The organism is Actinomadura sp. NPDC049753 (assembly GCF_040674655.1).
GTDB lineage: Bacteria > Actinomycetota > Actinomycetes > Streptosporangiales > Streptosporangiaceae > Spirillospora > Spirillospora verrucosospora.
Map to the genome: position 1 here is coordinate 1 of NZ_JBFARL010000032.1, position 55,806 is coordinate 55,806.

At 72.7% G+C, this 55,806-nt stretch carries 56 protein-coding genes and 1 pseudogene (1 of these 57 only partly in view); 40 read left to right on the forward strand and 17 right to left on the reverse strand.

Annotated elements, in window-relative coordinates; all coding sequences use genetic code 11:
* Positions 1–86: 86 nt before the first annotated feature.
* The 5 genes from AB0K37_RS11690 (at position 87) to cutA (ending at position 6,183) form a co-directional block, all read left to right on the forward strand.
* Positions 87–611: a helix-turn-helix domain-containing protein gene (locus tag AB0K37_RS11690; protein WP_363978526.1), complete on the forward strand. Its 525-nt coding sequence runs from the start codon at positions 87–89 to the stop codon at positions 609–611.
* A 211-nt stretch (positions 612–822) separates the two neighbouring features.
* Positions 823–2,301: a solute carrier family 23 protein gene (locus AB0K37_RS11695; protein WP_363978529.1), complete on the forward strand. Its 1,479-nt coding sequence runs from the start codon at positions 823–825 to the stop codon at positions 2,299–2,301.
* 28 nt (positions 2,302–2,329) lie between these two features.
* Positions 2,330–3,193, forward strand: coding sequence for an FAD binding domain-containing protein (locus AB0K37_RS11700; protein ID WP_363978532.1), 864 nt, complete (start codon positions 2,330–2,332; stop codon positions 3,191–3,193).
* Positions 3,193–3,768: a (2Fe-2S)-binding protein gene (locus AB0K37_RS11705; protein WP_363978535.1), complete on the forward strand. Its 576-nt coding sequence runs from the start codon at positions 3,193–3,195 to the stop codon at positions 3,766–3,768. Before AB0K37_RS11700 ends, AB0K37_RS11705 begins: the two co-directional genes overlap by 1 nt.
* Positions 3,769–6,183, forward strand: coding sequence for an aerobic carbon-monoxide dehydrogenase large subunit (gene cutA, locus AB0K37_RS11710; protein ID WP_363978538.1), 2,415 nt, complete (start codon positions 3,769–3,771; stop codon positions 6,181–6,183).
* A 160-nt stretch (positions 6,184–6,343) separates the two neighbouring features.
* Here the strand turns inward: cutA and AB0K37_RS11715 are convergent, their stop codons facing one another.
* Entirely contained in the window at positions 6,344–7,189 is an 846-nt protein-coding gene (locus tag AB0K37_RS11715) for a polysaccharide deacetylase family protein (protein ID WP_363978541.1), read from the reverse strand.
* Positions 7,190–7,413: 224 nt separating this feature from the next.
* On the opposite strand from AB0K37_RS11715, the gene AB0K37_RS11720 reads away from it, so the two are divergent.
* Positions 7,414–8,055: a carbon monoxide dehydrogenase subunit G gene (locus tag AB0K37_RS11720; protein ID WP_363978544.1), complete on the forward strand. Its 642-nt coding sequence runs from the start codon at positions 7,414–7,416 to the stop codon at positions 8,053–8,055.
* A gap of 70 nt (positions 8,056–8,125) precedes the next feature.
* On the opposite strand, the gene AB0K37_RS11725 is transcribed toward AB0K37_RS11720, so the two are convergent.
* Positions 8,126–8,500 (reverse strand): FKBP-type peptidyl-prolyl cis-trans isomerase, encoded by a 375-nt coding sequence (locus tag AB0K37_RS11725; protein WP_179833837.1) that lies wholly within the window; start codon positions 8,498–8,500, stop codon positions 8,126–8,128.
* Between the two features lie 143 nt (positions 8,501–8,643).
* On the opposite strand from AB0K37_RS11725, the gene AB0K37_RS11730 reads away from it, so the two are divergent.
* The 3 genes from AB0K37_RS11730 to AB0K37_RS11740 are packed head-to-tail and all read left to right on the forward strand — an operon-like array spanning position 8,644 to position 13,042.
* Positions 8,644–10,683, forward strand: coding sequence for a hydantoinase/oxoprolinase family protein (locus tag AB0K37_RS11730; RefSeq protein WP_363978547.1), 2,040 nt, complete (start codon positions 8,644–8,646; stop codon positions 10,681–10,683).
* Complete coding sequence (locus AB0K37_RS11735) at positions 10,680–12,509, forward strand: hydantoinase B/oxoprolinase family protein (RefSeq protein WP_363978550.1); 1,830 nt, start codon at positions 10,680–10,682, stop codon at positions 12,507–12,509. Before AB0K37_RS11730 ends, AB0K37_RS11735 begins: the two co-directional genes overlap by 4 nt.
* A gap of 59 nt (positions 12,510–12,568) precedes the next feature.
* Positions 12,569–13,042: a DUF6247 family protein gene (locus tag AB0K37_RS11740; protein WP_363978553.1), complete on the forward strand. Its 474-nt coding sequence runs from the start codon at positions 12,569–12,571 to the stop codon at positions 13,040–13,042.
* A gap of 408 nt (positions 13,043–13,450) precedes the next feature.
* On the opposite strand, the gene AB0K37_RS11745 is transcribed toward AB0K37_RS11740, so the two are convergent.
* From AB0K37_RS11745 to AB0K37_RS11755, 3 genes are all read right to left on the reverse strand, one after another.
* Entirely contained in the window at positions 13,451–13,972 is a 522-nt protein-coding gene (locus tag AB0K37_RS11745) for a hypothetical protein (RefSeq protein WP_363978556.1), read from the reverse strand.
* A 141-nt stretch (positions 13,973–14,113) separates the two neighbouring features.
* A complete protein-coding gene (locus AB0K37_RS11750) occupies positions 14,114–15,106 on the reverse strand; it encodes a helix-turn-helix domain-containing protein (protein WP_363978559.1) in 993 nt (330 codons plus the stop codon).
* Positions 15,107–15,241: 135 nt separating this feature from the next.
* Positions 15,242–15,673: an ATP-binding protein gene (locus AB0K37_RS11755; RefSeq protein ID WP_363978562.1), complete on the reverse strand. Its 432-nt coding sequence runs from the start codon at positions 15,671–15,673 to the stop codon at positions 15,242–15,244.
* A 97-nt stretch (positions 15,674–15,770) separates the two neighbouring features.
* Here AB0K37_RS11755 and AB0K37_RS11760 point away from each other — a divergent pair, with 97 nt between their 5' ends.
* The 4 genes from AB0K37_RS11760 (at position 15,771) to AB0K37_RS11775 (ending at position 18,135) form a co-directional block, all read left to right on the forward strand.
* Positions 15,771–16,586, forward strand: coding sequence for a helix-turn-helix transcriptional regulator (locus tag AB0K37_RS11760; RefSeq protein ID WP_363978565.1), 816 nt, complete (start codon positions 15,771–15,773; stop codon positions 16,584–16,586).
* The gene (locus AB0K37_RS11765; protein WP_363978568.1) at positions 16,583–16,777 is read left to right on the forward strand and encodes a DUF397 domain-containing protein; all 195 of its coding nucleotides are present in this window, start codon (positions 16,583–16,585) and stop codon (positions 16,775–16,777) included. Before AB0K37_RS11760 ends, AB0K37_RS11765 begins: the two co-directional genes overlap by 4 nt.
* Positions 16,778–16,785: 8 nt before the next feature.
* The gene (locus tag AB0K37_RS11770; RefSeq protein WP_363978678.1) at positions 16,786–16,974 is read left to right on the forward strand and encodes a DUF397 domain-containing protein; all 189 of its coding nucleotides are present in this window, start codon (positions 16,786–16,788) and stop codon (positions 16,972–16,974) included.
* A gap of 729 nt (positions 16,975–17,703) precedes the next feature.
* Complete coding sequence (locus AB0K37_RS11775; protein WP_363978571.1) at positions 17,704–18,135, forward strand: hypothetical protein; 432 nt, start codon at positions 17,704–17,706, stop codon at positions 18,133–18,135.
* Between the two features lie 239 nt (positions 18,136–18,374).
* Here AB0K37_RS11775 and AB0K37_RS11780 read toward each other — a convergent pair whose 3' ends face one another.
* On the reverse strand, positions 18,375–19,124 hold the full coding sequence (locus AB0K37_RS11780) for a hypothetical protein (RefSeq protein ID WP_363978574.1): 750 nt from the start codon (positions 19,122–19,124) through the stop codon (positions 18,375–18,377).
* Positions 19,125–19,648: 524 nt separating this feature from the next.
* On the opposite strand from AB0K37_RS11780, the pseudogene AB0K37_RS11785 reads away from it, so the two are divergent.
* A pseudogene (locus AB0K37_RS11785) lies at positions 19,649–20,233 on the forward strand (dienelactone hydrolase family protein); the annotation flags it as partial.
* A gap of 216 nt (positions 20,234–20,449) precedes the next feature.
* Positions 20,450–21,556, forward strand: a complete 1,107-nt coding sequence (locus AB0K37_RS11790) for an urease accessory protein UreD (RefSeq protein WP_363978577.1) — start codon at positions 20,450–20,452, stop codon at positions 21,554–21,556.
* Positions 21,557–21,592: 36 nt separating this feature from the next.
* Here AB0K37_RS11790 and AB0K37_RS11795 read toward each other — a convergent pair whose 3' ends face one another.
* The 4 genes from AB0K37_RS11795 to AB0K37_RS11810 form a co-directional block, all read right to left on the reverse strand.
* Entirely contained in the window at positions 21,593–22,009 is a 417-nt protein-coding gene (locus AB0K37_RS11795) for a VOC family protein (protein ID WP_363978580.1), read from the reverse strand.
* Between the two features lie 500 nt (positions 22,010–22,509).
* Positions 22,510–23,070 carry a dihydrofolate reductase family protein gene (locus AB0K37_RS11800; protein WP_363978583.1) on the reverse strand — a complete coding sequence of 187 codons (561 nt, stop codon included), beginning with the start codon at positions 23,068–23,070 and terminating at the stop codon, positions 22,510–22,512.
* Position 23,071: 1 nt separating this feature from the next.
* The gene (locus tag AB0K37_RS11805; protein ID WP_363978585.1) at positions 23,072–23,908 is read right to left on the reverse strand and encodes an alpha/beta hydrolase; all 837 of its coding nucleotides are present in this window, start codon (positions 23,906–23,908) and stop codon (positions 23,072–23,074) included.
* Between the two features lie 57 nt (positions 23,909–23,965).
* The gene (locus AB0K37_RS11810) at positions 23,966–24,733 is read right to left on the reverse strand and encodes a helix-turn-helix domain-containing protein (protein WP_363978588.1); all 768 of its coding nucleotides are present in this window, start codon (positions 24,731–24,733) and stop codon (positions 23,966–23,968) included.
* A 318-nt stretch (positions 24,734–25,051) separates the two neighbouring features.
* Here AB0K37_RS11810 and AB0K37_RS11815 point away from each other — a divergent pair, with 318 nt between their 5' ends.
* Entirely contained in the window at positions 25,052–26,266 is a 1,215-nt protein-coding gene (locus AB0K37_RS11815; protein ID WP_363978591.1) for a phospholipase D-like domain-containing protein, read from the forward strand.
* 10 nt (positions 26,267–26,276) lie between these two features.
* Here AB0K37_RS11815 and AB0K37_RS11820 read toward each other — a convergent pair whose 3' ends face one another.
* Complete coding sequence (locus AB0K37_RS11820) at positions 26,277–26,882, reverse strand: hypothetical protein (protein ID WP_363978594.1); 606 nt, start codon at positions 26,880–26,882, stop codon at positions 26,277–26,279.
* A 123-nt stretch (positions 26,883–27,005) separates the two neighbouring features.
* On the opposite strand from AB0K37_RS11820, the gene AB0K37_RS11825 reads away from it, so the two are divergent.
* Positions 27,006–28,172, forward strand: coding sequence for a CoA transferase (locus AB0K37_RS11825; RefSeq protein ID WP_363978597.1), 1,167 nt, complete (start codon positions 27,006–27,008; stop codon positions 28,170–28,172).
* Positions 28,172–29,569, forward strand: a complete 1,398-nt coding sequence (locus AB0K37_RS11830) for an acyl-CoA synthetase (RefSeq protein ID WP_363978600.1) — start codon at positions 28,172–28,174, stop codon at positions 29,567–29,569. The genes AB0K37_RS11825 and AB0K37_RS11830 overlap by 1 nt, the downstream gene beginning before the upstream one ends.
* Here AB0K37_RS11830 and AB0K37_RS11835 read toward each other — a convergent pair.
* On the reverse strand, positions 29,566–30,135 hold the full coding sequence (locus AB0K37_RS11835) for a helix-turn-helix domain-containing protein (RefSeq protein WP_363978603.1): 570 nt from the start codon (positions 30,133–30,135) through the stop codon (positions 29,566–29,568). The genes AB0K37_RS11830 and AB0K37_RS11835 overlap by 4 nt on opposite strands.
* Positions 30,136–30,232: 97 nt before the next feature.
* Here AB0K37_RS11835 and AB0K37_RS11840 point away from each other — a divergent pair, with 97 nt between their 5' ends.
* The 10 genes from AB0K37_RS11840 (at position 30,233) to AB0K37_RS11885 (ending at position 39,724) form a co-directional block, all read left to right on the forward strand.
* Entirely contained in the window at positions 30,233–30,874 is a 642-nt protein-coding gene (locus AB0K37_RS11840) for an NAD(P)H-binding protein (RefSeq protein ID WP_363978606.1), read from the forward strand.
* A gap of 104 nt (positions 30,875–30,978) precedes the next feature.
* Complete coding sequence (locus tag AB0K37_RS11845; RefSeq protein WP_363978609.1) at positions 30,979–31,929, forward strand: ABC transporter ATP-binding protein; 951 nt, start codon at positions 30,979–30,981, stop codon at positions 31,927–31,929.
* Positions 31,926–32,735 carry an ABC transporter permease gene (locus tag AB0K37_RS11850; protein WP_363978612.1) on the forward strand — a complete coding sequence of 270 codons (810 nt, stop codon included), beginning with the start codon at positions 31,926–31,928 and terminating at the stop codon, positions 32,733–32,735. The genes AB0K37_RS11845 and AB0K37_RS11850 overlap by 4 nt, the downstream gene beginning before the upstream one ends.
* Positions 32,736–32,781: 46 nt before the next feature.
* Positions 32,782–34,065 (forward strand): sensor histidine kinase, encoded by a 1,284-nt coding sequence (locus AB0K37_RS11855; RefSeq protein WP_363978615.1) that lies wholly within the window; start codon positions 32,782–32,784, stop codon positions 34,063–34,065.
* On the forward strand, positions 34,062–34,667 hold the full coding sequence (locus tag AB0K37_RS11860; RefSeq protein ID WP_363978618.1) for a response regulator transcription factor: 606 nt from the start codon (positions 34,062–34,064) through the stop codon (positions 34,665–34,667). Before AB0K37_RS11855 ends, AB0K37_RS11860 begins: the two co-directional genes overlap by 4 nt.
* 58 nt (positions 34,668–34,725) lie before the next feature.
* A complete protein-coding gene (locus tag AB0K37_RS11865; RefSeq protein WP_363978621.1) occupies positions 34,726–35,889 on the forward strand; it encodes a pyridoxal phosphate-dependent aminotransferase in 1,164 nt (387 codons plus the stop codon).
* Positions 35,890–36,005: 116 nt separating this feature from the next.
* On the forward strand, positions 36,006–36,980 hold the full coding sequence (locus AB0K37_RS11870; RefSeq protein WP_363978624.1) for a carbamate kinase: 975 nt from the start codon (positions 36,006–36,008) through the stop codon (positions 36,978–36,980).
* Positions 36,981–37,019: 39 nt separating this feature from the next.
* A complete protein-coding gene (locus tag AB0K37_RS11875; protein ID WP_363978627.1) occupies positions 37,020–38,132 on the forward strand; it encodes a ring-opening amidohydrolase in 1,113 nt (370 codons plus the stop codon).
* Between the two features lie 71 nt (positions 38,133–38,203).
* Positions 38,204–38,899 (forward strand): SseB family protein, encoded by a 696-nt coding sequence (locus AB0K37_RS11880; protein ID WP_185023558.1) that lies wholly within the window; start codon positions 38,204–38,206, stop codon positions 38,897–38,899.
* Between the two features lie 72 nt (positions 38,900–38,971).
* Positions 38,972–39,724: a phytanoyl-CoA dioxygenase family protein gene (locus AB0K37_RS11885; RefSeq protein WP_363978630.1), complete on the forward strand. Its 753-nt coding sequence runs from the start codon at positions 38,972–38,974 to the stop codon at positions 39,722–39,724.
* A 22-nt stretch (positions 39,725–39,746) separates the two neighbouring features.
* On the opposite strand, the gene AB0K37_RS11890 is transcribed toward AB0K37_RS11885, so the two are convergent.
* On the reverse strand, positions 39,747–40,808 hold the full coding sequence (locus tag AB0K37_RS11890; RefSeq protein ID WP_363978633.1) for a DUF2332 domain-containing protein: 1,062 nt from the start codon (positions 40,806–40,808) through the stop codon (positions 39,747–39,749).
* A 77-nt stretch (positions 40,809–40,885) separates the two neighbouring features.
* On the opposite strand from AB0K37_RS11890, the gene aroC reads away from it, so the two are divergent.
* From aroC to aroQ, 4 genes are read left to right on the forward strand one after another with little or no spacing between them, the layout of a single operon-like run.
* A complete protein-coding gene (gene aroC, locus AB0K37_RS11895; protein ID WP_363978636.1) occupies positions 40,886–42,064 on the forward strand; it encodes a chorismate synthase in 1,179 nt (392 codons plus the stop codon).
* Positions 42,065–42,072: 8 nt separating this feature from the next.
* Positions 42,073–42,582 (forward strand): shikimate kinase, encoded by a 510-nt coding sequence (locus tag AB0K37_RS11900; protein WP_363978639.1) that lies wholly within the window; start codon positions 42,073–42,075, stop codon positions 42,580–42,582.
* A complete protein-coding gene (gene aroB / locus AB0K37_RS11905; protein ID WP_363978642.1) occupies positions 42,579–43,652 on the forward strand; it encodes a 3-dehydroquinate synthase in 1,074 nt (357 codons plus the stop codon). The genes AB0K37_RS11900 and aroB overlap by 4 nt, the downstream gene beginning before the upstream one ends.
* Positions 43,649–44,092, forward strand: coding sequence for a type II 3-dehydroquinate dehydratase (gene aroQ / locus AB0K37_RS11910; RefSeq protein ID WP_363978645.1), 444 nt, complete (start codon positions 43,649–43,651; stop codon positions 44,090–44,092). Before aroB ends, aroQ begins: the two co-directional genes overlap by 4 nt.
* A gap of 42 nt (positions 44,093–44,134) precedes the next feature.
* Here the strand turns inward: aroQ and AB0K37_RS11915 are convergent, their stop codons facing one another.
* Positions 44,135–44,710: a TetR/AcrR family transcriptional regulator gene (locus AB0K37_RS11915; RefSeq protein WP_363978647.1), complete on the reverse strand. Its 576-nt coding sequence runs from the start codon at positions 44,708–44,710 to the stop codon at positions 44,135–44,137.
* A gap of 182 nt (positions 44,711–44,892) precedes the next feature.
* Between AB0K37_RS11915 and AB0K37_RS11920 the strand changes: the two genes are divergently transcribed.
* Together AB0K37_RS11920 and AB0K37_RS11925 are read left to right on the forward strand one after the other, a co-directional pair.
* A complete protein-coding gene (locus AB0K37_RS11920; RefSeq protein WP_363978650.1) occupies positions 44,893–45,558 on the forward strand; it encodes an enoyl-CoA hydratase-related protein in 666 nt (221 codons plus the stop codon).
* Between the two features lie 80 nt (positions 45,559–45,638).
* Positions 45,639–46,685 carry an LLM class F420-dependent oxidoreductase gene (locus AB0K37_RS11925; RefSeq protein ID WP_363978653.1) on the forward strand — a complete coding sequence of 349 codons (1,047 nt, stop codon included), beginning with the start codon at positions 45,639–45,641 and terminating at the stop codon, positions 46,683–46,685.
* Here the strand turns inward: AB0K37_RS11925 and AB0K37_RS11930 are convergent.
* Positions 46,660–47,337 (reverse strand): hypothetical protein, encoded by a 678-nt coding sequence (locus AB0K37_RS11930; protein WP_363978656.1) that lies wholly within the window; start codon positions 47,335–47,337, stop codon positions 46,660–46,662. The genes AB0K37_RS11925 and AB0K37_RS11930 overlap by 26 nt on opposite strands.
* Before the next feature lie 160 nt (positions 47,338–47,497).
* Positions 47,498–48,976 (reverse strand): FAD-dependent oxidoreductase, encoded by a 1,479-nt coding sequence (locus AB0K37_RS11935; RefSeq protein ID WP_363978659.1) that lies wholly within the window; start codon positions 48,974–48,976, stop codon positions 47,498–47,500.
* A gap of 157 nt (positions 48,977–49,133) precedes the next feature.
* Between AB0K37_RS11935 and AB0K37_RS11940 the strand changes: the two genes are divergently transcribed.
* From AB0K37_RS11940 to AB0K37_RS11965, 6 genes are all read left to right on the forward strand, one after another.
* Positions 49,134–50,225, forward strand: a complete 1,092-nt coding sequence (locus tag AB0K37_RS11940) for a Xaa-Pro peptidase family protein (protein WP_363978662.1) — start codon at positions 49,134–49,136, stop codon at positions 50,223–50,225.
* 33 nt (positions 50,226–50,258) lie between these two features.
* Positions 50,259–50,816, forward strand: a complete 558-nt coding sequence (efp, locus tag AB0K37_RS11945; protein ID WP_179833869.1) for an elongation factor P — start codon at positions 50,259–50,261, stop codon at positions 50,814–50,816.
* Between the two features lies 1 nt (position 50,817).
* Complete coding sequence (gene nusB / locus AB0K37_RS11950) at positions 50,818–51,234, forward strand: transcription antitermination factor NusB (RefSeq protein ID WP_363978666.1); 417 nt, start codon at positions 50,818–50,820, stop codon at positions 51,232–51,234.
* A 358-nt stretch (positions 51,235–51,592) separates the two neighbouring features.
* The gene (locus tag AB0K37_RS11955; protein WP_363978669.1) at positions 51,593–52,312 is read left to right on the forward strand and encodes a methyltransferase domain-containing protein; all 720 of its coding nucleotides are present in this window, start codon (positions 51,593–51,595) and stop codon (positions 52,310–52,312) included.
* Between the two features lie 4 nt (positions 52,313–52,316).
* Positions 52,317–53,582 carry a DNA polymerase IV gene (locus tag AB0K37_RS11960; protein ID WP_363978672.1) on the forward strand — a complete coding sequence of 422 codons (1,266 nt, stop codon included), beginning with the start codon at positions 52,317–52,319 and terminating at the stop codon, positions 53,580–53,582.
* 147 nt (positions 53,583–53,729) lie between these two features.
* Complete coding sequence (locus tag AB0K37_RS11965) at positions 53,730–54,122, forward strand: DUF3040 domain-containing protein (protein WP_185023574.1); 393 nt, start codon at positions 53,730–53,732, stop codon at positions 54,120–54,122.
* A 252-nt stretch (positions 54,123–54,374) separates the two neighbouring features.
* On the opposite strand, the gene AB0K37_RS11970 is transcribed toward AB0K37_RS11965, so the two are convergent.
* Positions 54,375–55,806 carry part of the coding region annotated (locus AB0K37_RS11970; protein ID WP_363978675.1) for a DUF3488 and transglutaminase-like domain-containing protein on the reverse strand (this coding region is incomplete at its 5' end). 455 nt of the annotated region lie beyond the right edge of the window, so 1,432 of the 1,887 annotated nt are shown.

Consider the following 55,806-nt stretch of genomic DNA (forward strand, 5'->3'; position numbering starts at 1 on the left):
CCCGCGATGGTACGAGCCGGTGCATATCGTCCGCGTATCGAAAATCCCATACGCGCCGGCAACACCGCGCCGCCTTGACTGGCCGCATGGCTGAGTGGACGGCCGGCCCGGTCCAGGCGATGGTCAAGGAGGCCTCGTCGATCTTCGCCGAGCACCTGCCGGTGCGGCGGACGTTCTCCACCGGCATCAGCCGGACGGTGGCGTCGCCGGCCGCGCTGCCCGAGGCCTACGAGCAGGCGGTGAAGGCGGTGCGGGTCGGGCGCCAGCTCAACGGCGCGGGCGCGCGGGCGCACTTCGACCAGCTCGGCGTGTACCGGCTGCTGAGCCTCGTCTCCGACCCCGAGGAGCTGCACGCGTTCGTCCGCGAGACGCTGGGCGACCTCGCCGCCGACGACGAGCCGGAGCTGGTGGACCTGCGCCGCACCCTCCAGGTGCTGCTGGAGACGAACCTCAACGTCGCCGAGACGGCGCGCCGGCTGCACTTCCACTACAACACGCTGCGGTACCGCATAGGGAAGCTCGAAAGGATGCTCGGAGCCTTCACCGAGGACGCCCATCTGCGACTCAACCTCACCCTCGCCCTTCACGTCCTGCGCATGCGCGGTATCTGAGGGTAGCGGCGGTGTCCCGGCGACCCCGGGACGCCGCACCGGAGCGCCCGGGGGCCGTGGCCCGGATCGGCCCGCCGGCGCACCGGCCGGTCCTCCCAATCCTGGGCGCGGGGTTTGGCAGAAGTCGCCGATGCCCGCCCAACAGGGTAGATCTACCTTGCCCGCATGACAGGCCCGCGGGAACGCGGCCGGCTGAGCAGGAGGACCCCCGATGGTGATCGGCTGGAAGCTGCACGGGGACGGGCGGACGCCGCCCCCCGGGGAGGTCGTCCGCCCGGACGAGCGGCTGTCGTGGCCGCGGACCGCGGGCATCGGCGCCCAGCACGTGGTCGCGATGTTCGGGGCCACGTTCGTGTTCCCGCTCGTGATGGGCCTGGACCCCAACCTCGCGATCATGATGTCCGGGATCGCGACGATCCTGTTCCTGCTGATCGTGGGCGGCCGGGTGCCGAGCTACCTCGGCACGAGCGCCTCGTTCGTCGGCGCGGTCGCGGCGATCCGCGCGGCGGGCGGCGACAGCGCCACCGTCACCGGGGCGATCCTCGTCGCGGGCCTGGTGCTCGCGGTGGTCGGCGTGCTCATCCACGTCGTGGGCGGCGAGGTCATCCACCGGGTGTTCCCGCCGGTGGTCACGGGCGCCGTGGTGATGCTGATCGGGTTCAACCTGGCCCCGGTCGTCGCCACCGTGTACTGGCCCCAGGACCAGTGGGTGGCGCTGGCGACGCTGGCGTTCGCGGTGCTCTGCGCGGTGCTGCTGCGGGGGTTCTGGTCGCGGATCACGATCCTGCTGGCGCTGGTGTTCGGCTTCGTCCTGTCGTGGCTCCTCGACGCCACCGCAGGCAAGATCACCTCTGTGCTGCCGGGGCAGAACCTGCTGGACGGGGCGGGCAAGCCGTGCGCGGCCGAGGGCCCCTACTGCGTCGCCACCGCGTTCCCGCACGAGCGGGTGAGCTTCACCGGCGTCAAGGCCGCCGACTGGTTCGGCTTCCCCGACCTGCACGCCCCCGACTTCAAGACCTCGGCGATCCTGCTGGCGCTGCCCGCCGTCATCGCCCTGATCGCGGAGAACACCGGGCACGTCAAGGCCGTCGCCGCGATGACGGGCGACGACCTGGACCCGGTCCTCGGCCGGGCCATCGCCGCGGACGGCGTCGGCACCGCCCTCGCCACCGCCGTGGGCGGCTCGCCCACCACCACCTACGCCGAGAACATCGGCGTCATGGCCGCGACCCGGATCTACTCGACGGCCGCCTATCTCGTCGCCGCCGTCGTGGCGATCCTGTTCGGGCTGTGCCCGAAGTTCGGGGCCCTCGTCGCCGCGACGCCGGGCGGCGTCCTCGGCGGCATCACCGTCGTGCTCTACGGGATGATCGGGCTGCTCGGCGCGAAGATCTGGATCGAGAACCGGGTCGACTTCGGCGACCCGGTCAACCTCGTCCCGGTGGCGGCCGCGATCATCCTGGCGATCGGGAACGTGACACTCCGGGTCACCGACGACTTCCCGCTCCAGGGCATCGCGCTCGGTACCATCGCCGTCCTGGTCGGCTACCACGTCCTGAACGTGCTGCGCCGGCCGGAGGACACCGGCGGCGGCGTCATCGCCCCGGCGGAGGAGGAGATCGGCGGCCCCGTCCGGCACTCCCGGCACGAGCCGCCCGAAACGGGTACACCGAAGGGCGATGCGAGCTGACGCAGATGCGAGCTGACGGGACGGCGCGGTGAAACCGCCTCCGTTCGGGTACCACGCGCCGGGCACGCTCGGCGAGGCCCTGGACGCGCTCGCCGCCGCGCCCGGCGGGAAGGTGCTCGCGGGCGGGCAGAGCCTCATCCCGCTGCTGAACATGCGGCTGGCCGCGCCGTCCGACCTCGTCGACATCAACCGGGTCGCGGAGCTGGACACGCTGCACGTCGGCGACCAGGGCGTGCGGGTCGGCGCGCTCGCCCGGCACGCGCGGGTGGAGCGCTCGGCGGAGGCGGCGGCCGTGCAGCCGCTGCTCGGCCGGGCGCTCCGGCACGTCGCGCATCCGGTGATCCGCAACCGGGGGACGGTCGTCGGCAGCCTCGCGCACGCCGACCCCGCCGCTGAGATGCCCGCGGTGCTGGCCGTCCTCGGCGGGACGGTCGAGGCGGCGTCGGCGCGGGGCCGCCGCACCATCCCGGCCGCCGCGTTCTTCCGCGGGCCGCTGGAGTCGGCGCTGGAGCCCGGCGAGCTGGCCGTCTCGGCGTTCTTCCCGGCCGTGCCGCCCCGCACCGGCACCGCGTTCGCCGAGACGGCGCGGCGGCACGGCGACTACGCGCTGAGCGGCGTCGCCGCCGTCGTCGGCCTCGACGAGGACCTGCGGGTCGCGTCCGTGCGGGCGGGGTTCCTCGGCATCGCGCCGGCGCCGCTCGTCCTCGACCTGACCGGAGCCGCGGGTCCCCGCGGGGACTGGGCGGCCGCCGCCGCGCACGTCCGGGAGCGGATCGATCCCGAACCCGACATCCACGCGGGCGCCGCGTACCGGCGCCACCTGACCGGCGTGCTCGCCGAGCGCGCCCTGAACGCGGCCGCCGCCGAGGCGCTGCGGAGGGCGGAGGACTGATGGCCGAGGGCTTCGAGGTCGCGCTGACCGTCAACGGGACGCACCGCACGGCCCGCGTCCCGGCGCGGCGGCTGCTGTCGGACCTGCTCCGGCACGACCTCGGGCTCACCGGCACGCACGTCGGCTGCGAGCACGGCGTCTGCGGGTGCTGCACCGTCCTGCTGGACGGGGACCCGGTGCGCTCGTGCCTGATGCTCGCCGTCACCGCCGCGGGCCACGAGGTCACCACCGTCGAGGGGCTCGCCGCGCCGGACGGGACGCCGTCGCCGGTGCAGCGCGCGTTCCGCGAGTGCCACGGCCTGCAGTGCGGGTTCTGCACGCCCGGCTTCCTCTGCACCGTCACGGCGCTCCTCCGGGAGACGCCGCGCCCGACGGACGACCAGGTCCTGGAGGGGATCTCGGGGAACCTGTGCCGCTGCACCGGGTACCAGAACATCGTCAAGTCGGTGCACCGCGCCGCCGACCTGCTCAGCGGGTCCGCGGGGGGCGAGGGGGCGTCCCTCCGCAATGAACCAAGCGGTTCCGGGGGGCATGGGGGGTCGTCCCCCCGCAATGAGACGGCCGAGGAGTCGTGAATGGGCACCAGGGTCTTCGGTGAACCGGTCGAGCGGCGCGAGGACGCCAGGCTCCTCACCGGGCGCGGCCGCTACCTCGACGACCTCGGGCGGGACGCGCTCGCGGCGGCGTTCGTGCGCTCCCCCCACGCGCACGCCCGGATCGCCGACATCGACGTGTCGGGGGCCCTCGACGTCGACGGGCTGGTCGCCGTCTACACGTGGGAGGACCTGCCCGGGAAGGTCGGGGACCCGCTGCCGCTGCTCATCCCGCACCCGGCCCTGACCCACGGCCGCACCGGGTTCCCGCTGGCCCGCGACGTCGTCCGGCACGTCGGCGAGCCCGTGGCGATGGTCGTGGCCCGCGACCGCTACCTGGCCGAGGACGCCGTCGAGCGCATCCGCGTCGAGTACGAGCCCCTGCCGCCCGTCGTCGGCATCGAGGCGGCGGAGCGCGCCGAGCACCTGGTGCACGACGACGTGCCCGGCAACGTGGGCGCCGTCCTGGTCCAGGAGAACGGCGACGCCGCCGCCGCGATCGGCGCCGCGCCGCACGTGCTGGAGTTCCGGCTCTCCATCGAGCGCAGCGCGTCCATGCCCCTGGAGGGGCGCGGCGTCTACGCCCGGTGGGACGCCGACGACGGCTCGCTGCGCGTGTACTCCTCCACGCAGGCGTCCACCAGCGTGCGGGCGGCGATCGCGGCGCGGCTCGGGCTGCCGAACGGCAAGGTCGAGGTGATCGCGCCGGACGTCGGCGGCGGCTTCGGCGTGAAGATCGTCCACCCGTGGCCCGAGGAGGTCCTCGTGCCGTGGGCGGCGCGGCTGCTGGACCGCGAGATCAAGTGGACCGAGGACCGCCGCGAGCACTTCGTCTCCGCCGCGCACGAGCGCGGGCAGCTCCAGGACGTTCGGGTCGGCTTCGACGGCGAGGGCCGCGTCCTCGGCCTGGAGGTGCGGATCCTGCACGACCACGGCGCCTACACCCCGTACGGGATCATCATCCCGATCGTCACCTCCACCCAGCTCCTCGGCCCCTACAAGATCGGCGCGTACCGGGCGGAGGTCGTCAGCCTCTACACCAACACCCTCATCGTCACCCCGTACCGGGGCGCGGGCCGCCCGCAGGGGGTGTTCTGCATGGAGCGGACGATGGACCGCATCGCCCGCCACCTCGGTCTCGACCGCGCCGACGTGCGCGCGGCGAACTTCATCCAGCCGGACGAGTTCCCCTACGACCAGGGCCTGACGTTCCAGGACGGCCGGCCGCTGATCTACGACTCGGGCGACTACCCCGAGCTGCTCCGCAGGGCCCGCGGGCTGATCGGCTGGGACGGCTTCGAGGCCGAGCGCGCCGCCGCCGCGTCCCGCGGGCGCCGCCTCGGGATCGGCCTCGGCGTCTACGTGGAGGGCACGGGCGTCGGCCCCTACGAGGGCGGGCACGTCGAGATCGACACCGCGGGGCGGGTGCACGTGTCGACCGGGCTCACCTCGCAGGGCCAGGGCCACGAGACCGTGTTCGCGCAGATCGCCGCCGCCGAGCTGGGCGTCCCCATCGAGGACGTTCACGTCACGACGGGCGACACGCGGCGGTTCGGGTACGCGGTCGGGACGTTCGCGTCCCGCGCGGCGGTGATGAGCGGCAACGCGATCGCGCTGGCGTGCCGGAAGGTCCGCGGCAAGGCGCTGCGCATCGCGGGGGAGGCCCTGGAGGCCGACCCGGACGACCTGGAGATCACCGACGGGGTCGTGCATGTGCGCGGCGACCGGTCCGCGGCCGTCCCGCTGCGGACGGTGGCGGTGCTGTCCAACCCGCTGCGGTACGCGTTCGACGAGGAGGCCGCGGCGGCGACGCAGTTCGCGGTGGGGCGGCCGGTCACCGAGCCGCCCGTCGCGGCCGGGGACGAGCCCGGCCTGGAGGGCCGCGACTACTACTCGCCGGTGCGCTCGACGTTCGCCTCCGGCGCGCACGCCGCGATCGTGGAGGTCGACCCGGACACGGCCGAGGTCGCGATCCTGCGGTACGCGGTCGTGCACGACTGCGGGCGGCTCGTCAACCCGATGGTGGTCGAGGGCCAGATCCACGGCGGCGTCGCGCAGGGCGTCGGCGGCGCGCTGTACGAGCGGATGGTGTACGACGAGTCGGGGCAGCTGCTCAACGCCTCGTTCATGGACTTCCTGATGCCGTACGCGACGGAGGTCCCGCGCATCGAGACCGACCATCTGGAGACGCCGTCGCCGCTGAACCCGCTCGGCATCAAGGGCGCGGGGGAGGCCGGCGTCATCCCCGTGTCGGCGGTGATCGCGTCGGCGGTCGAGGACGCGGAGGGGATCCGGGTGGACGCGATGCCGCTGTCTCCCGACGACCTGTACACGCTTCGGCTGCGCGCCGCGGACGACCCGTCGCTGCGCGTCCGCGAGGGCGCCGACGCCGTCTGAGGCGGCGCGTGTCCAAGGGCGTCTCCCGGGGCCGGCCGGGGTCGAGGCTGGCGGGGCCGGCTCGGGAAAGCAGGGGACCTCGGCCCCGCCAGCGTGTTGACCTTAGGCACAGTCCGCCCGGCCCTCCGGCTCAACCGGGTTTCCTCCGGGAAGGTCCCTTTCAGGCGTGGGACGGCTGGTCGGGGGCATTTCCGCCGAGCGAGCGCGGCAGGTAGTTCTGCACCGCGGCGGGCCGGAAGCCGGCCTGCCTGATCCAGCCGAGGATCATCTGGAACTCCCCGGCGAGCCCCTTGCGGTAGTGCATGAGGACGATGTCGCCGGGCTTGAACCCCTTGCCGCCGTCGGCGCGCGCGAAGCCGTTGTAGCCGACTCCGGGCCCAGAGGTGCCGTTGTAGAACTCCGCCGACCACAGCAGCACCGACTTGATGCCGCATTCCTTGGCCACCTGGAGGGTGGTCTGGTTGTAGCTCCCGAACGGGGGACGGAAGATCTGCGGTCGGCGCCCGTACTGCTTCGTGATGGCCTCGGAGGAGTCGCAGATCTGCTTCTTCTGCGCCTCGGCGCTCAGCGTCGCCATGTTGGGGTGCGTGACGGTGTGGTTCTCCATCTGCGAGCCCGCGTTGCGCAACGCCCAGAAGTACTGCCCCTGCCCCTTGATGTAGGTGGAGGTCAGGAACGTCAGGATGGGGACCTTCTCCTTGCGGACGAGGTTCACGAACTCCGAGTCGTAGGTGTAGCCGTCGTCGATGGTCAGGAAGACGACGCGGTCCTGCGTCTGGATGCTCCTGATGACGGGCGGCAGGCCGTTCGCGGCGGGCTGCGGCGCCGTCCAGGACCCGGGCTTCGGCGTCGCCCACCGCTGGTCGTCGAGCACGGAGGCGAGCTGCGTCCGCATGGACGGACCGGACCCGCCGCCCAGCCGGGCGGTCACGACGGGCCAGCCGCCCGCCGCCACGCCGAGCACTCCGGCGGCGACCATGGCGATCACGGGGGTCTTCCCTGGCATCGGCCGCGTACTCCGTTCGGTCGGGGGTCTGCAGCTTTCAGGGGCGTGCAGTGGGTCCGCATCGGTTGACGCGCGAGCGGCGAGCGGGGTTCGCACCCGCGCGGAACCTGGCGGACATATCTGACCATTCCCAGCCGCCCCGGGGGTGCATCTGCCCAATCCTCGGCGTGTACTCGGCAGAAGTTGCCGTTCGGGGAGGCCGCGGGGTTCTCTAAAGTCGGGTCATGCAGCTCACCGGCAGTGCCAGCGTCGCCGCGCCGCTCGACCGCGTCTGGGACGCGCTCCAGGATCCGGCCGTGCTGGCGAGGACGATCCCCGGTTGCCGCTCCCTGGAGGAGACGGGCGACGGCACCTACCGCATGACGGTCACCGCGGGCGTCGCGTCGATCCAGGGCACCTACGTGGGGCAGGTCGAGCTGGCCGACCCCGACCCGCCGCGCTCGTTCGTCCTGCGCGCCCGCGGCCAGGGCGCGCCCGGCACGGTGGACGCCACGGTCCGCGTCCGGCTGTCGGACGGCGACGGCGCGACCCGGATCGACTACGACGCGGACGCGGTCGTCGGCGGGATGGTCGGCGGCGTCGGGCAGCGGATGCTCGGCAGCGTCGCCAAGCGCACCGCGGGCGAGTTCTTCGCCGCCGTCGAACGCGACCTCACGGCCCTGGCCCCGGGCCCGGCCCCGGCCGCGGAGCCGGTTCCCTCGGCTCAGGCGGCCCCGTCCGCCGCCGGGACCGTGTATCCGGGACGCGCCGCGGCCGCGCCCCCGCCCCCGGCGTGGGTCCCGACGGCCGTCGCGTTCGGGGCCGGCGGAGCGGTGGCCCTCGCAGGCGTCGCGGTGGGCTACCTCATCGGCCGCCGCTCCCGCTGAGGCGCCCGCCGGAAACGGCGACGGCGGGCGCCCCGGGCGAGATCGCCCGGACGCCCGCCGCCGGAAGCCGCTAGCTGACGCCGACCAGGTCGACGACGAAGATGAGCGTCTCGCCGGGCTTGATGGCGGGGCTCGGGCTGCGGTCGCCGTAGGCCAGGTGCGGCGGGATGACGAGCTTGCGCCGGCCGCCGACCTTCATCCCGGCGATGCCCATGTCCCAGCCCTTGATGACGCGGCCGGAGCCGAGCTCGAAGTCCAGGGTGCCGCCGCGGTTCCAGGACGCGTCGAACTCTTCGCCGGTCGACCACGACACGCCGACGTAGTGCATCGACACCTGCGAGCCCTTGACGGCCTCCGGGCCGTCGCCCTCGGTGATGTCGGTGATGTCGAGGTACGCGGGCGGCTGGCCCTCGGGGAAGTCGATCTCGGGGCGTTCAAGCGCCATGAACGGGCTCCAGCGGTCTCGTCAGATGTGAGGACAGGACAGAGCTGCTCAGCCTATCCGCACGCCGGTCACGAAAGAACGACGCCTCCGTTGGCAAGTTGCGACGGTTTCGCAGGTGGCCGGCGTCCGGTAGACCTCTGTCCATGGTGAGGCGGCTGAGGATCGGCATCGACACGGGCGGGACGTTCACCGACGTCGTCGCGCTGGACGGCGACGGGGCGCTCGTCACCACCAAGACGCCCTCGACGCCCGCCGACCCGGCCGAGGGGTTCGCCGACGGCGTCGCGAAGATCCTGCGGCTGACCGGCGCGGAGCCGGCGGACGTGGCGGCGCTGACGCACGGCACGACGGTCGCCACGAACCGCCTGCTGGAGGACCGGATCGACGACCTCGGGCTCGTCACCACCGAGGGCTTCGAGTCGATCCTGGAGATCGCCCGGCAGAGCGTCCCGGACGGCTACGGCAACAGCTACTTCTGGGTGAAGCCGCCGCGGATCGTCCCCGCGCACCGGGTGCGGGCGGTCGGCGGGCGGCTCGACCACACCGGCGCCGAGCTGCGCCCCTTCGACGAGGAGTCGGCCGTCGCGGCGGCCCGCTGGTTCCGCGACCAGGGCGTCCTCGCGATCGGGGTGTGCTTCCTGCACTCCTACGCCGACCCGTCCCACGAGCTGGCGATGCGGGACGTGCTGGCCCGGGAGCACCCGGACGCGGTCGTCTCGCTGTCGTGCGAGGTGCTGCGCGAGTACCGCGAGTACGAGCGGTCGGTGACGACGCTCGTCGACGCCGCCGTCAAGCCCGCGATGAACGGCTACCTCGCGCGGATCGCCGAGCGCGTCGCGGCCCGGTTGCTGGTGATGAAGAGCAACGGCGGCGTCCTGTCGGCGGACGAGGTGGCGCGGCAGCCGATCACGACCGTGCTGTCCGGCCCGGCGGCCGGGGCGCTCGGCGCGGCGTTCGTGGTCGCGCGCGGCGGCCACGGCTCGGTGGTGACGCTGGACGGCGGCGGGACGTCCACCGACGTCGCGGTCGTCCTGGACGGCGAGCCCACCCTCACCACCGAGGGGTCCATCGGCCGCCACCCCGTCAAGATCCCGATGATCGACATCGTGACCGTCGGCGCGGGCGGCGGGTCGGTCGCGTGGCGCTCGCCCGACGGCGCGCTGAAGGTCGGGCCGCGCAGCGCCGGGGCCGACCCCGGGCCGCTGTGCTACGGGCGCGGCGGCGCCGAGGTCACGGTGACCGACGCGCACGCCGTCCTCGGCCGCATCCCGCCGCACCTGCTGGGCGGCGAGGTGCCCCTGGACGTGGACGCCGCCCGCCGGGGCCTGGAGGCCCTCGCCGCGGACCTCGGCCTTTCCGTGGAGCGGGCCGCCGCCGGGATCCTGGAGATCTCCGCGTGGAACCAGGCCAACGCCATCCGGCAGATCACCGTGAAGCGCGGCCTGGACGTGCGCGACTACCCGCTCGTCGCGTTCGGCGGTTCCGGGCCCCTGCTGGCGTGCCGGCTGCTCGACGTCCTCGGCCTGCCCGCCGCGGTCGTCCCGGAGAACCCCGGCAACCTGTCGGCCTTCGGGCTGCTCACGGTGGACGTGAAGAACGACTACGTCCGGACCCGCGTCGTCCGCGACGCCGAGCTCGACCCCGCGCTCCTCGCCGGCGTCTACGCCGACCTCGAATCCGAGGCCGGCGAGGCCCTGGCCCGCGAGGGGTTCCCCGAGGACCGCCGCCGCTTCGCCCGCTCCGCCGACCTGCGCTACTACGGCCAGGCGTTCGAGGTGCGGGTCTCCGTCCCCGCCGGGCCGCCGGACGAGGGGCTGCGCGCCGAGGTCGTCCGCCGCTTCCACGACGCGCACGAGGCCCTCTACGGGTACTGCTACCGGGGCGACCCGCGCCATCCGGTCGAGTGGGTCAACCTGCGGGTCTCCGGCATCGGCCCCATCGAACGGCCGCGCCCGACCGAGCGCCCGCCCGGCGACGGCGACCCGTCGCGGGCCCGCACCGGCGCCCGGGCCGTCTACTTCGACGCGTGGGAGGAGGCGGCCGTCTACCGGCGCGAGAAACTCGCGCCCGGCGACACCGTCGAGGGTCCGGCCGTCATCGAGGAGTTCGGCTCGACGCTCCCGCTGCATCCCGGCTTCACGGCGGCCCTCGACGGCCACGGCAACCTGGTGGTGACCCGATGACCGGCCCCGCGCCCGACCCGATCCTGCTGGAGATCGTCGAGGGGACGCTGGCCTCGGTGGAGCGCGAGGTCGAGACGGCCATCGCCCGCACCGCCCGCTCCCCGATGATCCGCGACGCGCACGACTTCCGCGCCGGGATCCACGACCGCCGCCTGCGCAAGCTGACCGGACGGTCCTACTCGGCGCTCGTCCAGCCGGTCGCCCGCGACTTCCCGCCGGACGAGATGCGGCCCGGCGACGTCTTCTTCCACAACGACGTCTACCTGTCCGAGGGCGGCATCGGGCACCTGCCCGACCTGTGCGTGACGGTCCCGGTGTTCCACGGCGACGAGGTGGTCGCGTTCGTCCAGGCGTTCGGCCACCACGACGACATCGGCGGCGCCGTCCCCGGGTCGATGCCGAGCCACGCCCGCAGCGCGTTCGAGGAGGGCCTGATGGTCCCGCCGATCAAGCTGTGGGACCGGGGCGTGCCGAACCGGGCGGCGCTGGCCATCATGACCCGCAACTCGCGGATGCCCGACTCCCTCGCCGGCGACCTGGACGCCGAGTGCTCGGCGTGCCTGATGGGCGCCCGCCGCCTCGGCGAGCTGTTCGCCCGCTACGGCCGCGCCGACGTCGAGGCCTGCTTCGACGCGATCATCGACCGGACCACCGAGACGTTCCGCCGCGAGCTGCTCACCAAGATCCCGGACGGGACGTTCGTGTGGGAGGACTACGCCGAGCACGACGGCGTCGACCCGCCCCGCCTGCACGCCCAGCGCATCACGCTGACGGTCGACAAGGCGGCCGCCGTCCCGCTCGTCATCGACTTCACCGGGACGTCCCCGCAGGCCAAGGGGCCCATCAACCACGCCGGCGACTACTCGGACGGCGTGTTCCTGAAGAAGTGGCTGGCGCCCGTCCTGCGCAACCTCGCCGACACCCCGGAACGGGCCGCCGAACTCGACGTCAACGAGGGCGTGGTGCCGCTCATCGAGATGCGGTTCCCGGAGAAGGGCACCCTGCTCACGCCCGTGTTCCCCGCCCCGACGAACGCCCGCACGTTCGTCATCCTGCGGCTCCTCGGCGTCCTCGCGGGCGTGCTGGCCAAGGCGACGGGCGGCCGGATGCCCGCCGACCAGGAGACGATCCGCTACACCGGCGTCTACGGCGAGGACGACCGGGGCCCGTACCTGATGCGGGAGGTGCTCGGCGGCGGCTCCGGCGGCCGCTACTACGCCGACGGCGAGGACACCATCCACGTCGTGCCCGACTCCCGCAACATCCCCGCCGAGTTCGCCGAGGCCCGCTGGCCGTTCGTCGTCGAACGCCTCGGCCTCGCCGTCGACTCGGGCGGGCCGGGGGAGCACCGCGGAGGCCTCGGCTACGACAAGCACATCCGGATGCTCCGCGACGCCCACTACATGTCGATCGCCGACCGCTCCATCCTGTCGTGCTGGGGCGTCAACGGCGGCCGCGCGGGACGCCCGTTCCGCGTCGACATCGACGGGGAGGAGATGGACGGCCTCGTCGACGACCGCCCCGTCCGCGCCGGGCAGGTCATCCGCATCCGCACCACCGGCGGGGGCGGCTGGGGCGACCCGCTGAACCGCGACCCGTCCCGCGTCGCCGCCGACGTCCGCGACGGCAAGGTCTCCCCGGCCGGCGCCCGCGACGACTACGGCGTCGTCCTCACCGACGGCGCCGTGGACGCCGAGGCGACCGGGACCCTCCGAGCGCGCCTCCGCGCGGAGCGCGGCCCCGTCCCGTTCTTCGACCGAGGCCCCGGCTACCCGCACCTCTCCGGCGGCGCCACCTCCGCCGCCGTCGACTCCCTCGACCCTTGAGCCCCTGGTCAGCGCGGGCGCCCGGGCGAATTCAGAATACGATCTGATAACGTGGAGCCATGAGCACCAGGACCCGCCCGGACTCGGTCACCTTCTCCGACCTGTCCCGCAACCCGAGGGCCGTCGCGGAGCGGGCCTCCAGGCTGGGGCGGGTGCGCGTCACCCATCGCGACGCGCCGGACTTCTACCTCACGGCCGCCGACCGCGAAGAGCGGCGGGACGAGACGCTGGCCACCGCGTCACGGATCTTCATCGCGCTCATGAAGCGCGATCCGGGGGCCCGCGAGCTTCTGCTCGCCATGCCGGACGTGTTCCCGTGGGTGCGTCACCTCAGCACCGAGGAGGTCCGCGCCTTCACCGTGGAGCTCATCGAGGCCCTCTCGGACGCGGCGGAGCTCGACCTCGACACGTCCCTCGACGAGGTGGTCGCCGGGTGGCGTGCCACCGCGCGCATCAAGGCGGACCCCGAGCGGCACGAGGAAGCGGTGCGGCCCACCGGCGGTGACTTCGGTCCGGTGGAAGTCGTCCCGTGAGCCCCGAACGAGGGGACAGGGTCACCGTCCCGCCCCCCGCTGACGAGTGGGACTTACGCTTCGCTCCGAGCCGCGCTGGCGCGCCAACCCGCAACGGCAGCACCGGCTCCGCGGGGACCTCTCGACCCACCGGCACAACGGCCGGGAACTGGAGCAATGGGAGTACGAGGTCACCAGTGGAGGCCGCGTGCGGTACCTGATCGATGACGAGGCGGGCATCGTCTGGGTGGTCTACGCGTCACCTCGCCACCCGAAGGACACCGAGACTGACGCGTGGACCCACGCCGGTACCGCTCCAGGCGGGTTCGCGGACCTACGGCGGCGTCCCGCCGCTGGATGGCGGCGGGACGCGGGTGCGACGTCTCGGTGCCGGCTTGTCAGGGAGGCCGGCGCACCGAGGCCGTCAGGTCAGCATGCCTGGACGTAGTACGCCGGCCTGAAGTCGTACACGCCGTCGGTGCCCGGAGGGACGTTGACGAGCACGTTGTGCCCGGAGCCCTTGATGAGGGCGTGCGCTCCGCCGGTGTTGGAGTTGTCGTAGAGGCCGGTGCCGTTCCACGCCCGCAGCGCCCAGTCCGACCCGCCGCGACGGCAGTGGAAGAGGGAGAAGACCTTGCCTCCCTCGGCGGCCAGGACGTTGGTGTAGAGGCAGAAGTGGCCGGTCGGGCACGGGGTGCCGCTGGTCGTGTTGATCCACGTCCAGCAGTCGGCGCTCACGTTGATGTTGGCGCAGTACGGGACGCCGACGACCGAGGCGTTGTCGTTGCCGTGGTCCCGCTGGGCCTGCGCCGCAGCGGGGGCGATCCGCTTGCCGTCGGCCCGCACGGACCCGCCGCCGGGACCGGCGGCGTAGGCGGCGCCGCCGCCGGCGAGGAGCACCGTCAGGCAGACGACCAGCCCGAGTGCCTTGCGCAGTGTTCGTGAAGCCATCAGAGGACAACCTTTCTCGTGTGCCGCGAGGTCGTGCCTCTTGCAGGAGCGATGCAGGGCGGGGAGGTCGGATCTTGCAGGGAGCGTCCGGCCTCGCGTGGTTTCACGGACGAGGGTGCAGGCACCAGGCCTGACCTGTCGTTACGTGGGAGCGCACAGGCCTGTCGCCTGAGCGCACTGCCGGCGGAACTGGCCGGGGGAGAGGCCGTAGGCTCCGCGGAACACCTGGCTGAAGTGCGCGGCGCTGCCGAAACCCCACCGGGCCGCGATCGCGTTGATCGGACGGTCGGCCAGCCGGGGATCGGCGAGGTCGCGCAGGCACCGCTCCAGGCGGCGTTCGCGGATCCATCCGGCGACGGTGTGCCCTTCCTGATGGAAAAGCTTGTGGAGGTAGCGCAGCGAGATGTGATGCGCGGAGGCGATCGCGTCCGGGGTCAGTTGCGGGTCCCCGAGATTTCGGCGGATGAAGCTGAAGATCTGGGCCATCAGCACCCGCCGCCTCGCCTGGGGCGGCACCACATCCGGGGCGTCCAACGCGGTGGCGAGGGCCGCGGTGAAGACGTCCAGCGTGAGGGTGGCCAGCCGGGCGGTGTCGGACGGTCCGAGTTCATGCAAGTGCCGGGCCAGTTGCAGCAGGAACTGCGACGACAGCGCCCCCATGCCCTGATCGCTCCGGAGTCGGACCCCGGCCAGCCGCCGCAGATCCCTTTGCGGGAACGGCAGCAGAGAGCGCGGAAGGCACAGGACCAGCACCTGACTGCCTGGAACGTCCGGCGATAACTCCGCCCGGTAGGGCCGCGACGTGTCGGCCAGCACCAGATCCCCGGGACCGAACTCCGTCCGCCGACCGTCTTGCGTCATCACGCCGTGCCCACGCACGGTGCACACCAGCATGAGAATGCCGGGATCGGACTGGCGGATCAGCTTGGGAGTGCGCTCCACCGAGTACGGCGTGGCGGTCATCAAGGAGGCCTGCACGGGCCCGAATTCGCTGATGCGGAGCCCGGCCTGGAACCGACTCTCCAGGTGCGGTTCGCAGCGCAGATTGCAGGGCACCCAGACTTTCGCGGTGACCTCGCGCCAGAAAGCGAATCGCTCCGCCACGGGCACTTCCGCGGTATTGATCACCTTCATGGACCCACCCGAACACGGTCGTGGCGGGGTTTTGGAACAGCATCACCCGAACACCTTCATGAACGCAACCCGCCGTTTCCGCCCTCCGGGCGTGTGTCGAAACGCGCATTTATCGAGATTCTGTGCCAGTTACTCCTAGGGGATAATTCGGGCCCAGACCCACTTGCCGCCGCAGGGGTCGCGCATCGCCCCGCACGCGGCGGACAGGGCCTGGACGATGTGCAGCCCCCACCCGCCGTTGTCGTCGAACGCCTCCTCGGAAAGGTCGAGGCCGTCGAGGGTGAGCTCGACCTTCGGCCGGGCCTTGGGGAGGTCGGACGCCCCGTCCCACACGGCGACGATGACCCCGTGCGCGTCCCTGCTGACCTGGAGCCGCAGCTCCGCGTGCGGCGTCCGACCCACCGCGTTCGTGACGAGCTCCGAAACGATCAGCAATGCATCGTCGAGAACGTGTGAATAACCCCATCTGTGAAAGCGGGCCCCCGCCAGCGTCCGCGCCAGCCCCACCGCCGCCGCCGATCCCGCCAAGGGAATGATCAAATCCCCGGTCGCCGTCGTCACCCTCATCCCCGCCTTCGCTTCGGTCTTCGATTTCCTGTGGCAAGGATCAGGGAGGCGTTCTAGCCTTCACGTGTTAGAGGAAATAGACCAAACAGGAGTCCCGATGCCCATCGTCCGCGACCCTCTTGAACCGAAGATCTCCCTGTGGCACTTTCTGGCCTTCTACCTGCGGTTTCTGCGGGAACGGGAAGGGCTTTCGCTGACTCAGTGCGGAAAGATCATAGGAGTGGCGCGGTCCACTGTTTCGAACATCGAAGCCGGAAGGCAGCGCCCGCAAGAGAATCAGTTGGTGAAGTTGGACGCAAAATATGCTACCGGCACGTTGTTGCAGCTTTTGCTCTGGTATGCCCGAAATTCTCACGATCCGGACTGGGGTCGGCAATTTATGCGTTATGAGGAACGAGCCGACAGTCTCAGGCTCTACCACGGCAAGACGATCCCCCGGCCGTTCCAGACCGAGCAGTACATGCGTGCCCTAACCCAAGCGGGTACGCCTGGTGACGCTGAAGACACCTTCGCCAGGCGGCTGGCTCGTCAACAGGCTCTGCTTGAACGTGAGATGCCGCCGTTCTTCTATGTGGTCTTGGACGAGGGAGTGCTCGGCTCTGGCGTTGGTGGCGCCCAAGTCATGAAGGCGCAGCTCGTCCATCTACGACAGATGATGGATCTTTCGAACATCATCATCCGGTTTATTCCGCCGTCTGCGGGCGCTCACGAGGGCTTCGACGGTCCCTTCCAGATCATCAGCATGGAGGACCGTGACGTTGCCTATGCGGGTGCCCAGTACGGCGGACGCTTGATCGAGACACCCGGCGACATTAGGAAGCTGTGGGCTATGTTTGATCGTATCGGCGCAAAGGCTCTCCCAGAGGACGCTTCCCGCGCCTTGGTCGAACAGTACCTGGAGCAGTACACATGAGCGTTCGGTGGCGCAAAAGTACGTACAGCAGCGGGGTTAACGACGAACACTGCGTTGAGCTGGGGAATCTTGCTCCAGGGACTGAGATCGGCGTTCGTGACTCGAAGGATCTGGACGCTGGCCACCTCACTCTGACCAGGACCCAGTTCGCCGATCTGATCGAGCAGATCAAGCATCGTCCGGAGTGGTGACCGTGCCTGTGCAGTGGCGCAAGAGCAGCTACGGCGGCGGGGCGGATGATCAACACTGCGTTGAGCTTGGGCGTTCAGCGGCTGAATTTGGGCTCGCGGTGCGGGATTCCAAGGACCCGGACGCAGGTCACCTCACGCTGACCGTGCCTGTGGAGTGGCGCCAGGGCACTGCCTTCAACCGGGACTGCTCAGCTTGAGGGAGTGAGGTCTCTAGGACGTCGTCTCCTTCGTGGTGTGGTCGGTAGGGGGCTGCCGTAACGCGCGGATGCGCGATCGACTCGGTCAGAGTCCGCGCTGTCGAAGGGGGAGTCGACGGGCCCAAAGTCTGTCGATCGCGGCCGGACTGTGTCTGCCGGCCGAACGGGCCGGTCAGCCGCTGTCTGTCGCATCTGAACAGCCGACGCCCACCACGAGTTGGCCTCGCAGCCGCTGGTCCGAGGAACCCCGCCGATCTGCTCCGGCGCGGTCTCGACCGCTCTGATCGGCTGGGCCGCCGGCGTTGGTGTTAGGGGCCCCGTGTCCCGGTTCAGCAGCTTCCGTCGGCTCCGCCGCCACGAACGCAGACCGCACACGTCCTAGCCCTCGCCGGCACCGCCGCCCGCCCTCATGCGCCACCGCCGACTCACGGGATGAGGCAACGTCCCACCCCCACGTGACCTCTAAAGCGAACAGCACTGTACAGTTTCTGTCGGCGGGCGGCCTCGCCGATCTCTCCGATCGCCCCGACGGAGTGCCCGTTGTCTCATCCCTCGCATGCGCTGCATAGCCCGCCTGCTCAGCCCGAGAGAGGCGCTGATCTGCGGCGCGAGGGCATCTGCCTTGCCGCGACCGGGCTCACCAGCGCGCCCCGCCAATGGGCTCACCGGCGCCTGCGCTGCGAGGGCCGTCCTCTCACTGCAGTGCCGCGAACGATGGGAAGAGTAACGATGGAACTGGGCACCGGCACCAAGGTCGTCCTGCTGGCGGCTGGACTGATATTCCTGTGGGCACTGGCGCTGGGCGTCTGGAAATACCGGCAGATGGCCCGGTCCAAGGACCACTTGGCCCATCCGTACGTGGACACGGCGCATCGTGCCGCTCTGCTCTACTCGTTCGCCACCCTGCTGATCGCCGCGTTCGTCCAGTTCAGCGGCTGGAACGCGATCGTGAACCTGCTGTCCGCCGGGGCGAGCGTGCTGTTCTTCGTCGCCTCGATCGGCACGTACGTCTACCACGGCTGGCGCCGGGACACCGACAACCAGTTTCGTGACCGGGTCCGTGGCACCACCGCATTCATGATTGCTCTCATCGTTGCCGAGATCGGCGGCTTTTTCGTCCTGCTTCTCGGCTTCGTGCGGGCGCAACTGCTGTCCGGCTAGAAGTCAGTCTTGCTCGGCGCGTTGCTTGCTCGACTCGGGCGGCGACAGGGAACAGGGCCCGGCAGTGTGTGCCGGGCCCTGCGGGTTGGACGGCGCGTCCGTGGACGCGCCGTCGGAACAACACCTCACCGGCCGTGGTCAGACCGGTGAGCCCTGTGGAACGGTCGGGCGGCGCGAGCCGCCCGACCGCTTGTGCTTCAGGTGTTACGGGCCACCTGGTCTTCGCGGTGCTCGGCCTCTCAGTTCAGGCCGAACAGCGCGGAGACCTGCTGCGCCAGGGTTTCCTTGGCGACCGAGAAGTCCACCTTGAACCCGTGAAGGCCCAGGTGCCGGATCTGGTCCGCGATCCGGTCGGTGAACATCGCGTCGCGCTGGAGGAGGTTCTCCAGCGCTTGCTCCGGGTCACTGGTCTTGGCGACGAATCCCCACTCCAGACCGCCGCGGTGCTCGAACACCGACTTGCGGAACTCTGGCGTGGGCAGCAGCCACACCGCCTGGTCCTCCCGTGTCAGCAGTGGCCGGACGAGGCCCGGCAGAAGCCGGAAGCCCTCGGCGATCACCGGCCGGTCGTCGGGAAGCTCCAGAAGATCCTTGATGATCTCGTAGAACCCCTCCCCCTGGTACCAGTGGAAGGTGTCGAGCATCGCCTCGGGAGTCCTGGTCACCCACCGCTCGTCCATGCTCATGGCCGCGAAGCCCCCCAGGTAGGGGGCCTGCTCCACGGGCATGCGACGGGCGTGGACGGGCATGGTCGCGTCCGTGTCGTACAGGTACACCTCGCCCTGTTCGGCGAGGAGCCGGGCGGTGGTCGTCTTACCGCCGCCGCTGCCGCCGCCGATCCAGCGGACGTGACGCAACCGCTCCCGCACCATGGCGAGGGGAGAGCCGGCGTCAGTGAAGATGGTCTCCGCCGGATCGGCGTGAGTGGTGAGCGGCTTGGCGCCGCCGTTGTCTTGCGGAGCGACCCTTGCGCTGCAGGTGCGCTGCATCGGGTTGCCTCCCGGTGTGAGTTGGCTTTGTCCCGCTGTTGATCAGCTGGACCTTTATGCCGTGGACCGTGTGGTTCATGGCATCTGATCTTTATGATGCCGGAGGAGGGGCAATTGTTCGTCCCGCGACCCGGTCCGCGATTCCCTTCCTGACCTGGTGTTCTGCTGGACGTCAGAGAGCTGACCTGCGATCACTTCAGAAGATCTTTTTTGGCGCATGTGGACGTCGAAGCTCCGCGTTGTCAGCCCCGAAAATTCACTGACGTCGACATGCGGCGATAGTTTCGGAAGGAGTAAAGCCGTTTCGTAGGAGGATCCTCTGTCCTTCTTGACCGCTTCCGCGAAACCTCATGGTCAAGCCGGTCAGCTGGTCGCGTCGCGATCCGGGCCGAAGCCCTGAGGGGACTCTCATCGCCGATGCGCGCGGGGGCTCAACCTCGGTGTCGGGCGTCACCGGTCCAGCCCCCGGCCGACTCTGAGCGGCCACCCTCGCGCGTCACCGCCCGCCCGGCGTCCACGCGAGTCCACGGCATGATGCCGTCATGGCTCATGTCGCGCTGTTCCACTCCGTCCTCGGGCTGCGCTCCGCCGAACTCGCCGCGGCCGAGCGACTGCGCCGCGCCGGGCATGAGGTCCTCACACCGGACCTGTTCGGCGGCCGTACCGCGACCACGCTCGACCAGGGGTTCCGGACAGCCGACCAGGTCGGCTGGGCGACGGTGGTCGAGCGCGCCCGCCAAGCCCTCCAGGCGATGCCGGACCAGACCGTGCTGGCCGGGCTCTCCATGGGCGCGGGCGTCGTCGGCGCCGTCTGGCCCGAGCGCCCCGATGCCGCCGGGGTCCTCCTGCTGCACGCCCCCGCAGAGATCCCGGCGTCCGTGCGGCCGGGCCTTCGGGTGCAACTGCACGCCGCCGAGCCGGACCACTTCGCACCGCCCGATCAGGTCGCCGCCCTGCGGCGGTCGGCCCTGACGACCGGCGCCGAGCTGGAGATCTTCCGCTACCCGGGCGTCGGCCACTTCTACACCGACCCCGAATTCCCCGACTACGACTCCGCCGCGTCCGAGCTGACCTGGAACAGAGTGCTCGACTTCCTCGCCTCGACCTGAAGCTGCGCGACGAGGGGAGCGGCCGCCCGACGTCCTGGACGTGCTCGACCACCTCTTGCTCGTCAACCGGATCCCCTTCCGCAGCAGGCGCCGGGCCGGAGGCGCGCCCGCGGAACCACCCGGCGGCGACGGCTCCCGCTCCCACTTCTACGAGGTGAACCCCGCGCTGGAAACCCGGCCGGTGCCGGTGTCGCCGCACGCGGCGTCCGACCGGGAGTGCGCGTACACCTGGTCGCGGTATTCCTGGCCGCCGCCGCGGCGACCGGACACGACCCGCTGGGCCAGACGACGCCGCCGACGCGCACACCCGCCCCGGCACTGCGCCAGGCGGCGCGCAGGCTCGGACGGCAGTTGACGCGCGCCGTCCGCGCCGTCTGGCCCAGCCCCGAGCTGGAACGGCTGGCGGCGGCACGTCCCTCCGGCGCGCACCAGCCCGTCGTGCTCGGCCTCGCCGCGGGCACGGCGGGGCTGACACCGCGGAACGCGGCCGAGGCCGCCGCCTACGACAGCGTCCGCGCGCCGGTCACCGCCGCGATGGCGCCGCCCGCTCCCTTCGGGCTGCGTGCCGCCGCCCGCCTCAGAGCCGAGGCCGCCGACGGAGTCACCGATCTGCCGCTGCTCCACGGCGACGGCCCCTTCGCTCTCCGCCGCCTCCGTCCGCGCGGCTCCCAGGCGCGCGTCTGCCTCCTGAACACCATGAGCGCCCCGCACAACGGCGACCGCCTGCGCATCGGGGCGGTCGTCGGGCCGGACGCCGACCTGCACGTCATCTCCGCCGCCGCCACGGTCGCACTCCCCGGACCCGCACCGGACCACGCCGTCCTCGACGTGGCGCTGCGCGTGGAGGACTCCGCGCGACTGCAATGGCTGCCCGAACCCGTCATCTCCGCCGCCGGAGGCGACCTGCGTCAGGACATTCGCGTCGACCTGGCCCGCACCGCCCGGCTCTTCCTCGGCGAGCAGCAGATCCTCGGCCGCGCTCAGGAGCCGGCGGGACGGCTGGCCAGCCGCATCCCCGTCCGCCACGGCGGACGGACACTGCTGGACCAGCACACCGCCTACGCCCCCGGCGCCCCCGGCTGGACGGCCCCACCGTGCTGGCCGGGGAACCGCGCCGTCGGCCAACTGCTCGTCGTCGACCCCGCCTACCGGGACCATCCGCCCGGCGTGCGGATCCTCGACGACGTCCCGGCGCGCGCACACGGCGTCATCACTCCGCTCGCCGGGCCGGGCGTCCTCCTCACCGCCGTGGCCCCGGACGCCGGCGACCTCCGCCGCTGCCTCGACGCCGCACTTCACCACCTCGGCCACCGCACCGGCTGAGGCTCCGAGGGCACGCGTCCGGAGCGGTCCGGCGGTCTAGAGCCGGGTGCCGGGTTCGGTGAGCTCGATGATGTTGCCGAGGTTGTCGCTGACGAACGCGACGCGCTGACCGATCTCCGTCACAGTCATGGGCCCACCGATCAGGTCCACGCCCAGGTCGCGGAGCTCGGAGACGGCCGCGTCGAGATCGTTGACGGCGAGGCAGATGTGGTGCAGGCGCGCCGGGTCCATGCTCGACAGGACGTCGTCCGTCGGCGCCTGGCGGGTCGACGCGGTCGCCATCAGTTCGATCTTGACGTCCCCGCGGACGAGGAAGACGAACGTCATGCCGTAGGTGTCGAACCGCCGGTCGACGGTGAGGCCGAGCGTCCGGGAGTACCAGTCGACGGTGGCGTCGAGGTCAGCGGGGGTCACGCTGAGGCCTACATGGTCATGGGAGAAGGAGATGCTCATGCGGTCAACGTTCGCCGCCGGCCGGCCACATTGCCAGAGACGGACCGGCGGTAGGAACACGGATACCGCCCTCGTGTTACCGGCGAGAATCGACCGCATGGCCATCGACGAGGCGACGCTGGGCGACCCCGCGGGGACCCCGCCGCGGCTCCGCAACTTCGCCCGGGGCACCTGCCCGAGCGATGACGAGGCCCCCGCCTGTCGCACTGGCCCGTGAACACGCTCGCCCAGGGCGAGGTCGAGACCGCCATGGTGTCCGATCTGCGCCGCGCCACCGGACGCTTCCCGTACAGCGCACGCCTGCGGCCTGCGGTCGCGGGCGTACCTGCTCGCGGCCGACTCCGCGCGGCCGGAGCGGCACGTCACCGCCCGCGACGGCCTGCGAGGAGATCTTCAGGTGCGGCCGGGGATCTGACGGCGTGATGCCGCCATGCTCATGTCGTGCTGTCCCGCTCCGTCCTCGGGCTGCGCGCCGCCGAGCCTGGTAGCGGACGAGGCGTCTATGCGCGTTGGTGGATGGTGACCAGGGCGTCTTTTCCGTATCTCGTCGACTCGGTCAGCGTCCATGCGCTCTTGTCGGGGGTATCCGCCCACAACTTGCGACCGTGGCCGAGGATCACGGGGAACCACATGAGGTGGATCTCGTCGACCAGGTCGCGCGCCAGGAGATCCTGGACGAGCCGGATGCTGCCGGCAACCGATATCTCGCCGTCCACGTCCCGTCTGAGCCGGGCGGCCTCATCCGTCAGGTCGCCCGACAGCACCGTCGTGTTGGTCCACTCGGGATCCTTCAGGGTGCCGGAGACGACGTACTTCGGCATGCCGTTGTACTTGTCGGCGAGTTCGCCCTCGTACTTGGGCCAGGCGGAGGCGAAGCCCTCGTAGGTGGTGCGGCCCAGCAGCAGCGCCGCGGACGCGAGCGCCTCGTCGACCTTGAACTGCTCGCCGTCCGGCCCGCGGTCGAAGTCGAAGCTCCAGTTCGGGTACTTGAACTCCTCGCCGCCGGGCGCCTCGACGACGCCGTCCAGGGAGATGAACTCGGACACGACGATCTTTCCCATGTCAGGCTCCCCTGGCGAACGCGCCCAGCACCGGCGCGAGGACGGAGGCGGTCGTGCTGTGGTTCTCACCCGGGACCGCCTTCAGCGTCGCGGTCGGCAGGTGGTCGGCCACCGCTCTCGCCCCCGCGGCGAGGTGCGGCCAGGTGTCCTGTCCGCAGAGCACGAGGACGGGCACGGTGATCTTGTCCCAGAGGTCGCCGCGGAGCGGCCTGCCGGACATCGTGTCCCCGACGTTCCGGCCGTCGTAGGCGATCGTCGGGGCGACCGCTTCGAGCGCCGGCCAGAAGTCGCTCCCGCGCATTCCGCCGACGGCCTCCGCGGGCATTCCCGCGGCGGCGGTCATGAACAGCTCCACCGCGTCCCCGGGCCGGCCGTCCGCCACGGCCGCGTCGAGCCGCTCGACGTAGTCGGAGGGAAGCGGAGGGCGGCTGTCGTCGACCACGACCGGCGGCTCGAACAGCGCCAGGCGGGCGATCGGCACCCCGGCCTGCGCCGCGTTGAGGACGAGGTGCCCACCGGACGACCAGGCGAACACCGTCGCCGGCCGGCCCCCGCCCGCCTGCTCGATGATCGCGGCGAGGTCCTCGAACTCGCGCTCCACGGCGTAGGGGGCGGTGTCCGTGCTCTGCCCGCGTCCGCGCCGGTCGTAGACGACCACCCGGAACCCGTCCGCGAGCAGTTCCGCCGTCTGGGAGTTCTCGGGAGTTGTGGCGCGATGGGCGGTCGCGCCGTCGACGAGGACGATCGGATCCCCCTCGCCCCACGCGGTGTAGGCGATGACGGTGCCGTCGGCCGAGGTGACGATGCCATCGGTCGGGGCGGCAGTGCCTTGTGACATTTCGGGTCACACCTTTCCAGTGTCGGGCCGCGCCGTTCTTCTCGCGGTGACCCAAACCTAGAAACGCCCGTCGTCCTCAGGCTTGTACAGAAGCGACAGGGGCTCGCCGCCGTCCTCGCGCCGCCGCAGCTGCGTCGCCGTACGGCCGATGAACCGCTGCAGCGACCTCGCCAGATGCGGCTGGTCGTAGTACCCGACCCGGTGCACGACCTCGAGGGGCGGCACGCCCTCACCGAGCAGCACGGCCGCGTGCCGGGCCCGATCGATCTGCCGGATCGCCCCCTGCGTCAGCCCGGTCGCGGCGGAGACGCGCCGCTGCACCGACCGGCCCCCCACTTTGGCGATGCCGCCCCACACGACCTCGTCGACGAGCGGGTCGCGTGTGAGCACGCCCGCGCGCACGAGCCGGTCGACGAAATCCTCCGCGTCGTCGAAGCCGGGGACGGCCCATTCCTCGCCCCGCAGGACGAAGACGCGGCCGTCGGCATGGGGACTCTCCACCCCGGTGTCGACGAGCCGGGCGACCGGCAGATGCGGCATCGACGCGCCGTGCGCGAACGTGATCCCGAACGACTCCGACTCGCCGGTCACCTCGGCGGTCGACGCGAACGTCTCCGGACCCCGCACAGAGACCCGCAGGGTGCCCTCGAACTCCCAGAAGACGAGCTCCCAGTTCGACGTGGCGACCGAAGTCAGGCTCTCCACCCCGCTGGCGCGACCACGCCAGACCCGCGCGATGTACGGCGAGTCGGACCCGCGATGGTCGGCTTCGATCGGCATCCGGTGCCCCTCCCGTATCCGGATGCCGATGCTACCGAGCACCATGACGTCACCGCCTTCGATCCACCGCTAGGCCGGTTTCCCCTCCTCCTTCTCCCACGGGTATTCAGGTTTTTTGTGGTGGTGCCTGGTGCGGGGGGCGGGGCGAATCGCGTGCCGAGGTATTCGAGTCGAATACTCTCCGCGTCCAAACAAAAGCATCGCGTGGTCAGGGAATGTCGGTTTGCTCTCAGGCGCCGGGGTGGCGGCATGAAACGCGAATCAGGGGGGACTGGTCTCGGCCGAGCGGCGATCGCTTTCGTGCTTTCGGTGTGAGGGCGCGAGTTCGCTGATCGCCGGCCTGGTGTGAGGAGAAGAAGGCAGATGACCCTGTCGCAGCAGCAACCGGTGACCCCCGGAGACGACCTGCTCTCATCTCCGTCCGAGGACCGCGCGCACCGGATCCGCCGATCCCTGGAGCGGCTGATCGGTGTGGCGGCGACGGAGGGCAACGCCGTGACCCCCCTGCGCAACGGGGACGAGATCTTCCCGCGGATGCTGGACGAGATCGCCGGAGCGCGGCGGACCATCGACATGATGACCTACGTCTACTGGCGCGGGGACATCGCTCACCGGTTCGCCGACGCGCTGTCGGAGCGCGCCCGCAGCGGGGTGCGGGTCCGGCTGCTGCTGGACGGCATAGGCGCCTGGCAGATCGAGAAGGACCTGGTGGAGAAGATGGAGCGGGCGGGCGTCACGGTCGCCTGGTTCCGCAAGCCCGTCTACGTCTCGCCGTTCAAGCAGAACCACCGCTGCCACCGGAAGGTGCTGGTGGTGGACGAGCAGGTGGCCTTCACCGGCGGGGTCGGCATCGCCGAGGAGTGGTGCGGGGACGCCCGTGACGAGAGCGAGTGGCGCGACAGCCACTTCAGGGTCCAGGGGCCCGCGGTGGACGGCATCGCGGCAGCGTTCGCGCAGAACTGGGCCGAGTGCCACGACGTCCTGTTCGACGAGCGCGACACCTTCGTCGGACACGAGCCGGCCGGTGACGCCGTGGTCCAGGTCGTGCGCGGGTCGGCCAGCGTCGGCTGGCAGGACATGCAGACCCTGCTCCGCGTCGTCCTCGAACTGGCCGAGAAGCGGCTGCGGATAGCCTCCGCCTACTTCGCCCCCGACGACTACTTCGTCAATCTGCTGTGCGAGGCCGTCGCCCGCGGGGTCGAGGTGGAAATGCTCCTCCCCGGCCCGCACGCCGACAAGCGCGTGAGCCGCCTGGCGAGCCAGCGGCATTACGAGGACCTTTTGAAGTGCGGCGTGCGCATCAACCAGTTCCAGCCGTCGATGCTGCACACGAAAATCCTCACCATGGACGGAATGGTGTCGCTCATCGGGTCCACGAACTTCAACCGGCGTTCCATGGACCACGACGAGGAGGTCATGCTCGCCGTCATCGACCCGGAGCTGACCGCGACCCTGGACGGCCATTTCGAAGAGGACCTCTCCCGCAGCAAGCAGATCGAGCATGCGCGATGGGCGCGGCGTTCCGTCCGGCAGCGCGCCAAGGAACTGTCCATCACTCCTATTCGCCGCTTCCTTTAAAGCGCGGGCTTCAGAGCGCGGGGCCCGCTCTTTCCGGTTCGCCGCCGGGGGGACGGGCCTTGAAGCGGTGCGGGGTGAAGGTCGTGCCGTCCACGAGGAGGTCGCAGCGGTCGACGGTGGCGTCGGCGGTGAAGTGGGCCTGCTCGCGGACGGCCCAGTCCTCCCAGGCCCCGGCGTACTCGGGGCCGTCCCGGTCGAGGGCGCGGGCACGGCGCAGATCGTACGGTGCGTCGATCCAGATCCGGTAGGCGGCGGGCGCCTTCGCCCAGGCGGAGCCGACGCCCTCGACGAGCAGCACGGGAGCGGGCGGGATGCTCTCCTCGGGGCCGTAGCGGTCGTGGCGCCAGTCGTAGCGGCGCAGCACGGCGGGCCGCCCGTCCCGCAGCGGGCCCAGCACCGCGTGCCGGAGGGGGCGCCACCAGGTGAGCGGGTCCGCGTCCCACGGCACCCGGAAATCGTCCGACCGGACGACCGGGGCGCCGACCAGGACCTCCGCCAGGTGGCCCGCGAACGTGGACTTGCCCGCGCCGCTCGGGCCGTCCACCGCGACGATCCGCACCGGGCCGCAGGACGGCGGCAGCGCGAGCAGCCGCGCGGCGAGCGCGGAGTAGGTCACGCTGGAGGACCCTCCTCCGGGGTGGGACACGGGAGTCGGCGGCACGGACGGCATACTTCCAGGTACCCGAGCCCGCCTGAGAACGGAGCCGTCCCCCCGGAGCCCCGAGAAGGAGAACGCCCCTTGCCCGGACCGCTCGAAGGCGTCGTGATCGTCGACCTCAGCCGCGTCGTGGCGGGTCCGCAGGCCACCATGACGCTCGCCGACCTCGGCGCCCGCGTGATCAAGGTCGAGCAGCCCGGCACCGGTGACGAGACCCGGGGCTGGGGCCCGCCGTTCGCGGGCGCGGACCGCGTGAGCACCTACTACCTGTCGATCAACCGGAACAAGGAGTCGATCACCCTCGACCTGAAGTCGGACGAGGGCCGGGACGTCCTCGCGCGGCTCGTCCGGCACGCCGACGTGCTGGTGGAGAACTTCCGGGCGGGGGTGCTCGACCGGCTCGGCTTCCCGGTGGAGCGGCTGCACGAACTGAACCCGGGGCTGGTCGTCCTGTCGATCACCGGGTTCGGGCACGACGGGCCCGAGGGCGGCCGGCCCGGCTACGACGCGATCATGCAGGGCGAGGCGGGGATCATGAGCGTGACGGGACCGCCCGGAACGCCGAGCAAGGTCGGCCTGTCGATCGCCGACATCCTCGCCGCGGGCAACGGCGTCGCGGGCGTGCTGGCCGCCCTGTACGAGCGGACCCGCACCGGGCGCGGGGCCGTCGTCCGCACCTCGCTGCTGGCGTCGGTGGTCGGCGCCCACATGTTCCAGGGGACGCGCTGGACCGTCGCCCGGGACGTCCCCGAGTCGGTCGGCAACGACCACCCGTCCATCGCCCCCTACGGGACGTTCCGCTGCAAGGACGGGCAGCTCCAGATCGGCGTCGCGAACCAGAACCTGTGGCGCAGGTTCGCGCCGATCGTCGGCCTGGACCCGGACGACGCCCGCTACGCGACGATCCCCGACCGCGCGGCCCGGCGCGCCGAGCTGACCGCCGACATCGAACGGGCGCTGGCGGCCGGCACGCGCGACGCCTGGCTCGCGCGGTTCGGCGAGGCGGGCGTCCCGGCCGGGGCGATCCGGTCGATCGACGAGGTGTACGACTGGGAGCAGACCCGCTCCCAGGGCCTGGTCGTCGAGGTGGACCACCCTCAGCTCGGCCCGATCGAGCTGCCGGGGCCGCCGCTGCGCTTCGACGGCGCGCCGCCGCGCGAGCACACCGCGCCGCCGCTGCTGGGCGAGCACACCGGCGCGGTCATGGCCTGGCTGGAGGAACGGGAGAACGAGGAGAGGGGCGAGTGATGGACCTGCTCGGCGGGACGGGCGGCCCGGTGCGGATCGCCGGACGGGAGCTGCCACGCGACGAGCTGCTCGGCCGGGCGTCCGCCGTCGCCGCGGAGATCCGGGGCGCGGACGCGGTCGCCGTGCACGCGACGGCGTCCCTGGAGACGGTCGCGGCGGTCGTGGGAGGCCTCCTCGCGGGCGTCCCCGTGGTGCCGCTGCCTCCCGACTCCGGGCCCGCCGAGCGCGCCCACATCCTCGGCGACTCCGGCGCGAGCCTGATCCTCGCGGACGGGGCGACGGAGGTGTCCGGAACGGAGCCGCCGCTCGTCCCGGTCGACCGGTTGCCGAGCAGCGGAAGCGGCGGGCACGGGGAGGTCCCCGCCGACGCGACCGCCCTGATCCTCTACACGAGCGGGACGACGGGCGCCCCGAAGGGCGTGCTGATCTCGCGGAGCGCCATCGCCGCCGGGCTCGACGCCCTCGCCGAGGCGTGGGCGTGGACGCCCGGCGACGTCCTGGTCCACGGGCTTCCGCTGTTCCACGTGCACGGGCTCGTCCTCGGTGTGCTCGGGCCCCTGCGGGTCGGTTCGCCCCTCGTCCACACCGGGCGTCCCAAGCCGGAGCTCTACGCGGCGGCGGCGCGGGACGACGGCGGCAGCCTGTTCTTCGGCGTCCCCACCGTCTGGTCGAGGACGGCGGCGGACCCGTCCACCGCCGAGGCCCTGCGCGGCGCGCGGCTGCTGGTGTCCGGCAGCGCGCCGCTGCCCGTGCCCGTGTTCGAGCGGCTCTCGGCCCTCACCGGGCACCGGCCGGTGGAGCGGTACGGCATGACCGAGACGCTCATCACGGTCAGCGCCCGCGCCGGGGGCGACCGGCGCCCCGGCTACGTCGGCACGCCGCTGCCCGGAGTGGAGACCCGCCTGGCCGCGGAGGACGGCTCGGCCGTCCCGCCGGACGGGGAGACGCCCGGTGAGCTGCACGTCCGCGCGCCGCTGCTGTTCAAGGGGTATCTCAACCGGCCCGAGGCGACCGCGGAGTCGTTCACGCCGGACGGCTGGTTCCGCACCGGCGACATCGCCACGATCGGCCCGGACGGCTGGCACCGGATCGTGGGGCGCGCCTCCACCGACCTGATCAAGAGCGGCGGTTACCGGATCGGCGCCGGCGAGATCGAGAACGCGCTGCTCGCCCACCCCGCCGTGCGGGAGGCCGCCGTCGTCGGCACGCCGCACGACGACCTCGGCGAGCAGGTCACGGCCTACGTCGTCGCCGACGGGGTCGGCGAGAGGCAGCTCATCGACTTCGTGGCCGAGCGCCTGTCGGTGCACAAGCGGCCCCGCGTCGTCCACCTGGTCGGCGCCCTGCCCCGCAACGCCATGGGCAAGGTCGTCAAGAGCCGGCTGAGCGAGCTCTAGGGGAGGAGTTCGGCGAGGACGGGCCGGACCAGGCCGCGGGCGAACGACTCGGGGGCGTCCTCGCCCTCCGCGAAGTAGAGCAGGAACCCCTGCTGGAAGCAGGCGCCCATCAGCAGGGCCGCCGCGGCCTGCGTGTCGGCGGACGGCGCCACCCGGCCGAGCTCGCGCTCGGCGTCCAGGTAGCGGGCCAGCGCGCGCACCGGCGCGTGCGGGCCCGCGCCGTACTTGCGGAGCGACTCGCGGGTCGCGTGCAGCAGCCGCGGCTGCGCCGCCATCGAGACCATCATCGGGAACGACCGCCGGTAGAAGCCCAGCGCGCCGTGCACGATCCTGACGAGGTTCGACTCGACGGTGTCCTCGCCCGGGACGCCCATCGAGGTGAAGGGCGGCATGCGCTCCTTCAGGACGCTCAGCATCAGCTCGTCCTTGTCGCGGAAGTGCTTGTAGAGCAGCGCCTCGGAGTAGCCGGCCGCCTTCGCGATCTCCTTGGTGGTGGCGCGGGCGACCCCGTGCCGCCGCATGATGTCCGCCGCGGCGTCGAGGATCCGTTCGCGCGCGTCGCTCAATGAGGCCCCCTTGACAGGTGAGTGAACGCTCACCACGATAGAGGTTAGTAAGCACTCACTCACCGCCCTTCGCCCTGGCGATTCCAAGGAGGACCCGATGAAACTCACGGTGTTCGGGGCGACCGGCGGCACCGGCGTCCAGGTCGCCCGGCGCGCGCTGGACGCCGGGCACGAGGTGACCGCCGTCGTCCGCGACCCCGCCGCCCTGCCCGGCGAGATCCGCGCCTGCGCCGACGTCGTCCAGGCCGACGTCATGGACCCGGCCGCGATCGAGGAGGCGGTCCAGGGCCGCGACGCCGTCGTCACCGCGATCGGCACCCGCGACGGCCGCCGGCCGACCAGCGTCTGCGCGGCCAGCACGGGCGCGATCACCGCGGCCATGCGGGCGGCCGGGGCCGAGCGGTTCGTGCTGACCAGCGCGTCCGGGCTCCACGCCGGACCGGGCGACGACCCGCTCACCCGGTTCGTGGTCAAGCCGCTCGTCCTCGGCCCGCTCCTCAAGCACGCGTTCGCCGACATGCGCGCCGCCGAGGCCCTCACCCGCGAATCCGGCCTCGCCTGGACGATCGTCCGCCCGCCGCGCCTCACCGGCGGCCCCGGCAACGGCCGCTACCGCAGGGCCGCCGACCGCAACGTCCTCGGCGGCCTGTCGATCGCCCGCGCCGACCTCGCCACCGCGCTCCTCGACGTCGCGGGCGACCCGTCCACCGTCGGGCACGTCATCAGCGTCGCCGGCTGAGACCGGGGCATGACACCTGTCACGCCGATCACGTGACGGCGCGCGTCCCGGACCGGTGACACGCGCTTCTACCGGGACGCACGCGCGGTCGCGAGGCTGGGGCCATGGAGACGAATCCGGCCATCCGCGTCGACGGCCTCCGGCAGCGGTACGGGGACTTCGAGGCCGTCGCCGGGATCTCGTTCGAGGTCGCGGCGGGGGAGCTGTTCGCGCTGCTCGGCACGAACGGCGCGGGCAAGACCACGACCCTCGAAACGCTGGAGGGGCACCGGACCGTCCACGAGGGCACGGTCCGCGTCCTCGGCCACGACCCGCACCGGGAGCGTCGCCGGGTCCGGCCGCGCATGGGCATCATGCTGCAGGACGGCGGCTTCTTCGCCGACCTCACCGTCGCCGAGACCGTCGAGCACTGGCGCGGCTTCACCGCCCGCGCGCGCGGGCGTGACGAGGCCATCGCGCTGGCCGGGCTCGCCGAGAAGGCGGGCGTGCGGGTGCGGCAGCTCTCCGGCGGCCAGAAGCGCCGCCTCGACCTCGCGCTGGCCCTGCTCGGCAGGCCCGACGTCCTGTTCCTGGACGAGCCGACGAGCGGCATGGACCCCGAGGCCCGGCGCGCGACCTGGGACGTCGTCCAGGACGTGGTGGCGGGCGGCGCGGCCGTCCTGCTCACCACCCACTACCTGGAGGAGGCCGAGCACCTCGCCGGCCGGCTCGCGATCCTGCACCGGGGCCGGATCGAGGCGTCCGGGACGGTCGCCGACGTCGTCGCCGGGCACGGCGACCGCATCGAGTTCCGGCTGCCCGAGCGCGTCCAGGCCGCCGAACTGCCCCCTCTGCCGGGCGCCCGCGCCGACGTCCGGGTGGAGGGCGGACGCGCCGTCGCGTCCTATGCCCTGCCTTCCGGCGACGGCGACGGCGACGCCACGGGGCTCCAGGCGGGGCTCTACGCGCTGCTGCGCTGGGCCGACCGGGAGGGCGTCCGGCTGGACGGCCTGCGGGCGCGCAGCGCCTCCCTCGAAGACGTCTTCCTGCGCACCGCCGAAGGAGCCCCCCGATGATCCTCCCCTCGACGGGCTCCGCCGCGGTGCTGCGCGTCGCCCGGCTCGACCTCGTCCTGCTCTGGCGGAACCGGACCGCCCTGTTCACCGCCGCCGGCCTGCCCGTCCTGTTCGCGGCCATGCTCGTCCCGGTCCGCGGCGAGAAGATCGACGGCGTCGACGGCGCCCTCCTGCAGGGCACCGGCCACCTGGGGTTCTTCCTGGTCTTCGCCGTCTTCATGAACCTCGTCAACGTGCTCACCGCCCGCCGCGAGGACCGCACGCTCAAGCGGCTGCGCGGCACCGCCCTGTCGGACGCGGAGATCGCCGCCGGCAGCGTCCTCACCGCGACCGCGCTGTACGCGGTGCAGGCCGCGGCGCTGCTGGTCCTGCTCGGCGCCGCGATGGGCGGCAGGGTCCCCGCCGACCCCGTCCTGCTGCTGGCCGGGCTCGCGGGCGGCGCCGCCGTGTTCGCGACGCTGGCGTTCGCCGTCTCGGGGATCACGCCGAACGCGGAGCTGGCGCAGCTCACCGTCCTGCCGATCATGTTCGGCTGCATGCTCGGGGCCGGCGTCATGTTCCCGATGGGCGGCCTGCCCGGCTGGGTTCAGGAGGCCTGCCGGTGGGTGCCGCTCAGCCCGGTCGTGGAGATCGTCCGGACGGGCTACTTCGGCCAGGACTTCGTGCACCGCCCCGGCCACCCGTCCGTCGGCCCCGCCGAAGGCTGGCTCACCTGCGTGCGGCCGTTCCTCGTCCTGGCCTTCTGGATCGCGTTCGGCCGCCTGCTGGCCACCCGCTGGTTCCGGTGGGAGCCGCGCCGCGCCTGACGCGCCGCGGGCCCCGTTACAGTGCGATGCGAGGAGGATCGGCAACATGGCGGTCGCGACCACGGCGGACATCGAGGAACAGGCCGCCCGCAAGCTGGAGCGGTACAGGCGGGTGACGTACCGCTCGTTCATGTTCGCCGCCGTCGGCTTCGTCCTGCCGGGCCTGTACGGCCTCGAAGAGGCGTACACCGACGGCGACGCGTCCGTGCCGGTGATCGTCGCGGCCGTCGCGGGACTCGCGGTGCTCGCCTGGTACTACGCGCGCCTCGTCCGGGCGGGACTCGAAGGCACGACGTCCAGGCGCGACGCCGTGGGAAGCGGCGCCGTCGCCGGAGCCCTGAGCCTGATGCTGCTCACCAGCCCGTGGTTCAGCGTCATCCCCGTCTTCTGGGTCTCGGCCGTGGTGCTGTCCCCGATGGGACGGAGGCGGATCGCCGCGCTGTGCGCGGGCACCGGGGCGTACTGCGGGGCGGTCGGCACGATCGCCGCGGAGCGCCTGTACCCCGACGGCGACGCCCCCTGGTACGCGATCTTCCCGGTGCTGTTCGCCCTGTACACCGCGATCTCCGGGTTCGTCGTGTTCGTCAACCGGTACCAGCGGCGCATGTGGGAGCTGCACCAGGAGGCCTACGCGGCCCGCGACGCCCTCGCCCGGCTCGCGGTCACCGAGGAGCGGCTCCGCTTCTCCCGCGACCTGCACGACCTGCTCGGCCACAGCCTCTCCCTCATCGCGGTGAAGAGCGAGCTGGCCAAGCGGACGGTCCGCGACGACCCCGACCGGGCGGGCGCCGAGATGGCCGACGTCCAGCGCGCCGCGAGGGAGGCGCTCCGGGAGGTCCGCGCCGCCGTCCGCGGCTACCGGGCCGTGGAGTTGGACGCCGAACTGGCCGGGGTGCGGGCCGTGCTGGAGGCCGCCGGGGTGCGCTGCGAGATCGGCCGCCCGCCGGACGGGCTGCCGCCGGAGGTCGGCTCGGTGCTCGCCTGGGTGATCCGCGAGGGCGCCACCAACGTCATCAAGCACAGCGAGGCGAGGAACTGCGCGATCTCGCTCGTCGTGGACCGCGGCCCCGCTCGCGTCGGCGTCCTCTACGGTGACTCCGTGTTCCTGGAGATGCGCAACGACGGCGTCCGCGGCGCCGAGACCGCCGCGGGCTCGGGCCTGGCCGGCCTCACCGAACGCGTCGCCGTGCTCGGCGGCGAGATCACCGCCGGCCGGCACGGCCGCGACGGGTTCCTGCTGCGCGCCGCCGTCCCGCTCCCGCCCGCGCACGAACGCGGCGGGGGCGGGACGGACGCCGGTCAGGCGCTCACGGCCGGGCGGCCCGCGTGATCCGCGTCCTGCTCGCCGACGACGAGCACCTCATCCGCGGCGCCGTCGCCGCCCTCCTCGGCCTGGAGCCCGACCTGGAGGTCGTCGCCGAGGTCGGCCGCGGCGACGCGGTCGCCGCCGCGGTCGCCGCTCACGACCCGGACGTGGCCGTCCTCGACATCGAGATGCCGGGCGCGGACGGCCTCGCCGTCGCCGAGGAGCTGCACGCCGCCGGCGCCCGCTGCGCGGTGTGCATCCTGACGAGCTTCGGCCGCCCGGGCTACCTGCGCCGCGCCATGTCCGCCGGGGTCAGCGGCTTCGTCGCCAAGGACGCCCCCACCGACGAGCTCGCCAGCGCCATCCGCAAGATCCACGGCGGCGGCCGGTACCTGGACGCCGAGCTGGCCGCCAGCGCGATGGCCGCCGGGGACAACCCGCTCTCCGAGCGCGAGCGCGACGTCCTCCGCCTCGCCGGGGCCGGCGCCGAGACCGCCCGCATCGCGGCCGACCTGCACCTGTCGGAGGGCACCGTCCGCAACTACCTGTCCACCGCGATGGCCAAGATGGGCGAACCCACCCGCATCCGCGCCGCCCGTGCCGCCGTCGACATGGGCTGGATCTGATCGGCGAGCCGTCCCCGGCGGCGCCGTGCGCACCGGGCCGGGGGCCTAGGCTTGGGGCGTGAGCGAGCCATTGGTCGAGCGCATGCAGGGATTCGGCGAGACGATCTTCGCTGAGATGTCGGCTCTCGCCGTCCGGACCGGGGCCATCAATCTGGGCCAGGGCTTCCCGGACACCAGCGGTCCGCCGCGGATGCTGGAAACGGCCGTCGAGGCCGTCCGGACGGGCGCGAACCAGTACCCGCCCGGCCCCGGGCTCCTCGAACTCCGGGAGGCCGTGGCGGCGCAGCGGCTGGAGCGGTACGGGCTGTCGTTCGACCCGGCGACCGAGGTGTTCGTGACGGTCGGGGCCACGGAGGGGATCGCCGCGTCCGTGCTGTCGCTGGCGGGGCCGGGCGACGAGGTCGTCGTGTTCGAGCCGTACTACGACTCCTACGCGGCCGTGATCGCGCTCGCCGGGGCCGTCCGCAGGCCCGTCACGCTGCGCCCGGTGGAGGGGCGCTTCACCTTCGACCCGGACGAGCTGCGCGCCGCCGTCGGCCCCCGCACCCGGGCGATCCTGGTGAACTCGCCGCACAACCCCGCCGGCACCGTGTTCACGCGCGACGAGCTGGAGGCCATCGCGGACGTCTGCCGCGAGCGCGACCTGGTGGCGATCACCGACGAGGTGTACGAGTACCTGACGTTCGACGGGACCGAGCACGTCCCGCTGGCGACGCTCGACGGCATGCGCGAGCGGACGGTGTCGGTGTCGTCCGCGGGCAAGTCGTTCTCCGTCACCGGATGGAAGACCGGGTGGGTGACGGCGCCCGCCCCCTACATCCGGGCCGTCCAGACCGTGAAGCAGTTCCTCACCTACGCGGTCAGCGCCCCCTACCAGCACGCCGCCGCGTACGCGCTGCGCAACGAGATCCCGTGGGTGGAGGAGCTGCGCAAGTCGCTCCAGGCCAAGCGGGACCGGCTCATCACCGGCCTTGAGGCGGCCGGGTTCACGACCTGCCGCCCGCAGGGCACCTACTTCGTGCAGGCCGACATCCGCCCGCTCGGCTTCACCGACGGCAGGGAGCTGGCCCGCGCGCTGCCGGAGAAGGCGGGCGTCGTCGCGATCCCGAGCCAGGTGTTCTACGACCACGCCGAGGCGGGCGCCCACTTCGTCCGGTTCGCCTTCTGCAAGAAGGACGAGGTCATCGACGAGGCCGTGAGCCGTCTCGCGCGCCTGCGCTGAGGCGTCCCCGCTCCGCGGGCGCCGGGGAGAACCGCCGGAACTTGCCGAAGAAACGGCGTTCGTTGGGCGGAATTCGCCCGTGAGGGGCGGCCGCCGCGCGGGTTAGCGTCCGTCCCGTGACCTGGGGCCATGCGGACGGACGCAGCGGGGGGCACGGCGGCGAGCGGATCCTGATCGCCCTCGGCGGGAACGCCATGACCGCACCGGACGGCAGCGCGACCCCGGACGCGCAGGCGGCCGCGATCGAGGCCGCGATGGCGCACGTGGCGGACCTGGTCGCGGCGGGCGCGCGGGTCGCGCTCACGCACGGCAACGGCCCGCAGGTCGGCAACCTGCTGATCAAGAACCAGCTGGCGTCGGCAGTGGTGCCGCCCGTCCCGCTGGACTGGTGCGGCGCGCAGACCCAGGCCACCGTCGGCGTGATGGTCATGAACGCGCTGGAGCGGGCGCTGGCCGCGCGGGGCGCCGCCCGCCCGGTCTCGACCGCGGTGACGCGGACGCTGGTGGACGCCGCCGACCCCGGGTTCGCCGCCCCCGCCAAGCCGATCGGCCGGTACTTCCCCGAGGCGGAGGCCCGCCGCTCGATGGCGCTCGGGCAGGTGTGGAAGCGGTTCGGGGACCGGGGCTGGCGGCGCGTCGTCGCCTCGCCCGAGCCGCTGGAGATCCTGGACGCCGACGCGGCGGCCGTGCTCCTGGACGCCGGGCACGTCGTGGTCGCCGCGGGCGGCGGGGGAGTGCCCGTCGCCCGGTCGGACGGGGTGCTGCGCGGCGTCGAGGCCGTCGTCGACAAGGACCTTGCCGCGCAGCTGCTGGCGCGCCGCCTGGAGGCGACCACCCTCGTGATCGCCACCGACGTGGAGAACGCGATGACCGGGTTCGGGACGCCGCGGGCCCGGCCGCTGCACCGCACGACGGTCGCGGAGCTGACGGAGCTGGCCGCCGCCGGGCACTTCGCCGGCGGCAGCATGGGCCCGAAGGTCGAGGCGGTGCGGCGGTTCGTCGCGTCCGGCGGGCGGCGCGCCGCGATCGCCTCGCTGGCCCGGCTCGGCGACGCCGCGCACGGCGGGGCCGGGACGGTCGTCGAGGGCTGACCCCGGGTAGAGACCGATCAACACAGCAGGTGAGGAGCGATGACGGTGCCCGATCCGATCGAAGTCCGCAAGATCCCCATCGAGAGCGTGACCGACGCGTCCGGGCTGGCCCGGCTGATCGACGACGGCGTGCTGGAGGCCGACCGGGTCCTCGCGGTCGTCGGCAAGACCGAGGGCAACGGCGGTGTGAACGACTACACGCGGCTGCTCGCCGACCGGGCGTTCCGGGAGGTGCTCCTCGCGAAGGGCACCCGGACCGCGGACGAGGTGGCTCGGGTCCCGCTGGTGTGGTCGGGCGGCACGGACGGGGTGCTCAGCCCGCACGCGACCGTCTTCGCGACCGCCGACCCCGCCCGCGTCCCCGCCTCCGACGAGCCGCGGCTGTCGGTCGGCGTCGCGATGAGCGAGGTCATCCTGCCCGAGGACATCGGCCGCCCCGCGATGGTGGAGACCGTCGCCGCCGGCGTGCGCGAGGCCATGAAGACCGCCGGGATCGACGACCCGGCCGACGTCCACTACGTGCAGACCAAGACGCCGCTGCTCACCCTCGACACGATCAACGACGCGAGGAGGCGCGGCCGCGACGTCGTCACCGAGGACACCCTCAAGTCGATGGACATCTCCAACTCCACGACCGCGCTCGGCATCGCCGTCGCGCTCGGCGAGATCGAACCGCCGTCCGCCGAGCAGATCCACACGGACCTGTCGCTGTACTCGTCGGTGGCGTCGTGCTCGTCCGGCGTCGAGCTGGACCGGGCGCAGATCGTGGTCGTCGGCAACGTGCGCGGCATCGGCGGCCGGTACCGGGCCGGGCACGGGGTGATGAAGGACGCGCTCGACGCCGACGGGATCTGGGACGCCGTCCGGTCGACGGGCCTGGACCTGCCCGAACGGCCCCGCACGTCCGACCTCGGCGACCGGCTCGTCAACGTGTTCATCAAGTGCGAGGCCGACCCGCGCGGCTCGGTCCGGGGCCGCCGCAACATCATGCTGGACGACTCCGACGTGCACTGGCACCGGCAGATCAAGGCGTGCGTCGGCGGCGTCGCCGCGTCCGTCACCGGCGACCCGGCCGTGTTCGTGTCGGTCGCGGCGGTGCACCAGGGGCCGTCGGGCGGCGGCACCGTCGCGGCCATCGCCGACCTCGGGTGACCGCGCCGCGGACGCGGAGAGTATCCGCGGAGTAGCCCCTCGCGGTCGCCGGAGGCTATAGCCTTCCTGGCGTGTCCGGACTGACCATTCCCGAACCACAGTTCCCCGGGGACGACGGAAGCGCCGACCCCCGGTTGTGCGAGGCGCTCGCCGGGTACGCGTCCGGCCGCGTCGGCGTGCACACGGTGCTGCGGCGGCTCCAGGGCGCGCGGCTGCTGGTGCCGATCGTCGCCGTCCTCACCGAGGAGGAGCCCGCGGCGCCCGGCGAGCTGCGGCGGGAGAAGTCGAGCGACATGGCGCTGCCCACCCTGATCGGCGACGACGGGCGGCGCGGCGTGCTCGGCTTCACCTGCACCGAGACGATGAAGGCCTGGCGCGCCGACGCCCGCCCGGTCGCGGTGCGGGCCGGCGACGCCTGCCGCGCCGCCCTCGACGAGGGGGCGGACGCCCTGGTCGTGGACGTGGCGGGCCCGGTCCCGTTCGCCGTGGACGGGCTGCGCCTGCACCTGCTCGCCGACGGCCGCCCGATCCCGCCGCCGCACGAGGACCCCGACGTCCTCGCCGCGGTCGAGGCCGCCTTCGGCTCCGACCCCTCCGTCAGCGGGGTCCGCGTCGTCGAGGGCACCTCCGCGGAGATCGCCGTCCGGTTCGCCGTCGTGCCCGGGCACGACGAGCGGGGCACCGTCCAGCGGGTCTCCGACCGCCTCGCCGAACTCCTGCGCGGCCGGATCGTCGGCGGCGTCGAACTGAACGTCCTGCGCAGGTAGCTCCCCGGACGGGAGGTCGGGGGCGCGGTAAATCGCTGGCCTCCGCAGCGCCCGCTCTGCGACCCTGGCGCCATGATCGACGTCGACGCCTTCATCGCTGACGGATACGTCCGGGTGGAGCGGGCGTTCCCCCGGGAACTGGCGGCCGAGTGCCGCGACATCCTGTGGCGCGACACCGGCTGCGACCCCGACGATCCCGGGACGTGGACGCATCCCGTCGTGCGGCTCGGCGACCACTCCGAGGAACCGTTCCGGGCCGCCGTGAACACCGGCCCCCTGCACGCCGCGTTCGACGCCGTCGTCGGGAAGGGCGCCTGGCTGCCGCGCGCCGGCCTCGGCACGTTCCCGGTGCGGTTCCCCAGCGACCGGCCGCCCGGTGACGACGGCTGGCACATCGACGCGAGCTTCCCCGGCGACGACCCGGCCGACTTCATGTCCTACCGGGTGAACGTCGCGTCGAAGGGCCGCGCGCTGCTGATGCTGTTCCTGTTCTCCGACGTGGGGGAGGACGACGGGCCCACCCGCATCCGCGTCGGCTCCCATCTGGACGTCCCGCCGATCCTGGAGCCGGCGGGGGAGGCGGGCCTGACGTTCATGGACCTGGCGGGCAAGGCCGTCCCCGCGACCGAGCACCGCCCGCTCGCCTACGCCACAGGGCGGGCGGGCGACGTGTACCTGTGCCACCCGTTCCTCGTCCACGCCGCGCAGGCGCACCGGGGCGCCGTTCCCCGGTTCATGGCGCAGCCGCCCCTGACCCCGGCGGGGCCGCTGCCCCCGTCGTCCCCCGTGCGGGTCGCGATCGACCGGGCCCTCGGCCGGTCCTGACGCCGGGACGAGGGCGCGGCGGTCAGAACCAGGTGGTGGGGAGGCCGTGGGACGGGCCCTCGCCGAGGACCACCGGCTCTCCGCCCGGCCACAGCCGCAGCGTCACGACGTGCAGGACGTCGAGCCGCGAGGCGTCGCGGCCCTCGAACGACAGGTGCGCAACCGGTGCGCCGGGGGTGGCCGCCGCCCCGGCCCGCTCGATGCTCCGGTCGACGCGCGCGGCCTCGTCGCGCGACATGTACGCGCGCATCGTCGAGTGCCACACGACCGTGGCGACGCCCTCCTCGGGGGCCAGCCCCTCCAGGAAGTCCGCGGCGCCCGCCTTCACGACCGTCGCGGGGACCCGCGCGGCGACCTCGAACGCCGCCCGCAGCCGCGCCACCCGCGCCGCCTGGTCGGGCCACACGTACGACAGGAGCCGCCGCCGCCCGGCGGGCGAGGCCGCGTCCAGCGGGTTCGGGTCGCATCCCCGCCGCTCGGCGATGGCGAGCGGCGCGCCCACCGGGGGAAGGCCCCGCCAGGCGTCCGGCAGGACGACCGGCGACTCCGGACCGTACGCGCCGCTCTCGTGCAGGAGCCGGAAGCGGTCGGCGCGCAGGTTCAGGCCCGCGCTGGCCCCGATCTCCAGCAGCCTGACCGGCAGGGACCGGGCCGGGGAGCCCGCGGGACGGCAGGCGTCCGCGATCGCGAGGAGCCCGCCGACGAGCGGCGCCGCCCGCCCGACCTCGTTGGTCTGCGGCGGGGCGAGGAGGCCGTCGCGGATCTCGGCCGCGTGCCCGGCGAGCACGTCCCGGAACGCGGGCCAGGCCTCCAGCGGGTCCCGCGTCCCGCCGGCGGTCGGGTAGTGCGCGGCCAGCTCCGGCGCCCGCCCCTCAAGGACGAGCCGGTGCACCGTCCCGAGCATGCCCAGGACGTAGCCGGTATGCGTGCGCTCCCCGAGCACGTCCGTCACGACCGCGCCCGGATCCTCCGCCGCCCGCGTGAGCAGTTCGGCGTACATCGGCGACCCCAGCTGGGCGGACGCCCGCGCCTGGCCCAGCAGCACCCGCCTCGTCTCGACCCCGTCCGAACCGGCCCTTCCCATCGCCCACCTCCCCGACGAGCCTCTCAGATGCTGGACGCCGTCACGGGCGGGCGCGCGGAGTCAATAGGATTCCTCCCATGCTGCGATGGTTGACCGCGGGGGAGTCCCATGGCCCGGCCCTGACCGCGATCGTGGAGGGGCTTCCGGCCGGAGTGCGCGTGACCTCGGGGGACATCGCCGAGGAACTGCGCCGCCGGAGGCTCGGCCACGGCCGGGGCGCCCGGATGAAGTTCGAGCAGGACAAGGTCACGATCATCGGGGGCGTCCGGCACGGGGCGACGCTCGGCGGGCCGGTCGCGATCGAGGTCGGCAACACCGAGTGGCCCAAGTGGGAGACGGTCATGTCGGCCGACCCCGTGGACGCCGACGTCCTCGCTGCCCAGGCCAGGAACGCCCCGCTGTCGCAGCCGAGGCCCGGCCACGCCGACCTGGTCGGCATGCAGAAGTACGGCTTCGACGACGCGCGGCCCGTCCTGGAGCGGGCGAGCGCGCGGGAGACGGCCGCGCGGGTCGCGCTCGGCACCGTCGCCAAGGCGTTCCTCAAGCAGGCCCTCGGCGTGGACGTCCTGAGCCACGTGATCGCGCTGGGCGAGGTCGAGGCCCCCGAGGGCGTCCTGCCGGAGCCCGGCGACCTGGCGCGGGTCGACGAGAGCCCCGTGCGCTGCTTCGACGGCGAGGCGTCGGAGCGGATGGTCGCGCACATCGACGAGACCAAGAAGGCCGGCGACACCCTCGGCGGCGTGGTGGAGGTCCTCGCCTACGGGCTCCCGCCCGGCCTCGGCAGCCACGTCCACTGGGACCGGCGCCTGGACTCCCGGCTCGCCGGCATCCTCATGGGCATCCAGGCGATCAAGGGCGTGGAGCTCGGCGACGGGTTCACCACCGCGCGGCGGCCCGGCTCGCGGGCGCACGACGAGATCGACGCGACCGCCGGGGGGATCCGCCGCCGCACCAACCGGGCCGGCGGCGTCGAGGGCGGCATGACCACCGGCGAGGTGCTGCGGGTGCGCGCCGCGATGAAGCCGATCTCGACCGTCCCGCGGCGGCTCGACACGATCGACGTCACGACCGGAGAGCCCGCCAAGGCGATCAACCAGCGCAGCGACGTGACGGCCGTCCCGGCCGCCGGGGTGGTCGCCGAGGCGATGGTCGCGCTCGTCCTCGCGGACGCGGCGCTGGAGAAGTTCGGCGGCGACTCCGCCGAGGAGACCGCCCGCAACCTGCGCGGATACCTGTCCTCCCTGACGATCAAGTGAGCGGTGCCATGCGACCGAAGGCAGTCATCATCGGGCCGCCCGGCTCGGGCAAGTCCACGATCGGCGCCGGGCTGGCCGACCGCCTCGGCGTCACGCTGCGCGACACCGACGCCGACGTCGAGCGGGCCGCGGGCAAGCCCATCGGCGAGATCTTCATCGACGACGGCGAGGAGCGCTTCCGCGCGATGGAGCGCGCCGCCGTCGCCGAGGCGCTGGCCGAGCACGACGGCGTCGTCGCGCTCGGCGGCGGCGCCGTCCTCGCGCCCGAGACGCAGGACCTGCTCGCCGGGCACACCGTCGTCTACCTGCGGGTCGGCCTCGCCGAGGCGATCAAGCGGGTCGGCCTGGCGTCGGCGCGGCCGCTGCTCGTGCTGAACCCGCGCAGCCAGATGCGCAAGCTGCTGGAGGAGCGGCTCCCGATCTACGAGCGGCTCGGCACCGTGGATGTCGACACCGACGGGCGCGAGCCCGCCGACATCGTCGAAGAGGTCGTGAGGGCCCTGGAGGGGGACGCGTGACGCAGGCCCGGGTGCACGTCGGCGGCGCCGACCCCTACGACGTCGTCATCGGGACGGGCGTGCTCGGCGAGCTGCCCTCCCTGGTCGGGGAGCGGGCCCGGACCGTCGCGGTCGTCCACGCCGAGGGGCTGCCGCAGATCGCCCGCCCCGTGTGCGGGGCGCTCGAACAGGCCGGGTACGCCGTGCACGCGCTGCCCGTCCCGGACGGCGAGGCCGCCAAGGAGGTCGGCGTCCTCGCCGGGCTGTGGTCGTCCTTCGCCCGCCTCGGCATGACCCGCACGGACGTCGTCGTCGGCGTCGGCGGCGGCGCCACCACCGACCTCGCCGGGTTCGCGGCGGCCTCGTGGCTGCGCGGCGTCCGGGCGGTGCTCGTCCCGACGACGCTGCTCGGCATGGTGGACGCGGCGGTCGGCGGCAAGACCGGCATCAACGTCCCCGAGGGCAAGAACCTCGTCGGCGCGTTCCACCCGCCCGCCGGCGTCCTGTGCGACCTCGCCACGCTGGTGACGATGCCGCGCGAGGACTACGTCAGCGGCCTCGCCGAGATCATCAAGGCCGGCTTCATCGCCGACCCGCAGATCCTCGCCCTGGTCGAGGACGACCCGAAGGGCGCCGCGCACCCCGACGGCCCGCACACCCGCGAACTGGTCGAACGGGCCGTCCGGGTCAAGGCCGGCGTCGTGTCGGCCGATCTGAAGGAGAGCGGCCTCCGCGAGATCCTCAACTACGGCCACACCCTCGCGCACGCCATCGAGAAGAACGAGGAGTACCGGTTCCGGCACGGCCACGCCGTCGCGATCGGCATGGTGTACGCCGCCGAGCTGTCCCGCCTCGCCGGGCGGCTGCCCGCCGACGTCGTCCGGCGGCACCGCGACATCATCGAGGCCGTGGGTCTCCCGGTCTCCTACGCCGCCGACTGGCCCGGCCTGCGCGCCACCATGACCATCGACAAGAAGTCGCGGGGCGCCACGCTCCGGTTCGTCGTCCTCGACGGCATCGCTGAGCCGGGCCGCCTCGAAGGCCCGGACGAGGACCTGCTCGCCGCCGCCTACCGGGAGATCGCCCGATGACCCGCGTCCTCGTCCTGAACGGCCCCAACCTGCGCCGCCTCGGCGTCCGCGAGCCCGACACCTACGGGACGGCCAGCTTCGACGACCTGGTCGCCGTCTGCCGCGACGCGGGCCGCCGCCTCGACCTGCAGGTCGAGGTCCGGCAGACCGACGACGAGGCCGAGATGATGCGCTGGCTGCACGAGGCCGCCGACGGGCGCGTCCCCGTCGTGCTGAACCCGGCCGCGTTCACGCACTACTCCTACGCGCTGCGGGACGCGGTCGCCCAGCGCACCGCCCCGCTCGTCGAGGTCCACATCACCAACCCGGCCGCCCGCGAGGAGTTCCGCCACAACTCCGTCGTCGCGGGCGTCGCCACCGGAACCATCGCCGGTTTCGGCACCATGTCCTACGTCCTGGCCCTGCAGGCTGTAGCCGAGCTGGTCGCCGAGAACTCCTAGCCTGCGTTCGCGCGCGTGGTCGAGGCCGGTTCGAGACGGGCTTCAGCCCTCCTCGGCGGCGCTGCGGGCCATGTCCTTGAGCTCGGCCACGACGTCGTCCAGGGGGGCGACGTCGCGGTGGGCGCGGCACAGGATGGTGGCGCCCTCCACGGCCGCGACGATCAGGCGGGCGAGGCGGGACGCGCGGTCGTCGGGGACGCCGGCGTTGCCGAGCCCGGTGGCGAGGGTGTCCTGCCAGCGCCCGAACGCCGCCGCGGCGGCCGCGGCGAGCTGCGGGGCCTCGTCGTGGGACTCGACGGTGACGGCGACGACGGGGCAGCCGGCGCGGAACTCGCTTTTGATCAGGACCTGCCGCCACCAGCCCGTGAAGGCGTCCACGGCGGACGCGGCGTCACCGCCCTCGGTGGCGGCGAGGATGCCGGCGTTGAGGAACTCGCCGGCGTAGCGGACGGCCTCCTCGGCGAGCTGCGCCTTGCCGCCGGGGAAGTGGTGGTAGATCGACCCGCGCGGGGCGCCGCTGTGCGTGATGACGTCGCGGAACCCGGTGCCGCTGTAGCCGCGCTCGCGGAAGAGGTAGGCGGCGCTGCGCACCATGCGTTCCCTGCTGTCCGTCCCCATGGGACGATTATGACATTCATCATACGGTCCTCGCGTTGACCATGACGACCGTCATGGAGAACTTTGACTATGCCGGACGTCATAACTAGTACTCGCGAGTAGGGTCACCTCAGGAACGCGGTACGGGACGCGATACGAACCGGCTCCAAGAGCGGGGCCGGGCAGGGGAGAAGGAGACGTTCGTGATCGACCTCCAGCGCGACGGAGACGTGTACGTCCTGCGGTTCGACGCGGGCGAGAACCGGTTCGGCCCCGAGTTCCTCGACGCGGTCGAGGGCGCCCTCGACTCCGTGGCGAAGAACGACGGCCCGGGCGCGCTCGTCACCGTCGGCACCGGCAAGTTCTACTCCAACGGCCTGGACCTGGAATGGCTCGGCGCCAACCAGGACAGGTTCGAGGAGTACCTGCGGCGCGTGCACGCCCTGTACGCGCGCGTCCTGTCGATGCCGATGCCGACGATCGCGGCGCTGAACGGCCACGCCTTCGCGGGGGGCGGCATGCTCGCCCTCGCCCACGACTTCGCCGTCATGCGCACCGACCGCGGCTACTTCTGCCTGCCCGAGGTGGACCTCGGCATGACCTTCACCCCCGGGATGAACGCGCTGATCACGGCGCGGCTGCCGAAGGCCGCCGCCCACGAGGCGATGATCACCGGCCGCCGCTACTCCGCGGAGCAGGCGCGCGAGGCCGGGATCGTGCAGCGCACCGCGTCCGAGGAGGAGGTGCTGCCCGCCGCCGTGGAGTGGGCGGCGTCGCTGGCGAGCAAGAACGGAGCGGTGGTGGCGACGATCCGCACCGCGATGTACCGGCAGGCGCTGGACGCGCTGAACGGTCCCGCGCTGCCGTGACCCCTCCTCTCGGACGCGGGCCGGGAGTAGGTTACGTTCGACTGGAATCGGATTCGGTTTAGGAAGGGGCGCGGGACACCATGCGCATCGGTATGGCGCTCAGCTACTCGGGCGGTTTCAAGGAGACCGTCGAGGAGCTCGCCGACTACGAGAAGGCCGGCCTCGACATCGTCTACGTCGCGGAGGCCTACAGCTTCGACGCGGTGAGCCAGATGGGCTACATCGCCGCCAGGACCGAGCGGGTGGAGATCGCCTCCGGCATCCTCAACATCTACTCGCGCACCCCGACCGCGATCGCCCAGACCGCCGCTGGGCTGGACTACGTCTCCGACGGGCGGTTCACGCTCGGCATCGGCGCGTCCGGCCCGCAGGTCATCGAGGGCTTCCACGGGGTCCCCTACACCGCGCCGCTCGGCCGCACCCGGGAGATCATCGAGATCTGCCGCAAGGTGTGGCGCCGCGAGCGCGTGCAGCACGACGGCAAGCACTACCACCTGCCGCTGCCGGAGGGGCAGGGCACCGGCCTCGGCAAGGCGCTCAAGCTCATCAACCACCCGGTGCGCGCCGACATCCCGATCATGGTCGCCGCGATCGGCCCGAAGAACGTCGAGCTGACCGCCGAGATCGCCAACGGCTGGGAGCCGATCTTCTACATGCCGGAGAAGGCCGCGGAGGTGTGGGGCCCCTCGCTCGCGGCAGGGAAGGCCAAGCGCGACCCCGCGCTCGGCGAGCTCGACGTGGTCGGGCAGTCCCCGCTCGCCATCGGCGACGACGTGCAGGGCTTCCTGGAGTTCGGCCGCCCGATGGCCGCCCTCTACATCGGCGGCATGGGCGCCAAGGGCAAGAACTTCTACAACGACCTCGCCCGGCGCTACGGCTACGAGAAGGAGGCCGAGGAGATCCAGGACCTGTACCTGGACGGCAAGAAGGACGAGGCCGCCGCGAAGGTCCCCCAGGAGCTGCTGGAGAAGATGTCCCTCATCGGCCCCGAGGGGCACGTCCGGGAGCGGCTCGCCGCGATGAAGGAGTCCGGCGTCACGACCCTCAACGTGGCCCCGATCGCCGGCGACCACAAGAGCCGCCTCGCCCTGATCGAGAAGGTCAAGGAGATGGCCGCCGGACTCTGACGGGCCGCCTCCTCCGACGGCGGCGGAGACGGCCCAGCCAGAAACCCGTCCCGGGCCCGAACGGCGGGACGTCCAGCTCGAACAGCACGCGGAGCAGGACACCGCCGCCGAAGAGGGCGGATCCCCACCTCAGGGAGGCGCCCGGATCGCCCACCGAGCCGGCGGGGCGCGGATCGAGGCGGCCGCGCGGGTCGTACAGGACCTGGACGCGTTCGCCTCGATCCGCGACTTCGGACCCGGTCGTCATCGTCCGCACCCGCGGCTCGGCGCAGGCGAGGTCGTGGTCGTAGTAGACGTCCGTGGTCGTGTTCCCGTTGCTGTCGGTGCTGGTGACCTCGCGCCGGTCGACCTTCTGGACCGTGCACGCCGTGGTCCGGCCACGCTCGTGCAGAGCCTGGTCCGACACCGCGCCCGCGACCACGGACGCTCCGATGCCCAGCAGGAAGAAGGCGCCGAAGAAGACCAGGACGTTCTCGTAGCGCAGCTGTGTGAAGACCAGCAGGGCGTATCCGGCCATCATCATCACGAAGAACAGCGCCGTGCCCGCCCAGTTGCCCGCCAGCGCCGACGGCCCGTAGGCGTTCAGGGCGGCCTGAGCGACGATCAGCGCCACCCCGGTCAGGGGCGCGCCGACCGCCAGCAGCGCCGCCACCGCCCACTCCGGCCGTTTCCCGTACCCCACCATCGGAACCCGTTCCGTCGTCCGTCCGTGTCCCTGGATGAGACGCGCGGATCCGCCGACCGGATCGCCATCTGATCCTTACTTCTCGCGGCCGGCGGAATCGTGCGGGGAACGGCTCGGGAGGGGCGGCTCAGAGCGCCGCGTCGACCTCCTTGGCGACGCGCTCGCCGGAGCGGACGGCCCCGTCCATGTAGCCCGTCCAGTAGCCGGACGTCTCGGTGCCCGCCCAGTGGACCGGGCCGCACGGCTCCCGCAGCGCCGGGCCGAACGCGGTGAGCGCGCCGGGCGGGGCGACGCCGACGGGACCGCCGCCGCTCCACGTCTCGTTGTCCCAGCGCTGGAAGGCGGTCAGCTTCGGGTTCGCGGCCTTCTCCCCGAACAGCCTGGTGAACGAGTCGAGTCCCGCGGCCCGCACGTCCGCGGCCGGCGCGCCGTCCAGCCTCCTGATGTTGGCCTGGTTCATGAAGCCCATCAGGATGCCCCGCGACCCGTCCGGCGGGCTGTTGTCGAACGTCGCGTCGATGGCGCCGCTGTCGGCCACGGCCTGCCCGGTCAGCCCGTCCTCCCGCCAGAACGGCGTGTCGTAGACGGCGACGAACTTGGAGACCGATCCCATCGGGTAGCGCTGCATGAGCTGCGCCCGGCTCGCGGGCAGCGCCGGCGAGAAGTCGATCTTTCCGGCGATCGCCGGGGACATCGCCACCACGACCCGCTTGGCCGACACCGTGATCCCGTCGGCGGTCACCGTCGCGCCGCCCGCCTCCACGGCGATCGACCGGACCGGCGCGTTGTAGTGGACGATGTCGCCGAGCCGCGCCGCCAGCCGGACCGGCACCTCCTGCGAGCCGCCGACGAACCGCGACTCCTGCGCCCCGCCCTTCGTGTGGATCAGCCGGTCGATCGTCCCCGGGTTGGCCTCGTTGCCCGCCGAGGCCGCGTAGTTCAGCAGGTAGAGCAGCGAGACCTCCTGCGAGCGCATCGACAGGGTGGAGGAGGCGAACGCGTCCATCAGGAACCGCGCGCCGCTGCTCAGGGAGTTGGCCCGCGACCAGGTGTGGAAGGTCTGCGCGTCCCATTCCTCCGCCTTGGCCGCCTTCCACGGCTCGCCGACCGGCACCTCCTTGACCATGCCGCCGAGCTTGAGCAGCGCCAGCTCCAGGTCGACCACCCCCCAGTCCGGCGGGACCGCGCCGAGCAGGCCGTCGGTCGCGTACAGCGACCGCTTGCCGTCCCGGTAGTAGACGTTCTTGCCCTCGTTGTAGGTGGCGTAGGTGTCGACGCCCATGTCCTCGGCGAGCGCGGCGATGCGGTCCTGTGTCGGGCCGATGAACTCGGCGCCGCCCTCGTTGGTGGTGCCGTCGCCGAGCGGCATCCCGTAGACGCGGCCGCCGGGGCGGTCCCGCGCCTCCAGCACGACCACGGACCGGCCCGCCGCGACGAGGTCGCGGGCGGCGGTGAGGCCGGAGAGCCCGGCGCCGACGATCACCACGTCGGCGGTGAGCGGCGCCGTGCGGGCGGCGGCGGAGGGGGCCGCGGCCGCGGTGACGACCGCTCCCGCGGCGGTGAGCGCGCCTGTGCCCAGCAGTCTTCTACGGCTGACTCGGGTCAAGGGGAATCACTCCTGGGGAAGTCCACGGGGTCGGACGTTCGGGGGGACGGAGCACACGCCGGGTCACGCTAGGCCAGCTCTCGACCAGAAGTCGAGGGTTCTTCATGTTCGTGACCGCGTTGAGACGGCCGTCTCGCGATGATCTAGAGTCCTGGCCATGGGGGAGACTCACTACGCGCGGCGCCGCCGGCTCGCCGCGCTCGTCGCCGACCGGGGCGCCGCCGCACTGCTGGTGACCCGCCTGGTCAACGTCCGCTACCTGACCGGTCTGGACAGCTCGCGGGCCGCGCTGCTCGTCCCGGCCGACGGCCCCGCCGTGCTCGCGACCGACGGCCGCTACGCCGGGATGGCCGCGCAGGTCTGCCCGGAACTGCCCGTCGTCGTCGACCGCCAGGTGGCGGAGGCGCTGGTGCGGCGGGCGGCCGAGGACGGCCACGGCCGCATCGGCTTCGAGGCCCACGACCTGACCGTCGAGCACCATACGGCCCTCCTCGGCGTCGCGCCTCCCGACGGAGCCGCCGCCGAACTGGTCCCGCTCGGCCGTCTCGTCGAAGAGCTGCGCATGGTGAAGGACGAGGAGGAGATCGGCCTGCTGCGCGAGGCGTGCGCCGTCACCGACCGCGCGTTCGAGGCCGTCCTGCCCGAGATCCGCGCCGGGGTCACCGAGCGCGCCGTCGCGATCGCCCTCGAACGGGCCATGGTGGACCAGGGAGCCGAAGGCCCCGCGTTCGAATCGATCATCGCGTCCGGCCCCAACGGCGCCGTCCCGCACCACCATCCGGGCGGCCGCGAGCTCCAGCGCGGCGACCTCGTCACCATGGACTTCGGCGCCCTCTACGGCGGCTACCACGCCGACATGACCCGCACCGTCGCGATCGGCGAGCCCGCCGCCTGGCAGCGGGACGTCTACGACCTCGTCCACCGCGCCCAGGCCGCCGCGCTGGCCGCCGCGCTGCCCGGCGCCGACACCAAGGACGTGGACGCCGCCGCCCGCGACGTCATCGCGGAGGCCGGGCACGGCGAGGCGTTCACCCACGGCCTCGGGCACGGCGTCGGCCTGGAGATCCACGAAGCGCCGCTCATGGGGTACGACAAGACCGGTAAGCTGATGGATCGGGTTCCGATCACCGCTGAGCCGGGGGTCTACCTCACGGGCCGGGGCGGGGTCCGCATCGAGGACACGCTGGTGGTCCGCGCGGGCGGGCCGGAGCTCCTCACCACAACGACCAAGGACCTGCTCGTCCTGTAGGACGCGCGGGCCCGCGACCGGGAGAACAACGCAGTGGCGACGACGAACGACCTGAAGAACGGCATGACGCTGAACATCGACGGCCAGTTGTGGACCGTCCAGGAGTTCCAGCACGTCAAGCCCGGCAAGGGCGGCGCGTTCGTCCGCACCAAGCTCAAGAACGTGCTGTCGGGCAAGGTCGTCGACAAGACCTTCAACGCCGGCACCAAGGTCGAGGTGGCCAGCGTCGACAAGCGCGAGATGCAGTACCTCTACCGCGAGGGCGAGGACTTCGTCTTCATGGACACCGAGACCTACGACCAGCCGCACATCCCCGCGGCCGTCGTCGGCGACGCGGCGAACTACCTGCTCCCCGAGCAGAACGCCGTGATCGCCTTCAACAACGAGAACCCGCTCTACGTCGAGCTGCCCGCCGCCGTCGTGCTGGAGATCACCGAGACCGAGCCCGGCCTGCAGGGCGACCGCTCCACCGGCGGCAGCAAGCCGGCCACGCTGGAGACCGGAGCGCAGATCCAGGTCCCGCTGTTCATCACCACCGGCGAGAAGGTCAAGGTCGACACCCGCTCCGGCGAGTACCTCGGCCGCGCCTGAGATGGCAGCGCGCACCAAGGCCAGGAAACTCGCCCTCGACATCCTGTTCGCCGCCGAGCTCCGGGAGGAGGAGCCGACGGCGGTGCTCGCCGCCCGCGGCCGGCCCAACCAGGACGAGCTCGCCGAGTACCCGCACGCCGTCCGGCTGATCGAGGGCGTCCAGCAGAACCGGGAGCGCATCGACGAGCTGCTCGCCACCTACGCGACCGGCTGGACGCTCGAACGCATGCCCGTCGTCGACCGCAACATCCTGCGGATGGGCGCGTTCGAACTCCTGTGGGTCGACGACGTCCCCGACGGCGTCGCGGTGAGCGAGGCGGTGGGCCTCGCCACCGAGCTGTCCACCGACGAGTCCCCCCGCTTCGTCAACGGCCTCCTCTCCCGCCTCCAGCAACTCAAGCCCTCGCTGAGTCTTTGAGCTCTTATCTCCTCCTTCGGGCCTTGGCGGCCCTCCATCGTCGATAAAAGCGGGCGATCGCTGGCATCGCTTCGTCTCGCCTTGCGGCTCGCTGCGCGATCAGGTTCTCGCAAGCTCGAACCTGCCTTCGGACGCGATCGCGGCCATTGAGGTGGTTGCGGGGTTGCGGAGCGGGCTGGGGCGGGGTGCTCGGCCGTACCCGCATCGGCATCGCTCGGACCTGCCGGCGAGCGCGTGACTTCCGTGGGCGGCCGGGCGTGGAGGAGGAGTGCACTGCAATAAGCTCTCCTTGATGACCAACGTTAGGGGAGCGGGTGTGACCGGCCGGCAGCAGAAGCGGGTGCGGGGTGGCAGTCGCGTGCGCAGTGCCGTCCTGTGGGACGCCCTGCGCGCGGTCCTCGACCGCATCACTCCCGAGGCCGGCCAGAGCGATGTCGTGGACGTCGGCGGGGGGACCGGCGGGTTCGCCGTCCCGCTCGCCGAGCTGGGGCACCGGGTCACCGTGGTCGACGCCAACCCGGACGCGCTGGCCGCGCTGGAGCGCCGGGCCGCCGAGTCCGGGGTGCGGGTGCGCGCCGTGCAGGGCGACGCGGTGGACCTGCCCGACCTGCTCGGCCCGGACGCCGCCGACCTCGTGCTGTGCCACAGCGTCCTCGAGTACGTCGACGATCCGGGCGCGGCGATGGCGGCGCTGACCGGCGCCGTCCGCCCGGGCGGCTCGGTCAGCGTGCTGGCGGCGGGGCAGGTCGCGGCCGCGCTGCACCGCGCCGTGTCCGGGCACTTCGACGACGCGCGGCGGGTGCTGACGGACCCGTCCGGACGGTGGGGCGAGGGCGACCGGATGCCCCGCCGGTTCACCCGCGAGTCGCTGTCGGAGCTGGTGAGCGGCGCCGGGTTGCGGGTCGCCGAGCTGCACGGCGTCCGGATCTTCGCCGACCTGGTGCCGAGCGGCCTGCTCGACGGCGACGCCGACTCCGCGGACGCGCTCATCGCCCTGGAGTCCGTCGCGGCCGTCCATCCCGTCCTGCGGGACCTCGCCACCCAGCTGCACCTGGTGGCGGACAAACCGGCCGGCTAGCACCGTGAGCCGCAAGCAGCAGCTGCACCGGCCGGGGCCGCAGCCGGGCCCGCCCGCCGACGACACCGGCTGCACCATCCTGCACGTCGACATGGACGCCTTCTTCGTCAGCGTCGAGCTGCTGGAGCGGCCCGAGCTGCGCGGGCGTCCCGTCGTCGTCGGCGGCGCAGGGCCGCGCGGCGTGGTGTCCGCGGCCTCCTACGAGGCGCGCCGGTTCGGCGTGCACTCGGCGATGCCGATGACGCGGGCGCGGCGGCTGTGCCCGCAGGCCGTGGTGCTGCCGGTGAGCCACGGCAAGTACGGCCGCGTGTCCGCCGCGGTCTTCGAGATCTTCCGCTCCGTCACGCCGCTGGTCGAGGGCCTGTCGCTGGACGAGGCGTTCCTCGACGTGGCGGGCGCCCGGCGGCGGCTGGGCCGTCCCGCCGAGATCGCGCAGCTCATCCGCGACCAGGTGCGCGACCAGCAGGGCATCACCTGCTCGGTCGGCGTCGCGACCACCAAGTTCGTCGCGAAGCTGGCCTCGACCCGGTGCAAGCCCGATGGGCTGCTCGTGGTGCCGGCTGACGGCGCCGTCGACTTCCTGCACCCGCTGCCCGTCGCGTCCCTCTGGGGCGTCGGCGAGCGGACGGAGCAGGCGCTCACCCGGCTCGGGCTGCGCACCGTCGGGCAGCTCGCCCAGGTGCCCCTCGCCACGCTGCAGCGCGAGCTCGGCAACGCGCTCGGCGCGCACCTGCACGAGCTGGCGTGGGGACGCGACCCGCGCGAGGTCGTTCCGCACACGCCCGACAAGAGCATCGGCGCCGAGGAGACCTTCGACACCGACGTCGACGATCCCGAGATCATCCGGCGGGAGCTGCTGCGGCTGGCGGAGCGGGTCGGCGCGCGGCTGCGCGAGAGCGGGAACGCCGGCCGGACGGTCAGCGTCAAACTGCGGATGGCCGACTTCAAGACGATCACGCGGGCGCGCACGCTGGCCGAGCCCACCGACCTGGCTCGTGTGATCTATGTCACAGCCCGCGAGCTGTACGAGGCGTCGGGCCTGGAACGGGTACGACTCCGTTTGGTCGGGGTGCGGGTGGAGAACCTGGGTCCCGCCGGCGAGGCCCCCCGTCAGCTCGCCCTCGACGAGCCGGACAGCGGCTGGCGTGAGGCCGAGCGAGCCATGGATCAGGTCGCGCACCGGTTCGGGCGCGGCGCGGTGCGCCCCGCCGCGCTGGTTCGGCGTGCGGCGGAGGGTGACGCAGGGGACGGCAGGGACGGAAGACAATGAAAGAAGGCTGTGAGGTGACCGGCGCCGGGCCCTCGGCGGGCCGTTCGCTTTCGTACGCTCGAGAGTCCTCGTATTCTGGGCATATCACCGTTGACGTTCGCGTCCCGCATCGGATACTCCGTCGCGGAGCTGTCGCTGGGAGGTGCCGTGCCGCTGTCTGAGCACGAGCAGCGCATGCTCGAACAGATCGAATCGGCGTTGTACGCCGAGGATCCCAAGTTCGCTCACGCGGTTCGCTCGACCAACCCCCAGGTCCATTACAAGCGCCGGATCGTCAAGGCGGCCCTCGGTTTCGCGGTGGGCGTCTGCGCGCTGATGGCCGGCCTAGTGATCAACGCGGGGACGGTCACGATCGCCGTCAGCGTGACGGGCTTCCTGCTGATGGTCGTGTGCTGCGTCTGGGCGCTGACGAGCTGGAAGCGGATGACGGGCATCGGCAACGAGCCCGCGCGCGGAGGCGGCCGCCAGGCGCGCCCCGCCAAGGCGGGCTTCATGGAGCGCATGGAGGAACGCTGGCGCCGCCGCACCGAGGGTGATTGAGCGGCGTCTGGAGCGAAGCGGAAGACGACGCTCAGTCCCCTTTTCGGGGGGGCTGGGGGTTGTCCCCCCAGGATGTGATTGAGCGGCGTCTGGAGCGAAGCGGAAGACGACGCTCAGTCCCTTTTCGGGGGCCTTGGGCGGTCGTCCCTCCAGTGTGTGACTGAGCCACTCGGTGCCGGCTAGACGACTCGTCCCGGCCGTACGCGGGCTTTTCCGCGGGGCCGGGACGAACGTGTGTCCGGGGGTGAGCGCCTACCGGCGGCGGAGGCGGGACGGCAGGTCGTTCAGTCGGGCGGTGGCGTCGAGGGCGCGGTCTCCGGCGGTGCGGAGCGCGGTGCGGGTCTGCTCCACCGTCGACGGCGGCAGCAGGCGGGCGCGCCACCGGGCCCGGCGCCCCACGGACGCGGCGAACGCATCCCGGACGATCCGCACGTCGGCGCGCAGCCGCTCGGCGGGCTCGGAGGCGCGGGTCCGCGAGTAGCGCGCCAGTTCCTCGGCGCGGGCGATCCGGGTGAGGGCCTGAACGCTCGGCGCGTCCATCTCCAGCAGTTCCCCGAGCCGGCGGGCGGCGGCGCGCGGGGAGTCGCTGGCCCGCCATTCCAGGCCGTGGTCGAGCGCGTCCGCGCGCATCTCCTGCCAGGCGGCGTGCGCCGCCCCGGCCGGATCGGGCGTCCGCGTCCCGTTCGGGGATTTCCCCGGCACGGCGGGATCCGGCGTCCGCTTGCGGCGCGGGTCCGCCTCCTCGGCCGGACCAGGGGAGGCCTTGCGCCGCTTGCGCGTCGGTGTCCCGGTGGGCGAGGCGGTCAGGGCCGCCCAACGGCGCCACCGGGTGAAGAAGCGCAGCGTCATCGGCACGGCCATCAGCAGCAGCACCAGCAGGGCGCCGGCGAGCCACCGCGTCGCGGTGAACCCGCTGTCGTCGCCCTCCTGGACGTCGGTCGCCGCGCCCGCGCCCTCGTCGTTGCGGTGCCGGGGACCGCTGGGCGTGGCGGTCGAGCCCGCGTCGGGCGACGAGGTGTCCGGCGCCTGCGTGACCTGGTCGTCCGGCCCGCCGCCGGTGCTGACCGCGGGCTGGCTGTACGCGGGGGCGAGGGCCGTGCCCTGCCCGGCGGCGCCGCTCGGCGTGGGCTCGAAGCGCACCCATCCCGAGCCCTCGAAGTACAGTTCGGGCCAGGCGTGCGCGTCGCGCGACCGCACCACCCACTCGCCGGGCTTGACCTCGCTGCCCGGGGTGTAGCCCATCGCGACCCGCGAGGGGATCCCGAGGATCCGCGCCATCAGCGCCATCGCGGCGGCGAACTGCTCGCAGTAGCCGCGCTTGCTGTGCAGGAGGAAGTCGACGAGGTCGCTGCCGTGCTGCGGCGCGGGCGCGGACAGGTCGTAGGTGAACCCGCCGGACAGGGTGAACCAGCGCTGCAGCCGGACGGCCTGGCCGAGCGCGGTCGCCGACCCGGCGGTGACGTCCGCGGCGAGTTTCCTGACCTGCGGCGGGACGTTCTTGGGCACCGCCGTGTAGTGCGCGACGATCTCGGGCGGGTAGGGGCCCGAGGCGGCGAGCTGCCCGGCGGTCGGCTGCGGGATCAGGCTCCTGACGGTGTAGGAGCGTCCGCCCGCCGAGTCGCGCAGCGAGTAGATCATCAGCGACGGGCCGTGCACCCGCCAGTCGCCCTTGATGGACACCTTG

Excerpts from the sequence above, each read along its gene's own strand:
- nusB (WP_363978666.1), top strand. The coding sequence starts at position 50,818 with ATGGCAGCGCGCACCAAGGCCAGGAAACTCGCCCTCGACATCCTGTTC.
- AB0K37_RS11915 (WP_363978647.1), bottom strand. The coding sequence starts at position 44,710 with ATGGGGACGGACAGCAGGGAACGCATGGTGCGCAGCGCCGCCTACCTC.
- AB0K37_RS11760 (WP_363978565.1), top strand. The coding sequence starts at position 15,771 with ATGCCCATCGTCCGCGACCCTCTTGAACCGAAGATCTCCCTGTGGCAC.
- AB0K37_RS11890 (WP_363978633.1), bottom strand. The coding sequence starts at position 40,808 with ATGGGAAGGGCCGGTTCGGACGGGGTCGAGACGAGGCGGGTGCTGCTG.
- AB0K37_RS11795 (WP_363978580.1), bottom strand. The coding sequence starts at position 22,009 with ATGAGCATCTCCTTCTCCCATGACCATGTAGGCCTCAGCGTGACCCCC.
- AB0K37_RS11940 (WP_363978662.1), top strand. The coding sequence starts at position 49,134 with ATGGGGGAGACTCACTACGCGCGGCGCCGCCGGCTCGCCGCGCTCGTC.
- AB0K37_RS11925 (WP_363978653.1), top strand. The coding sequence starts at position 45,639 with ATGCGCATCGGTATGGCGCTCAGCTACTCGGGCGGTTTCAAGGAGACC.
- AB0K37_RS11855 (WP_363978615.1), top strand. The coding sequence starts at position 32,782 with ATGGCGGTCGCGACCACGGCGGACATCGAGGAACAGGCCGCCCGCAAG.
- AB0K37_RS11765 (WP_363978568.1), top strand. The coding sequence starts at position 16,583 with ATGAGCGTTCGGTGGCGCAAAAGTACGTACAGCAGCGGGGTTAACGAC.
- AB0K37_RS11810 (WP_363978588.1), bottom strand. The coding sequence starts at position 24,733 with ATGGTGCTCGGTAGCATCGGCATCCGGATACGGGAGGGGCACCGGATG.
- AB0K37_RS11695 (WP_363978529.1), top strand. The coding sequence starts at position 823 with ATGGTGATCGGCTGGAAGCTGCACGGGGACGGGCGGACGCCGCCCCCC.
- aroQ (WP_363978645.1), top strand. The coding sequence starts at position 43,649 with ATGACCCGCGTCCTCGTCCTGAACGGCCCCAACCTGCGCCGCCTCGGC.
- AB0K37_RS11885 (WP_363978630.1), top strand. The coding sequence starts at position 38,972 with ATGATCGACGTCGACGCCTTCATCGCTGACGGATACGTCCGGGTGGAG.
- cutA (WP_363978538.1), top strand. The coding sequence starts at position 3,769 with ATGGGCACCAGGGTCTTCGGTGAACCGGTCGAGCGGCGCGAGGACGCC.
- AB0K37_RS11740 (WP_363978553.1), top strand. The coding sequence starts at position 12,569 with ATGAGCACCAGGACCCGCCCGGACTCGGTCACCTTCTCCGACCTGTCC.
- AB0K37_RS11850 (WP_363978612.1), top strand. The coding sequence starts at position 31,926 with ATGATCCTCCCCTCGACGGGCTCCGCCGCGGTGCTGCGCGTCGCCCGG.
- AB0K37_RS11730 (WP_363978547.1), top strand. The coding sequence starts at position 8,644 with ATGGTGAGGCGGCTGAGGATCGGCATCGACACGGGCGGGACGTTCACC.
- AB0K37_RS11840 (WP_363978606.1), top strand. The coding sequence starts at position 30,233 with ATGAAACTCACGGTGTTCGGGGCGACCGGCGGCACCGGCGTCCAGGTC.
- AB0K37_RS11900 (WP_363978639.1), top strand. The coding sequence starts at position 42,073 with ATGCGACCGAAGGCAGTCATCATCGGGCCGCCCGGCTCGGGCAAGTCC.
- AB0K37_RS11780 (WP_363978574.1), bottom strand. The coding sequence starts at position 19,124 with ATGCAGCGCACCTGCAGCGCAAGGGTCGCTCCGCAAGACAACGGCGGC.
- AB0K37_RS11750 (WP_363978559.1), bottom strand. The coding sequence starts at position 15,106 with ATGAAGGTGATCAATACCGCGGAAGTGCCCGTGGCGGAGCGATTCGCT.
- AB0K37_RS11775 (WP_363978571.1), top strand. The coding sequence starts at position 17,704 with ATGGAACTGGGCACCGGCACCAAGGTCGTCCTGCTGGCGGCTGGACTG.
- AB0K37_RS11715 (WP_363978541.1), bottom strand. The coding sequence starts at position 7,189 with ATGCCAGGGAAGACCCCCGTGATCGCCATGGTCGCCGCCGGAGTGCTC.
- AB0K37_RS11720 (WP_363978544.1), top strand. The coding sequence starts at position 7,414 with ATGCAGCTCACCGGCAGTGCCAGCGTCGCCGCGCCGCTCGACCGCGTC.
- AB0K37_RS11875 (WP_363978627.1), top strand. The coding sequence starts at position 37,020 with ATGACGGTGCCCGATCCGATCGAAGTCCGCAAGATCCCCATCGAGAGC.
- AB0K37_RS11725 (WP_179833837.1), bottom strand. The coding sequence starts at position 8,500 with ATGGCGCTTGAACGCCCCGAGATCGACTTCCCCGAGGGCCAGCCGCCC.
- AB0K37_RS11805 (WP_363978585.1), bottom strand. The coding sequence starts at position 23,908 with ATGTCACAAGGCACTGCCGCCCCGACCGATGGCATCGTCACCTCGGCC.
- AB0K37_RS11690 (WP_363978526.1), top strand. The coding sequence starts at position 87 with ATGGCTGAGTGGACGGCCGGCCCGGTCCAGGCGATGGTCAAGGAGGCC.
- AB0K37_RS11815 (WP_363978591.1), top strand. The coding sequence starts at position 25,052 with ATGACCCTGTCGCAGCAGCAACCGGTGACCCCCGGAGACGACCTGCTC.
- AB0K37_RS11845 (WP_363978609.1), top strand. The coding sequence starts at position 30,979 with ATGGAGACGAATCCGGCCATCCGCGTCGACGGCCTCCGGCAGCGGTAC.
- aroC (WP_363978636.1), top strand. The coding sequence starts at position 40,886 with ATGCTGCGATGGTTGACCGCGGGGGAGTCCCATGGCCCGGCCCTGACC.
- AB0K37_RS11755 (WP_363978562.1), bottom strand. The coding sequence starts at position 15,673 with ATGAGGGTGACGACGGCGACCGGGGATTTGATCATTCCCTTGGCGGGA.
- AB0K37_RS11830 (WP_363978600.1), top strand. The coding sequence starts at position 28,172 with ATGGACCTGCTCGGCGGGACGGGCGGCCCGGTGCGGATCGCCGGACGG.
- AB0K37_RS11735 (WP_363978550.1), top strand. The coding sequence starts at position 10,680 with ATGACCGGCCCCGCGCCCGACCCGATCCTGCTGGAGATCGTCGAGGGG.
- AB0K37_RS11745 (WP_363978556.1), bottom strand. The coding sequence starts at position 13,972 with ATGGCTTCACGAACACTGCGCAAGGCACTCGGGCTGGTCGTCTGCCTG.
- AB0K37_RS11800 (WP_363978583.1), bottom strand. The coding sequence starts at position 23,070 with ATGGGAAAGATCGTCGTGTCCGAGTTCATCTCCCTGGACGGCGTCGTC.
- AB0K37_RS11705 (WP_363978535.1), top strand. The coding sequence starts at position 3,193 with ATGGCCGAGGGCTTCGAGGTCGCGCTGACCGTCAACGGGACGCACCGC.